Here is a 56,200-nt window from a genome sequence, read left to right as displayed (position 1 = left end):
AACTGCGCGACTCGGGCGCACAGGACCCGACCGCCGCCGTCGTCGAGATGATGCGGACCAACCGCTACGACGAAGAAACCGGGACCCTGCAGTTCACCGCCGAGCAGGTCAGCGCCTTCGAGAAGATCCGCGCCTACTACGCCGACTTCTTCGGCACCGACTCGACCGAGCACGGGCTGATCCCGCAGGTCATCACCGACCCGCAGGAAATCAACGACCTCACCGCGTTTTTCAGCTGGACCGCCTGGGCCAGCGCGGCCGAGCGCGCGGGGCACTCCTACTCCTACACCAACAACTGGCCACCCGAAGAGCGCGTCGACAACAAGCCGACCGCCGACATCCTGGTCTGGTCGGCGATGTCGCTGATCGCGCTGCTCGCCGGGCTCGGCGCGCTGTTCGCCCTCTACGGCCGGTGGAGCCGCAAGATCGGCTGGCACGCAACCGAAACGCCGTCGCTGGCGTTCCGCCAACCCGGCAAGGTCGCCATCACGCCGTCGCAGAAGGCCACGGCCTGGTTCTTCCTCGTCGTCGCCGTGCTCTTCCTCGCCCAGGCGGTGCTCGGCGGCGCCATCGAGCACTACCGCGCCGAGCTGAGCAACTTCTTCGGCTTCGACCTGGCGCAGGTCCTGCCGTTCAACCTGGCGCGGACCTGGCACGTGCAGCTGTCGTTGCTGTGGACCGCGGCCTCCTTCCTCGCCGCGGGTATCTTCCTCGCCCCGATCATCTCCGGGCGCGAACCCCGTCGGCAGTCGTGGCTGACCTACGGGCTGCTCGGCGCGTTGTTCATCGTCGTCGCCGGAACGCTGACCGGCACGGCGTTGAGCACCTTCGGCGTCGACTGGGCCAAGGGCTCGATCTTCTTCGACCAGCAGTGGGAATACCTTGACCTGCCGCGGTTCTGGCAGATCCTGCTCGTGATCGGGCTGTTCCTGTGGATGGCGATCATCTTCCGCTCGATCCGGTCCCGGCTGAAGACCGAGAGCAAGCTGAACATGCCGTGGCTGTTCTTCTACGCCGGCCTGGCCATCCCCGCCTTCTACGCCGTCGGCATGCTCGCCGGCACCCAGACGCACCTGACCGTCGCCGAGTTCTGGCGCTTCTGGGTGGTGCACCTGTGGGTCGAGGACTTCCTCGAGCTGTTCACCACCGTCATGGTCGCCTACATCTTCGTGATGCTGGGCGTGGTGCGCCGCAAGATCGCGATCCAGCTGATCTTCCTCGACGTCATCCTCTACTCGGCCGGCGGCGTGATCGGCACGATGCACCATCTGTACTTCTCCGGCACACCGGTGGAGCACATGGCGCTGGGCGCCTTCTTCTCCGCCATGGAGGTCATCCCGCTGACCTTCCTCACCGTCGAGGCGTGGACGTTCCTGCAACTGGGTTCCCGGCAGCAGTCGCGCAGCAGCGCACCGTTCCCGCACCGGTGGGCGGTGATGTTCCTCGTCGCGGTCGGCTTCTGGAACTTCGTCGGCGCAGGCATTTTCGGCTTCCTGATCAACCTGCCGATCGTGTCCTACTACCAGATCGGCACCGCGCTGACCGCCAACCACGCGCACGGCGCCATGATGGGCGTCTACGGGATGCTCGCCGTCGGACTTGCGTTGTTCGCGCTTCGCTACATCATTCCGCCGCAACGCTGGCCCGAGAAGCTGGCCAAGCTGTCGTTCTGGTCGCTCAACATCGGTCTGGCGTGGATGGTCTTCGCGACCCTGCTGCCGCTGGGTGTCCTGCAGCTGTGGCATTCGGTCAACGACGGCTACTACGAGGCGCGGACGTTGGGCTACATCGCCCAGCCCGGCAATGTCGTGCTGGAGTGGCTGCGGATGCCCGGCGACTTCCTGTTCATCCTCGGCGGGGTGCTGCCGTTCGTCTGGATCGCCTGGCTGGGAGTGCGTTACGGGATCAAGGCGACGACGCACCGGCTGCCCGCCGAGACGCTGTTCGTCGAGGAGCACCCCGAGGCCGAAGAGGACCGCACCGGACTGGCGGTGCCGGGACGCAGCCGCTACGCCTCGGACCGGCGAGCGGTGCTCGACGAGGGTGACGTCGGGGACAGCCCATGATCGCGGGCATCGGCGTCGCCGCCTGGTTGACGATCGGGTACGCCGCCGTGCTGGTGGCGATCGCGTACGGCATCGACACGTTCGCCCGGCGCGCCGCGGCCAAGGTTGAGCGACACCGCTCGGGTGCCTTCGTCTACCACGAGGACCACGACGCCTGGCTGTGCCCGCAGGATCAGTGGTTGTGGCCCAAGTCTTTTGACCCCGACAACCGGGTGATGCGCTACCGGGGCAGCCCGTCGATCTGCAACGCGTGCCCGGTCAAGCAGACGTGCACCACCTCGAACGACGGCCGTGAGGTGAGCCGGGCGATCGACACCTGGCCCGCCTCGGAAGCGGCACGCTTCCACCGCGGAATCGCCTGTGCGGTCAGTGCGATCGCCGTCATCTGGCCGCTGGCCATGGCGCTGGCGGCCGACACCGCGGCGGAGGCGCTCCTGCTGATCGGGTGTGCTCTCGGGGTCGGCGTGGTGTCGCTGCCGCTGTGGTCGCACCTGCGCCGCACCCCTGCGGTGCCGGCCGGCGTGGTGTTCCAGACGCTCGAGGACAACATCGAGGATCGAAAGCGGTTGGCCGAGGCGGAGATCCGCCGCCGCACCTCGTACGCGTCCGACCGGCGGGAGGTGCGCTGATGGGTGCCTGGGTCGTCGTCGTCGTCTTCCTCGCCGTCCTGCTCGTGGCGCTGGCGATCGGTTCCCTGCGCATCGTCAAGGAGTACGAGCGCGGGGTGGCCTTCCGCCTCGGCCGGCTGCGCGGACCGCTGGGGCCCGGCATCGTCGTCGTGCTGCCCGGCGTCGACAAGCTCGTGCGCGTTGACCTGCGCACCGTCACGCTGACGATCCCGCCGCAGGAGGTGATCACCCGCGACAACGTGACCGCCCGCGTCAACGCCGTCGTGCTGTTCCGGGTGACCGATCCCACCAAATCGGTGATGGCCGTGGAGAACTTCGCCGTGGCCACGTCTCAGATCGCCCAGACCACGCTGCGCTCGGTGGTCGGCCGTGCGGATCTCGACACCCTGCTGGCCCACCGCGCCGACCTCAACGAGGACCTGGCCGCCTCGATCGCCAAACAGACCGAGCCGTGGGGGATCGTCGTCGAGGTCGTCGAGATCAAGGACGTCGAGATCCCCGAGATGATGCAGCGCGCGATGGCCCGCGAGGCAGAGGCCGAACGGGAACGACGCGCGAAGGTGATCAGCGCGCACGGCGAGCTGCAGGCGTCGGCGGAACTGCGCGACGCCGCGATCACGCTCAGCGAGAGCCCCGCGTCGCTGCAGTTGCGCTACCTGCAGACGCTGCTCGAACTCGGCGCCGACCAGAATTCCACGGTCGTCTTCCCGATCCCGATGGACATCGTCCGTCCGTTCCTCGACAGCGGGCAGAACCGGACCGACGACAGCGGCGGTTCCAACGACGCCGTCCCCCGCATCAGAAGGGTGAGATCCGATGAGCAGCACCGCACCTGATCCCGCGACCGTCGATGAGGCCGGCGCCGAGGATGCCCCGGAGGTCGGCCGCCCCGTCGTCCTCGAGCCCACCCCGCCGGGGACGTGGCGGGCGCTGCTGGGGACGGCGGTCGCCGTGCTGGGGCCGCTGTTCGGCTTCCTGGTCGGCGGTGCGTTCGGGGCCGGGACGACGGGCGACTCGATGGACCCGATGTTCTTGTCACTGTTCATCGGCATCGTGATCGGCGGCGTCGGGGTGCTCGTCGCGCTCTCCGGCGGCGCCCGGCTGTGGCGGCACTTCCACCGTCAGGATGCGATCGAGCCCTGACGTTCACCACCGCCGATTCCAGATCATCGCGGACGCGCCGAGTGGGAATCCACAGCGAAAATTGTTGGCAGAATTCGCAATAGCCTCACGCTCGGCGATCCTGGGCGGGCGAGCGACAGCTGAGTGGAGCGGCGTCCGTTCACCACCGCGCAGCGACATTGCCACCGATCTGATCGGCGATCCGCACCGCCGAGTCGCCGGGGTCAGCACTGCAGGTGTTGATGTCGATGACGACGTTGTTCCTGAGTGCCAGCGCGCGTCCGCACGCCCACCCGGGAGCACTCGCATCCTGCAGCGTCGCAACGGTACTCAGCGTGTCATCGGCGTTCGAGATCTGACCGACTGTCCACTGAGTCCCGCTCTGCGTGTGGGCGTACTCGCGGCAGGCCGGCCACTGCCCGGCGGAGGCGTCGAAGAACGCGCGGGCTTTCCTCACGGTGGGGAACAGCACCACGGCCTGCTTGAGATAGTGCCGAAAGGCGTTGCCGTCGTTGAGGCTCTGATCGTGTTCGGCCCGGTAACCGCTGTCGGCGTAGACCGGGGCCTCCGCCGCGCCGTCGACCGCCAGGCACTCCCGAGGTGCCATGGTGGCGCTGTTGTCCGACATCGAGGTCTGGGTACTCGTGACCGTCATCCCGGCCGCGCCCATCGCGGCGTCCACTTGTTCGGGGTTGAGCAGCAACTCCGTCAGCTCACGCTCGACAAGAGGGCGCGGAATCATCGTGGGGGTGGCGGGCAGCTTGGCGTCGCCTCGTGAGGTGGCGCAACCGGCGATCAGGACGCAGATCATCGCCGCCGCAAGCGCTGCCGTTGGTTGGCGCATTGGCTCGTCCTTCCCGCCTGCCCGTGAAGAAAATGGTGCGGGAAGTCAGCCGACAGTTATGCGACGTCTGACGGTGTTTCTGATAACGATGAACGGCGCTTCTTGATAACGATTCGCACATCGATGGGCAGGCGTGGTCACGTCGGCTGGGTGACGACGCGCCGCGTCGCCTCCGAACCGCGTCGAATCACTCGGGGACGAGCTGGTCGGTGTCGGCGAACACCAGATCACCGGTGTCCAGCCTCACCGCCCACCGCCGGGCCGGGTCAGCGAAATGCTGACTGCCGATATCGACCGCCTGAGGCTGCATCTCGCCGAAGTCCTCGACGACGACGCCTCGGCTCTCAGCGTCGCTGTCGGGATACACGCGGACGCGCATATCCACCGCCAACGGTCTGTCGGTCTCGCCCTTGTCGCTACGGCCACCTTTGAACACTGTCCGCCCCTTGCCTGCCGTCATCGAGTTCCGCGCCGCTAGGCCGCGTCCAGCGAGCACGCCTCGACTTCCTTGATTCCCTGCCGTAGGTGCTCGGCCAGATACCACTGCTCGCTGCTCTGAGCGTCCTGCAACGCCTGATCGACCGCCCGCTTCGCCTCGGTGAGGTGTCCGCGCCGTTCCTCCCCGACGGTGGCAAGGGCATCCAGCACCGCGGCCACCGCATCCTGGCAAGATCCGGCAAACGCGCTCATGTCCCTGATCGACATGCTCGCTCCCTTCGACGAGGTGGACGCCGACCCACGTAAGAAATTCGTAGCCAAGGCATTCCCAAACTGACGGCGCCGTAAACCCGCACCCGCGCCGTGGGCTAAGACGGGGTGCCGGCCAGCCGTCGCGCAACCTCGCCGTATCGCTCGAACCGCTCGAGATCGGCAAGCGCGTTGTAGAGCACGATGCGGGTCGCGACGCCGCCGTACTTCGAGCGCAACGAGTCGGCGAGCCCGTCCCACGTCGACTCGGTCGCGAACGTTGCGATGTGGTCGTCGCTGATCTGCGCCGCCATGCCCTTGTAGTCGCCGGCCTTCTGGTTCTCCCGGATTCTTGCCGTCGTTCCCTCGAACCCCGCCTCGTCCCAGATGAACGCGTAGTTCGGTGTGCTGCCGTAGAAGCTCATGCTGGCGCGCACCAGTTCTCGCTCGTTGTGCCGTTCCTCGTCGGTGTCACCCACGATCGTCATGACGGGCACGATCACCGCGAGGTGTTCGGTCGAGCGGCCCGACTTCTCGGCTCCCTCAGCCAGATTCGGCAGCACATGGCGGGCGATGTAGCCCGGCTCGCCGAGCGGATGCACATGGATCCCGTCGGCCACCTCGCCGGCCATCCGCAGCATCCACGGATTCACCGCGGCGATGTCGACCTTCGGGTCCGGCGCGTCGATCGGCCCGGCACTCCACTGCGGCGTGATGAAGTCCATGTCGTAGAAGTCGCCGTGATGGTCGAGGCGCCCGGTGCGGAACGCTGTGAAGCACGCCTTCACCGCTTGCACGTAGTCGCGCAGCCGCGGGCCCGGACGCTCGAACTCCATCCCGTAGCGCCGCACCACATGCGTGCGCACCTGCGTGCCCAGGCCGAGCCGGAACTTGCCGCCCGTCGCCTCCTGTAACTCCCACGCCGTCGCCGCCGTCACGAACGGGCTGCGCGGAAACGCGACCGCGACGCCCGTCGACAACTCCAGTCCCGGCGCCGCCTGCGCCGCCACCGCCGCGTTGAGGTACGCGGTCCGGCCGGTTTCGGTGAACAACAGTCCCGAGAATCCGGCCGCCTGCGTCCGTCGGGCCAGTTCACCGATCTCTTGCAGCGGCTGGGGAGTGGTCATCACGTCGACGTGCACGGCTCGCACAGTACGTCGGTTCGACGGCGTGCGGACACGAGGCGTCGGATTGCGTTTGAAATCGACAGGAAGCGGGTAGCTCACCGTCGTTTTCACTGTCGTCACGGGAGGGAGTGCAGTGATGATCAAGAAACTAGGGGCGTCTGTATGCGCCGCCGCGATTGCGATCGGCATGACGGTCGGCACGGCCGGTCCGGCCTCGGCGGTCGAGAACATCAAGCCGTTCGGTGAGCAGGAGAGGCTGATCGACCCGGCCACCGGCGGTCCGATGATCGGCTACACGGTCACAGACCTCCGCCCGAGTTCCGACCCCGTGCCCCACAGCGGTCAGTTGTACGAAGCGACCCTGACCGTCGATGCGTTCGGGAGTTGGGCGACTCCGATGATTCCGATGTTCAACGCTCGCGCCGAGAACTCGGCCCTGTATCGGGTCGTCGGCAACGCGGGTCCCGGACCCGTGCCGCCGGGCGGCAGCTCGACCGGCAAGCTGTACTTCGATGTCTTGGGCGACGTGCCCAACAGCGTCGTCTACAACGACGGCACTCGCGACATCCTCGCCTGGATCCCCGGCCCGCCACAGGAAGGCACGCGGCCCTAGCGCCGGCGCCTGCGCCGCTAGCTGATGTTGAGGAACGGGCTCTCGCGTCCCGCGCGAACTGCACGACGTTGACCGACGGGTTTCCGTCCGGGTAGAACTGCGCGACCGTCAGCCCCATCAGCACTAGCCGCCGCAGGATCGGCCGCATCGTCCCGTTGTCGTCGAGCCCGTACCCGAGGATCACGATCGCGGGCTTCGAGAAGTCCTTCGCCGCGACCGGCTGCGCGTGGGCGACCGGTGGCGACCCCTCGCTCGCCACCACCGCCACCGCCAGCACCATCGCGCCGACAACTGCTCGCCATCCGCGTCGCATGCGACCCCCGGGTCCGAGACTGCTGAGGTCGATGTTGCTGCCGATGACATCGCGGCCGATGCGCCGTCTGTTACGCGACCGTCGATTCCGGCGGACGGCTCTCTGAGCGGGCGACGCTTTGTGCTGTTTGCTGTCGACGGACCGGTTGGGGGCGAATTTCGCCGAGTTCCGCACCGTCTCCGACCGCTGTTGCGGACTGTTTTGTCTGTTCAGCGGGATAGAATGGACAACAGATCGACATGTGTAGGGGGTTGAACTGTCCGGATCCGTCACCCGTTGGCCTGTTTGCGGAAGGTGTCACGAGGTGGCGCACTTCTCGTGGATGGGCGGTCCCCACGACTGCGAACAACGGTTCGACGACCTTCAAAGGTTGCAGGTGATCTTGCCCGAACCGCCGACGCGCTACTTCTGCGGAAACGCCTACAGAAGCCGACTGAATCAGCTCATCGTCATCGACGACGTAGAACTGATTCATCTCGAGAGGTTCTTCGAACGGGTCCGGGACGACGACGAAGCCGTCGCGCTTCGAGTGTTCGTCAGAGCCGGCACCCTGCAGTTCTTCGGAACCCCTGGGATGTTCAGCGCAGAAGTCGGCTATTCAGAGGACGACTGAACTACTCGGCCATGGGTTCGCTAAGCCACCCGGCTCACACCTGCCGCCGACTCGCCGATTGTCGCAGCGCTGTCGCCAATCATCGTGTGCAGCAGCGCCTTCTGCTCCCGCTCACCCCGTACCGCCGCGCGATCCACTCCACCGCGGCGCGCCAATGCCGCCGCGCTGCGCAGGATGTTCACCGGCAGCTTTACCAGCGGATACCACGGCGGCACGTATGCCGGCAGGCCCAGTGACCGCATCGTCCGCGGCCCCAGGAATCCACTCGTCAGCGACAAGTGCTGCGCCCGCGCCAGCCGACGACGCAGCCCCGGAAGCCTCGGATAGTTCCACTGCAGCGGGTCGTCGACCATCGGCATCGCCAGCTGCCTCGTCGACTCGTCGGGCTCCGACAGCGCCGCCACCGTGTGGTACAGCACCCGGATCCCGTCGCGGAAGTCGCGTGGCAGCCACTCGTCCTCCACGCCGATCAGCCAACCGACATACCGCGTCAGGTGTGCGATCGCGTCATACTCCCTCGGCGACAACACAAGTCCCATCCCCAGCCCGCCCGCCGGGGGAGCGATCAGCGCGCCCACCAACGTCGCGGCCATGTCGGTCTGGTTGACCGGCACACCCCACTGGTCGCCCTGCCAGTCGGGCATTGCGGCGACATGCCGACGCACGAACGCGTGGATCAGCCGGACCCGGATCGTCGACCGGTAGCCGACACCCAGCGGGGCCATGCCGTCCTCGGAGATGACGTCCATCGCCCACTGCATCGTCTCGGCGAACCGCTTGTTCGAGCCCTTCTCCAGTGCGCCCGTCCGAATCAGGGTCTTGTTGAACCCGGAGAACTGATAGCCGCCCAGCAGCGACACGTCACGCGCGATGTACATGCCGTCGGCCCCGCCCCGACGCATTGCCCGCTGTCCCACCCACAGTAGGTCCCAGTCGACCCACTCCGGCACTGTCTCGATCCGAGCGAAGAAGGCGCGCAACGGTTCCGGTGCATCGGGAACGCTGGCGATACCTGACGTCAGCGCGCGGTCGAACAGCGGCCGCGTCTGCTCCATGCCGGTCGATGACATCCACTCGACGAGGCGGTCCATCGGCTCGTCGCCGACGTTGAGGTTCGACCCGAGCTTCTGCCACCGCTCGGCGGTGGGAGCTTCGACGCCCAACAGCGTCGCGAACAACCGGACGGCCGCCGGTACGGGGCCTGGCGCGGACGGGTGACGCGCCGGAACGGGCTGATTCATCAAGCCTCTCCCTTGAGCACTTCTGATAACAACCGTTGTCCAAAGCTAACCTGCAGGTAGGGTCGTGTCAATGAAGCGCGCGGAGGTGGTGCGTGACTACGGCGGCGTGAGCGCGGATGACCGTCGCACCGGACGCCGCCAGAAGCTGCTCGCCGCCGCGCGCCAGATCTGGGGAACTTCGGGCATCACCGACGTGACGGTGCGCGGCGTCTGCGGCGCCGCCGGCCTGACCACGCGCTACTTCTACGAGCAATTCCCCAATCGCGAGGCGATGGTGTTCGCCGTCGCCGACGAGGTCCGCGACGAACTGCTGGAGGCGCTAGTCAACGCGGGTGTCGGTGACCCCGGTACGCTCACCGACAAGCTGCGCTCGGCGCTGACGGCATTCCTGGAGATCATCGCCGCCGACCCGCACATCCACCGCATCGCGACCGGCGACGTCAGCACCGTGCCGGGCCTGGCCGAACACCGCGCCGGCATTCTCGACCTCATCGCCGCGCTGATCGTCGAGCTCGCGCCCGAGGTCCTCGGCGCCGAGACGCCGAGCCCCGACGTGCTGCGTCGCGGCGCACTGTTCATGGTCGGCGGCGCCAACTACCTCATCGAAACCTGGCTCACCGAGCCGAAGGAGACTCCCGCCGAACTCGCGGCGATCGCCGCGGACCTCTGCGTCGCCGTGGTCAAGGGCCTGGGTACCGCCTGATCAGTAGGCGCCGTCAAGCGTCGAGCTTCATGAACATGTCGCCGGAGCCGCCACACGAGGCACATGCGTGAGCATCGGGCACTTCGAGCACCCGCCCCACCCGCGACTCCACGCCGGCCATGGGCCGACTCTAAGTCGACGGTCCGACACGCTCCGCCAGCCAGGTGAAGTACTCCTCGGCGGTGAACACCGGCTTGCCGTATTCCTGCGCCTTGCGGGCCTTACCCGACTGCGTGCCCGCCTCGGCGGTCACCAGCACCTCGCAGCGCGTCTTGGTCACCGACCGCACCGGCGCCAGGCCCGCCGACGCGGCGAGCCGCTCCATCTCCTCGCGTTCCACGATCCGTCCCGTTTCGTCGGAAGCGGTTCCGGTGAAACAGATCCGCGCACCCGGCACCAACGCCGAGCCGATGTCGTGACGGGCCACCGTGGCCGCCCCGCTCACTACGTCGACCCCGAGCAGCGCGGACGCTTCGTGCAGGCGCGCCAGGACGTCATCCGGCAAGAGCGTTCGTGCGGCCGCCGCGCGCAGCTGGTCGGCCACCGACTGCCGGGCGGCCGCGTCCCACGACGAGTCGAGGTCCCGGTGCACCTTCGCGCCCAGCAGCACCGCGCCGACGTCGCGGCTGATTCGCAGCAGCGCCGACAACCCGGGCAGATGCTCGGCTGCCGGAGTGGGAACCGACGGGTCGCGGCTGACCAGAAGGCCCGAAACCGATTCCGCCGCTTCGGGTTCCTCGAACGCCGAGGAGCCGTGCTCGGTGTCGGCCGACGCATGCGCCGCCAGCGCCGATCGCGCCCGCTCCAGCGCCGTGCGCCCCGCCACCCGCGCTCCGCGCAGTTCGATGCCCAACGGCATCACCGCCACATGCCCGAGCCGCTTGAGTTCGAAGTCGATCAGCCCCAGCGTCTCGTCCACCGACACTCCGACGGGTGTGCAGCCCGCCAGCATGGGCGCGATCACCGCCCACGCCTCCAGCAGCGTCGGTGCCAGCAACACGTCGGACACGCTGATGCCGTAGGCGTTTCGTGCGTCGGCGAGATCGCGCTGCGGGTTGATCAGCGTCGAGACCGCGGTGCCGTCGTCGAACGCCACCGCGAGCTCCACCGGCCGCGGTCGCGACATGCGTCCCTCCTCGCCGACGGTGAGCATGCCGATCGCGCAGTACTTGCGCGCCGCCGAGCCGCCGACGGAGCTGCGCAGGAAGCGGGCGATCCGCCGGTCGGTCTTCAGATCCTTCGGCAGCACAGGTCGTTTGAGCACCAGTCCGGCCAACGAGGTGCACCGGCTCAACGCGACATAGAGCTGGCCCGTCGAGAACATGCCGCCGGTGAGATCGACGACCACCCGTTCGAGCGTCTGCCCCTGGCTCTTGTGGATGGTGATCGCCCACGCCAGCTTGAACGGCAGCTGCGTGAAGGTGCCGATGACCTCGCGACGCAAAGACCCACCGTCGACGACGGGGCGGGTGGCCTCCCAGGTGAACGGTGTGATGTCCGCGCATGATCCGTCGGCGAACTCCACGTCCACGACGACGCCGTAGCGGTCGTAGCCCACTCCGACGACGCGTCCGATCGAGCCGTTGACCCACCGGTCGCCCTGGTCGTTGTTGAGCATCATCACCTGCGCGCCGACCTTGAAGCGCAGCTCGTCCTCGATCGGCTTGTCGAACAGCGACAGGTCGCCGGACTCCTTGGCGCGGTGGGTCATCTCGTCGCCCTCGAGCCGCTCGAGGTGTTGGCGGTTGCGGGCGGTCACCAGCCGGTTGGTCGGCGCCAGCGTCAACCAGAACTCGTCGTCGGGCGGTACGAAGTCCTTGTCGGCGCGGGCGTTGAGCTGTTCCTGAGCGTGACCCAGCAATATACCTTCACGAATCTCGTTGAGGATGGCCGTCATTCGGTCGTCGCCGAGCTGACGGAAGACCGTGGTCAGCGAGACGGTGGGGAAGTCGTCGCGGTCGAAGGCTCGGGCCGAGAAGAAGTACGGCGTCTGGTAGACCGTCGAGAAGTAGGCTTCTTCGCCGTCGCCGACCACCGGCGGCAGCTGGTACAGGTCGCCGACCAACACGATCTGCACCCCGCCGAACGGTGTGCCCGGCGCGGGACCGAACCGCTCCAGCGCGGTGGCCACCATGTCGAAGACGTCGGCGCGGATCATGGAGGCCTCGTCGATGATCAAGGTCTGCAACGACGCCAACGTCTTGGCGAAGCGCCCCGGCCGGTATTCGCCGCCGGCGACGTCGGCCAGTGTCGTCTTCGTGCGGAACCCGAAGAGTCGGTGGATGGTGTAGCCGTCGACGTTGAGCGCGGCGATCCCGGTCGGCGCGACCACCACCACGTCACGGTCGGTGCCAGCCATGAACTGTCGGATCAGCGTCGACTTGCCGGTGCCGGCCTTACCGGTGAGAAACAGGTGCCCGCCGCCCGCCAGGAGCGCCAACGCCTCGCGGAATTCGTCGGTGAGGATGAGATCCCCGCTCACGGCTGCACAGTACCCGGCCCCGACTCGTCCTTGTGCTGCCGCGGTTCGGCTGCCTAAGCTTCGTCCATGGAACTACTACGCCACGTAGTTGTACTGCTCCACATCGTCGGGTTCGCGGTCACGTTCGGTGCCTGGGTCGCCGAGGCTGCGGCGAGCCGGTTCCGCTTCACCCGCACGATGGATTACGGCCTGCTGCTGTCTCTGCTCACGGGTCTGGCGCTGGCGGCGCCCTGGCCGGCGGGCATCGAACTCAACTACCCGAAGATCGGCATCAAGCTGGTCATCCTTGTCGTGCTCGGCGCGGTGCTGGGTATGGGCAGCGCCCGCCAGAAGCGCAGCGGCAATGCCGTGCCGCGCGCACTGTTCTGGTCGGTCGGCGTGCTGTCCTTCGCGGCAGCGGCGATCGCCGTGCTCTGGTGAGTTCCGGTCACACCACCGCCATCGCTTCGCGCTCCATCACCTCGGCCGCGGCCCGCTCGCCGGAGCGCACCGCGCCGTCGATGAACCCGTACATCACCGCCGAGGTCTCGGTCCCGGCCCAGTGGATGCGACCACACGGTTCGCGCAGGGCAGGGCCGAATTCGGTGAGCACTCCCGGCGGGGTGTGGGCGATCATGCCGCCACCGGAGTAGCGCTCGAGAGCCCAGTTCTGCTCGACGTAGTCCAGAGGCGAAACCGCTTTGGCGCCAAATCGTTCCGCGACGGCGCTCAGTACCCCGCTCCTGCGCTCGTCGTCGCCGAGCCGGCCCATCCGGCGCGCGACAGGCCCCTCGGTGATGACGGTCAGCATCCCGGGAGTCCCGGTGTCCGTGCACGAGTCGATGGTGAGGTTCGCGGCCGACCCCGGCGCGAACGACTGGCCAGACAGCCCGTCGGCCCGCCAGAACGGTTCGTCGTACACCAGCGCGATCTTGTACACCGCACCGCTCGGCATCCGCTGGTGCAGGAACGAGCGATCAACGGGAAGCATTGGCTCGAAAGCGATCTGGCTGGCGATCGAGATCGGCACGGCGACGATGACCCGGCGCGCGTTGACCACCATGTCATCGGACCGCACGATCACCCCGTCGGCGTTCTGAGCGATGCTGCGCACCGGTTGGGACAGGTGCAGGACGTCACCGAGGTCAGCCGCGACCGCCCGGTGGATGGCGCCCATGCCGCCGACGGGCCGCGCATCCTCGGCGGCGTCCTTGACGCCCAGCACGAAGCCGGGCCCGCCCGCGGATGCCATCTGGTAGAGCACGAACAGCAGCGAGATCTCCGACGCCGCCGACGTGTACAGCCCGGCGACGGAGCTGTCCAGCAGCTCCCGGGCGGGCCTGGACAGCGTGTGCCTGTCCAGCCACGCGGCCCAGCTGAGCCGGTCCCACTTCTGCGCCTTGGGCGCGGTCCACGGGGCGTCCAGCGGAATCGACTTGCACATCTGCGTCAGCTCGAGGAATACCGCGCCGATGTTGGCGACCGCCCACGGGCTCATCGACAACGGGATGGTCCCCGTGTACCGGTACTTCTTGCCGTCGACGAACATCATTGCGTCGCCGTCGGTGTACTGCTTGTAGCTCGGCACGCCGAACTCCTTCATGAGCCCGTAGATGGCGTCCTGGCCGGGCCCGACCCACGCACCGCCGCGGTCGATCCACACTCCGTCGGTCCGGACCTCGGTGAAGGTGCGACCGCCCACGCGGTCGCGCGCCTCCAGCAGCGCCACCGCGTTGCCCGCCTGTTTCAACCGCAGCGCCGCGGTCAACCCGGCGAAGCCCGCCCCCACCACGCAATAGTCGACGTCTGCCATGGCAGCCCCCTCAGCTCACTTTGCGCGGGGCCGGACGGCCGGGCGCAAAGCCTCGACGCGCCCCCCAGCAGGCGCGAGGCATCTACAGCCAACTCATGGGTGACGCGCCTGTCAATAAACGGATGCGGTGGGAAAGGCCTCCCGAGGCGGGCTAGGCCGAGCGTTGCCGGTTGAACTCCGCCGTGAACGCGTCGGCAAGCCCTTCGGCCCGACGGTGATACTCCTCGGCGTCAAGCCCGCTGTCGCCCAGGACATGTCGAGACGCCAACCGGGCCAGCGCGTCGGCGCCCTCATTTGAGTGGCTCACCGCGATGCGCCTTAACCCACACCGGGGTGATCCTGTCGCGCTCGGCATGAATCATCCACTGCGCCTTGACCAGTCCGGGCGTCTTACCGTCTGTCCGGTAGGTGGTGTAGCCCTCCGGCAGCACGTCCTCGCCGGCCATCCACCGCTGCACCATCGCGATGGCCAGCCTGCTGTCGCTCAACACGGTGATGTCGCGGCCGCGCAGCTTCTCCACGGCCGTCGCGATCGCGCGTAACTCCGCGACCAGCACCACGTTCGGGACGATCTGTTTTCTGGAGTGCCGAAACCCCAACAACCCGAACTCGCCTGACGACGCCAGCCAGGCATAGCCGGTCACCTTGCCGCGCACCGAGCCGTCCGTCGCCACCCACACCGGGCCGGTCGGAGGAGCCGGGGCAGTGGTGCGCAGGGCCTCGCGCGCCGTGGCCACCAGCGCTTCGTCGGAGAGCCGCGGCCTCTCCACGCACACCCCGGGGATCAGAAGCGCGATCTCGTCGCGCAGCGCCCACAACGTGCTGCGCTGTGGCATCTGCGCCAGGAACCGGATCCGCTCGATGTCGGACTCGTTGCGGACCAGCCGGATCACGTCGAGGATCGCCGTCTCGATGGACTCCGCCTCGACCGTTCCCGTCCACTGGTGCTCGTGCGAGCACGCCGCATAGCGGAACCTCTTGCCGCGCTGACACGCGAACACGACGGCGACCGACATGATCGGGCGTGGCCGGACCGCCACGATGTCGATCCGCGGCGGCCGGGCCGCCGGTTTCGGCGGTGCCGTCGATTGTTCGGTCGGTGCGGTGCACATGCCCGGCACTGTATGTGCCGCCACCGACAACTCTGGGCGCGAGGCCGACGCGACGGGACTACTAGACCCTCCGTCGCTGCAGCCACGCCATGACCGCCGAGAACGCCACCAGCGCCGTCGCGACGACAGCGACCGCCGTGAGCGTCGCGCTGCCCCGCTGGGCGGCGCCGATCGCGATGGCAACCAGCGCCCAGAGTGCGCCCGCGACATAACCCAGCGACCCGCGCAGCATCGTCGCAAGTCCCAAGACGAATGCAGCGGCCGCCACCAGGACCACGAACTGCCACCACACCACGGATGCCGATACGCCGCTATTGATCAGTGCCGCCGCGACATTCGCGAACACCGCGACACTGCTCCACCCCAAGTAGAGCCCGAACGACACCGTGGCCAACACCGCGACCCATGACGGGCAGGTCATATCGTGGCGGCGCCGCACCAGCAGCCGCATGATGTGCACCAACGCCCACACCATCACGGCGAACACCACGACGCTGACCCACAGCCAGTCCTGCCCGGCCACCATCAGCCAGACGCTGAACCCGACGAACACCACGCTGGCGTCGACGAGCACGCTCGTCTCCCACCAGGCACCCAGCCCGTACCGCAGCACGGCCACCGCCGTGACCGCACTCAACATGGTGATCAGACCCCAAAGGCTGAAGGCGTAGCCGGCCGGCGTGATGAGTGCCTCGTTCGTCGCGCCCGGTTCCAAGAAGTTCCCGGCGACGGCGTTCGCGACGAACGGCGCGGCAAGTTGGCTGAGCGCCAGCACCGCAGCGACCCACCGCCACGCGGTCACCCGCGGCGCATTACGCCGGGGTGCGGAGCTCGTCGCGTTCGCCAATTCGTCTCCTCTATGCGCCCCGCTACCTGGTATTCGGAGCGAGTCAACCTGTGGATGGATACCCATCCGTCATGGGTCTTGCACAGTTGACGCATAGCGAGCGCGGGCACTGTGGACCTCGTGCATGAACACGATCTGGGCTTGGCTCACGACCTCGAGGTGCTCTCGCGGCGGCGTGTCTTCCAGTTGGCCGTAGTCGCCGGCGCCTCGGCGTTGGTGGCCGGGTGTGCGGGCAAGTCGACCACAGGCGCATCGGCGGCGACGACGTCCGCCGCCTGCGTCGCCGCGGCGCCGGCCGAGACCGCGGGGCCGTATCCCGGCGAAGGGTCGAACGGGCCGAACCTCCTCGTCGAGTCCGGCGTCGTCCGCAGCGACATCCGGTCGAGTTTCGGCTCCTATTCCGGCGTGGCCGAGGGTGTTCCGACTCGCATCGACCTCACGCTGGTCGACCTGGCTCGCGATTGCGCCGCGGGTGAGGGCATGGCGGTGTACATCTGGCACTGCGATCGGGCGGGCAACTACTCGCTCTACAGCCAGGACGCAGCCGACCAGAATTACCTGCGCGGTGTACAGGTCGCCGACCAACAGGGCCGGCTGTCGTTCACGTCCGTCTTCCCGGCCTGCTATGACGGCCGCTGGCCGCACATCCACTTCGAGGTGTTCGACGCGCTCGAGTCGGCCGTCGCCGGCGAGAACGCGCGGCTGACGTCGCAGATCGCGCTGCCTGAGGAGCCATGCACGGAGGTGTTCGCTCACGACCCGGGATATGCGACCAGCGTGCGCAACCTGTCTCGGGTTTCGTTGGCTTCCGACAACGTCTTCGGCGACGGCTGGGACGCCGAACTCGCCACGGTCACCGGTGATCCGAGTGCCGGGATGACCGTCGCTCTGACGATAGGCGTCGGCGAGAAGTCGGCAAGCCCCGCCGGGCCACCAGGGCACCTGCATCATTCAGTCATTCCCTCCGCCGGCGTGCCACGATAAAGCCATGACCGACGACTTGGCCGGCGAACGCCAGTTCAACGAAGGCAATATCGATGAGTTCCGCCGCAACGGTGGCAAGGTCGGCGGCCAGTTCGAAGGCTTCCCGCTCCTGCTGCTCACCTCAACCGGCGCCAGGAGCGGGGAACGACGCGTCAACCCTGTCGCGTACTTCGACATCGACGGCAAGACCTACGTCGTCGGGTCCGCCGCCGGCCGCGAGAAGAGCCCGGGCTGGGTGTTCAACCTCCGCGCCAAGCCGGCCGCCTCCGTCGAGATCGGGTCGGACCCGCCCAAGCCGGTCGTCGCTCGCGAGCTCACCCGCACCGAACGCGACCGCATCTACGCCATCGTCGTCGAGCGCGCGCCCGGCTTCGGGGAGTATCAGAAGCGCACCGACCGCGTCATCCCGATCTTCGAACTGGCCGACGCCTGATCGCTACGAGCTCGGCGAGCCGGGCGGCTCGGCCATCGCCACGCCACTGCGCCGCGCGCACTGGGCACGCGCGGTCCGCACGATTGCGCCGGCCGCAACGTAGGCCGGGGTTTCGTGGTGGCGGGACTCGATCGGCAGCGCGGCGGCGTGCCGGAGCACCATCATCGCCAGGACTGGTGTGGTGTGGTTGGGCACCACCAGCAGATTCGCCCGCGACTGACTGCCGATCATGGTGATGATGCGCTGCGGGCGGTCCATGTATCCCGGTATGGCCGCCACCCCGCGCCGAGTGAGCATGTTGAGGTCGGGCATCGCGTCGGACGACGACCAGTTCACGCGAATGTCGATGATCTGGCCCAATGATTCGCGTAGAGCATCGATGAACTCGGCCAGCTCCGCCCCGATGGACCCGGTACGTGGCCACCACGCCCCATCGAGGTCGTCGCCGGACGCCGCAGCCAACGCGAGCCGGATGGGGCTCGCGCTGCGCCGCTGAGCGGTGCCATTCACGGCGTTCGACCCTCGATCACAGAAGCGGTCGAAATCCACTCAGCAACAATGGCTTTCACGCCCCAGCACGGGTGATTCATCGAAGCTTCCTTCGTGTCGAGCTGATTCCGGCAAGCGTGCGTAATCGATCTGCGAATCGGATCGCACGTTGATCATGCTCGGCCTGGCGAGGGTCGGGATGGCATCGACAAACGAGGCGGTTCACCCCGACACTACACCGCAACGGCTTCAGGCCGAGCGCGTTGGGCGGATCCTCGTCATCGCGGTGCGCCACAGAATTCTCGGTGCATGAATGCGTTTTCCGGGCGGCGGTTTCGGCCTCGGCCCGCATGCCGGCGGACAGCGCCATGGCCGTTCGCGCCGTTGGGCTTAGCCGTTTGATGGCGTAGGCTGGGGACATCGGCGGCTTGCTGCACGCGACCATTCGAGATTGTGTCGTCGCCGGTTCACCATCGAGCCGCTGGACGGCTCAGACGGGATCGTCCTCATGGCACCACAGGAAAGTCGTGCCGGTTCCGGCCAACGCCACGAAGGTCCGGATAACACCCCTCGCCTGCGGTTGAAACGCAAGGCGCCGACGAGTGGTTTCGTCGATGGAGCGTGGTGGCCGCACAGCGGTGACCTGGTGAAGGAACTTCCCGACCTGCTCACCGTGCTGTCAGTGCGGCTGGGCGGCGTCACCCGCGTCGCATACCGGTTGGAGGAGTGGGCCGCGGCGCCGCGGAAATTCTCGGTGGACGGCCGAGTCGTGCGACTCGACGGATACCATCGCCAGCCGGCCAACACGATCGAGATCTTGAACGGCAACGGAGGCAGAACCATTTTGTTGGTCGTGCCCCCCGGCACCGAAGCCGACCATGCGCACACCATCGCGATGGCCGCCGCGTCGACGGACAACGCGTCGACGGTGGACTCACTTCTCTCGACAGGCGCGTGATTACGAAGTCACCGCTGTGGGCGGGCCCAGTGGGGGCAATGCTCATGATCACGGTGGATGTTAGTGGTTGACCGGTTGTCCGTCGCCGATGCGACAGCACTGCACACCCAGACCCCGACGACGCCCGCGCACACCGTTGTGGTGCTCGTCCTCGAGGCCTCGGATCAGCTCAGCCATCAGCGGCTTCAGCAGTTCGTGGCATCGTCTTTGTCGCACCTCGCCCGCCTCCGCAGTCGATTGGTCGGCAAGCCGATGGGCGTGGGCCAACCTGTCTGGGTCGAGATCGACGGATACGACGCATCTCGTCAGATCCACACCGCAACCGTGGCAACGCCTGGAGGCTCCGGTGAGCTCGCCGACTTGGTGACGAAACTCGTTGACGGAGTTGCCGACTGGCGGAGATCGCCGTGGGAGGCATGGAGCATCGACGGTCTGGCAGCCGGTCGGTGGGCGGTGGTGGTGAAGATGTCGCCGGTGCTCTGCGAGGACGGTCACGGCGTCGCGGCCCTGTGGCAGCGACTGGTCACATCCGAGAAGCACCCCGAACGCACCTCACCGCCCGAGCACGGCCCCGGACCGGCTCCATCACTGGTCGCGCTCGTCACCGACACGGTGACCGAGACGATCGAGAACCAGATCACCGGCGTGTGGATGGTGGCCGAAGCCGCGACGACCGCGTTACTGACGATGCGCCGTCGGTTGAGCAACGCCGACGAATCTCCGGTTGCCCCTTCGCCGATCCGCGGGGCCGTACCGAAACTTGCATTCAACGCACCGCTGACGCGACGACGGTCGACGGCGTTCGCGTCGATACGGCTCGCCGATGTGACGACGATCGGCGATGCGTTCGGCGGAAGCACCGCCAACGTCGTTCTCGCCGCGTGCACGCTGGCACTGCGCTCTTGGCTGCTGCGTTACGACGCAGCCCCCCCCGATCCGTTGCTGTTGGTCGTCCCGCTGTCGCTGCCGGCAGGTGACGCGGCGCACCCTGGACGTCCGTCGAACACAGCACACATTGAGGCGCCAGTTCACCTCGACGACCCGGTGCAGGTGCTCAGCGAGCTGCACACCGTCACCGAGCGGCTCGCGTTCGCCAACAGGTATGGCAATGAGATCACCGCTCCGCCGGTCGATTTCGCGACAGTGATCTCGCTTCTACCGCCCTGGATGACACGCCGGGCGACGCAGATGTCCAGCGGCCTCGGTCTGACGCGCTTGCGTGCGCCGAATCGCCACGGCGCTGTTTCGTTCACCGGCCAGCCGTCCGGGCGCGCTTACTGTGCCGGGTCCGAGGTTCTCGGCATGTACGTCATCGAGCCGCTCGTCGAGGGGTGCGGACTGAACATCGGCGTGACGACCCACGGCGATGCGATGGATGTGTGCATCTCTGTCTGTCCGGACAACGTGCCTGACGTCGAGCAGATCTCGAGCGGCATCGGCGACGCCGTCGCGGTGCTGCTCGCTGCGGCTGCGCAGTCACCCCGGGGCCAAGGTCGTTCGGTGGTGACGGAGATGACGTCCCACATCAGCAAGCGATCGTGAGGCGTCGCGCACCGGGAATGTGACGTGGACCGCCGCGGTTGCCTACAGCATGCCGACGATGACTAGTGACGAACGCGAGAAGTACCTGTCCGACGTGCACGTGGGCGTTATCGCCGTCGAACGACCTGGCCGCGCGCCCCTGAGCGTCCCCATCTGGTACGACTACCAGCCCGGTGGTGAGGTGCTGCTGTGGACGGAGTCCGGATCACTCAAGCACCGGCTGATCAGCGAGGCCGGCCGGTTCGCGATCACCGTGCAGGACGAGCAGCCGCCGTACAAGTACGTCACCGCCGAGGGCGACGTCACCAGCATCGGTTCCGCCACCGATACCGAGGTTCGCCAGGTCGCCGTCCGCTACCTCGGCGAGGAGGCAGGCAATCAGTTCACCGACGAGAACCTCACGCCGACATCCGTCGTGATCCGGATGCGGCCTGTCCGCTGGCTCAGTACGGACTACTCGAAGGAGTAGCCGCGACGCGCTCGATGTGTTGCGGGCGTGCGCAAAGTGCCGGAATGGCGAACCGCGGGGCGGTTTCGCCGACGACGCCCCTGCTGCTGTAGGCTGACCATCAACGTTGGCGTCGAAGTCCGACACCGACACGTCGTGGAACGCTTCTCGTTCTTCTCGAGCAACAAGTCTTCTTGCGGCGATCGATATTGCCCACCGGCAATCTCGCCACCTTGTGCCTGCTCGGCTGTGTCTCTCGTCACACCCGCACGGCACTACCCGATGCCCGAAAGGCACTGCACACGTGAATAAGACCTTCGCCGATCTCGGCGTGAGCGAACCGCTGATCAAGGCGCTCGCCGCGCGGGAGATCCTCGCCCCGTTCCCGATTCAGGAGCGAACGCTGCCCGACAGCCTCGCCGGCCGAGATGTGTTGGGCCGCGGCAAGACCGGCAGCGGTAAGACGCTGGCCTTTGCACTCCCACTCGTCGCGCGACTGGCGGGCGGGGCGCGGCAGAAGCGCCCCACCGGCCTGGTGCTGGCGCCCACCCGCGAACTGGCATCTCAGATCGCCGCCGTTCTCGCACCGCTGGCCGCCGCCCATGGCCTCAAGATCACGACGATCTTCGGCGGGGTTCCGCAGAGCCGTCAAGAGAATGCGCTGCGCACCGGTGTCGACATCATCGTGGCCTGCCCCGGCCGGCTGGACGACCTGATGAAGCAGCGGATCGTCAGCCTCGACACGATCGCCGTCACCGTGATCGACGAAGCCGACCACATGGCCGACCTCGGCTTCCTGCCGGTCGTCACCCGGATCCTGGCGGCGACGCCGTCGAGCGGTCAGCGGCTGCTGTTCTCCGCCACCCTCGACAACGGGGTGGACAAGCTGGTCAAGCGTTTCCTGCGGAACCCGGTGACGCACGCCGTCGACGAAGTCGAGACGCCGGTGCCCGACATGACGCATCACGTCTTTCACGTCGACGGGGCCAAGTCGAAAAAGGAGCTGGTGCGCCAGCTTGCCTCTGGTCGCTCCCGTCGGATCCTGTTCACCCGCACCAAACATCAGGCCCGCAAGCTCGCCCGCGAGCTCACCGACTCCGGTGTCCCGTCAGTCGACCTGCACGGCAACCTTTCTCAGCCCGCACGCGACCGCAACCTGGCGGCGTTCACCGCCGGTGAGGCGCGCGTGCTGGTGGCCACCGACATCGCCGCGCGCGGTGTGCACGTCGACGGCGTGGAACTCGTTGTGCACGTGGACCCGCCGGCCGAGCACAAGGCCTATCTGCACCGCTCCGGTCGGACCGCCCGGGCGGGCAACGCCGGTGACGTCGTCACCGTCGTGCTGCCCGAGCAGCGGCGGGAGACGCAGACGTTGATGCGCCGCGCCGGGCTCAACGTCAAGGGTCAGCCGGTCGCAGCCGACTCACCTGCGGTCACCGTGTTGGTCGGTGAGGTCGCCGCGTACCAGGCTCCGGCGCCCAAGCCGCAGACGGCACCGAAGCCGGCGCAGACCGCTGGGTCGCGTCGTCGTCGGCCCGCCAATCGCCAGCGAAACAGCAACGGCGGCAACGGTAACGCGCGCCGGGGATCGCACCGGACGGGCGCCCGCGTCTAGACGACGGCACTCTCCGCGTGCTGGGCACGGGCTGTCCGCACGATCGACTCGGCAGCGCGGAACGTGTCCGTGTGCTGATGCGTCGCCAGGACAGGAAGATCCGCGGCGCACCGCAGCACCAGGACGGCCAGGCCTTTGGTGGTGTCCGACGGCACGATCAGAAGGTGGGCGTGTGCCCGGCTCCCGGTGACGGTCATGACGCGGTGCGGCCGCGCCTCCTGACCGGGTAGCAGCACTGTCCCGCTGCGACCGAACTGGTCGAGGTTCGGCACGCCCTGTAAGGCGGTCCAGTTGATGCTGATGTCGACGATCTCACCCAGTGGCTCGTGCAGCCTTTCGATCAGCGCGGGGAGTTCCCGTGCCATCGAAGCCGTGTACGGCCACCAGGCGCCGCCGATGTTGTCGTCGATCTGTGGTGCCAACGTCAGCCGGATGGGATCGGTCAACCGCTCGTCCTCACGTCGAAGGCCGGCCGGCCGCAGAAGTGCAGTCGGGTAGACGAATCGGATCGCGTTCGGCGGGCGCTGAGACGAAACGGTTCAACTCGGACACTACACCCGCGCCGGCCGCTCATGCGTTGCGCCGTCGAACACACGGCAGAGCGAGATTTCGCAGGTCGCAGCGTACGATTGGACGCACTGGCGGTATCTCGCACGCGACCATCTGAGATTGTGTCGCCGCCGGTGCAATTGACGAGAGCCGTTCGATCGGCTTGGACGGGACCATTCGAATGGCACCACAAGAAAGTGCCGTCTCCGGCCGAAGCCTCGAAGAACTCGAGCACACTCCGCGGCTGCGCCTGAAACGCGAAGGTTCGACGGCCGGCTACGTCGACGGCGCGTGGTGGCCACTGAGCGATGACTTACCGAACGAACTCCCGGATTTGTTGGCCGTGCTGGCGGTGCGCCTCGGGTCCATCGCCCGGGTGGTCTACAACCTCGACGAGTGGTCCAATGTGCCGCGGACGCTTGTGACCGACGGCCTGGTGGTCCGTCTTGACGGCTACCGCCGCCATCCGGCCCACACGGTCGGTGTGCTCGACAGCCGCGGCAGGCGAATCGTCCTTCTCGTGGTCCCGTCGCGCACCGAACCCGATCTGGCGCACGCCATCGCGATGGCCGCCGCGGCGCCGGATGACACGTCGACGGTGAAGTCACTTCTCGCGACAGGCGCATGACGAGGCTGCCGCGCATGAAGCGAGAGGTCGGTACTGATCTCCAGGTAGAGATCGCCGCCCCGGCCGACTTGGAGTTGCAGATCGCCGTCGCTCCGCACCCGCCAGTCGCTACGCCGAGGCCGACAAGTTCTACGGCTTTGCCGGCCGGGAGTTCGGCGACTTCGTGGACTCGGCGACCCTGCTCGAGCGGGTGTCGTCCTGGGCTTTTCCCGGCTGAACTACGTACCGGGTCGACGGCGACCTGCCCGGGGATTCGGTCGACCAGTTGGTGTCGATCGGCTGAGCGCGGCGTGAACGGTCCGCAGTCGACAACGCACGACGTGGACATGCCCGTTCACTCTCCGTAGGGTGGAGGTACGCCGACGCGCTGCCGTCGTCCTCGTCGACTTCTCGGCTGGTGGTCCGCTCACCCCGGGTTCGCACGTGAGCTCAACCGCACTTCTCGCACGGATCAGGCAGGACAACCATTGGCCATCGCAGACATCGCTGCGTACACACATCTGAGCCGGGCGGACATCGAAGCCCTCGGAACGGAACTCGACGCCATCCGCGTCGACATCGAGGAGTCGCTGGGCGAAAGCGACGCCGCCTACATCCGGCGCACCATCGCCTTTCAACGGTCACTCGAGGCGGCCGGGCGCCTGCTCATCTTCAGCCGGACCAGGGCCGGATGGCTCGCGGGAACGGCCGCGCTGTCGTTCGCCAAGTGTGTCGAGAACATGGAGATCGGGCACAACGTCAGCCACGGCCAATGGGATTGGATGAACGACCCGGAGATCCACTCGAGCACCTGGGAGTGGGACATGGTCGCGGTCTCGTCGCAGTGGAGGTACTCGCACAACTATCGCCACCACGTGTACAGCAACGTGGTCGGGGTCGACGACGACCTCGGGTTCGGCATCATGCGGGTGACCCGTGACGAACCGTGGCAGCCGGTACACCTGCTGCAACCTTTGCGAAACCTGTTGCTGGCCACAATCTTCGAGTGGGGTATTGCGCTGCACGGCGTTCACTCGGAACGGGATCGAGCGGCGGGTGACAGAACCGAAGTCATCCGGGCGAGAAAGGAGTTGGGCGCGAAGATCGCTCGTCAGGCCGTCAAGGACTACGTCGTGTTTCCCGCACTGAGCCTGTCGCGCTGGCGAAGGACCCTGGTGGCGAATGCGACAGCGAACCTCATCCGGAACCTCTGGACGTACGTGGTGATTTTCTGCGGGCACTTCCCGGACGGCGCAGAGAAGTTCACCCCCGACATCATGATCGAGGAATCCCGGGGCGACTGGTACCTGCGTCAGATGTTGGGTGCCGCGAACTTCAAGGCGGGGCGGGTGCTGGCGTTCTCCAGCGGCAATCTGTGTTATCAGATCGAACACCATCTGTTCCCGGACCTGCCCAGTAACCGGTACGCCCAGATCGCGGTCCGGGTGAAGGCGCTCTGCGACAAGTACGACCTGCCCTACACCACGGGATCGCTTGCACGGCAGTATTTTCAGACGCTGCGCACCATACACAAGCTGGCGTTGCCCGACCACTTCCTGATTGCCTCGAGCGACGACGCCCCGGAAACCGCCTCGGAGCGGGGAGGGGCGCTGCGGATGCGCCGCCGTCGTCGACGCTGACCAGCCACGGGATTCCCTGCAACGGCGTACTGTTGGCACTATCGAGCGACTCGCCAGGTGATTGCCGGGGCTGTATCGATATCGACTGCCGGCATCGCCGGCGCATCTGGAGGTTCCACAATGACCGTGACGGTGACGCTCTATGACGGCACAACCGATAGCTACTCGCGGTTCGGCGACGCGTATCACAAGCACAACGACGGCACGCTCGACGTCATTCGTGAAGGTTCGAATCAGCCGCACCGATACGCGGCCGGTGAGTGGACCGGCGTCGAAGGCGACCAGAAACGTTCGAAGACAGGACGATTCTGGAGCCGGTCCAAGGGCTGACGGCTCAGCGCTTCCTGTTCTCGATCGCAGACTCGACCGCCGAGAGTTTGGCGTCCGACTTCGCGTGCTTGGCGGCCCGCTTCTCTTTCAACGACTTACCGGACTTCTTCGACATGGTCTGTCGCGGTGACTTGTCAGACATCACTGACCCCTTGATCGTGGGGCCTCGGACGGTCCCAATGTCCCGACCCTACGCCCTTGTCTCGATCCATGCGTTCCAACAGCATTCACCGGCGTGCCACCTCGTATCGGCTCTGTTCGTCCGGGCATGAGCGTGTAGTGTCGAGGTGTTGGGAACCCAGCCGTCCGGGCCGTATCAGCCGAACATCCGCCGATCGCGCCGAGCTGTCGCTCATGCCGGAAACCCGGTGCCGACCGGAAGGCGGGACTGAAACGTGAACCCTTCGTCTACTGCCGGATCGAGCCTGACGGATTGACCGCGGGCTTGCATGAGCAGCTTCTCGCGGCCGTCGACGGTCGCCGTGGGCTGGAGGCCGCCAATCGGCTGTGCGAGGCCTGCGTGGTCCACATCGACATCGACGCGGCGGCGATCTCACTGGTCTTCGACGGCATCAACAAGGGGACTCTGGGATCGAGCGGTGCCGCGGCGCGCAGGTACGACGAGCTTCAGTTCGTGCTCGGTGAGGGGCCATGCCTCGACTCCGTGGCCACGCGAGCCCCAGTGCTGGTGCGCGACCTCGCCGCCGCGCAGCAGCTTCGGTGGCCGGCTTACGCGCCCGCGATGCTCGACCTGCAAATCCGCGGCGTCTTCGCGGTGCCGGTCCTCGTCGCGGGTGAATACATCGGGGCGCTGGACCTGTTTCGGACCCGGCCGGGCGCGCTCGGCGACGAGGAACTCGCCGGGGCGGTGATCGCCGCGGAGTTGGCCGGCGTTTCCGTGCTCGACCTGCTCGACGCCGATCTTCAAGCCGCTGTCGCGGACCCGCACAGCGATGCGTGGGCAGAACTGAACGCGCTGTCGCGGGTCGAGGTCAGCCAGGCGACGGGCATGCTGGTGGCTCAGCTCGGCGTCGAGCCGGCAGAGGCCCTGATCCGGCTGCGCGCCCACGCCTACTCGAGCGGCCGCAGCGCCACCGACATAGCCCGCGACATCATCGACCGCCGGCTTCGCCTGGACGAGGACTGATGCAGGTCTTGACCGCAACGCCAGAATGGAGGGCAGTGTGACCGAAACCCCGCACGAGACCCGTGTACTGCAAGCGGTCCTGCCGCTCGTCGACGCCCTGCTCGAGGACTTCGACGTCGTAGACCTGCTGACCGAGCTCACCGAGCGCTGCGCTGCACTCCTCGACGTCGCCGCGGCCGGCTTCCTGCTCGCCGATCCGTTCGACAACCTGCGTGTCCTGGCGGCGACCTCCGAGCAGGCCCAGGAACTGGAACTGTTCCAACTTCAGGCCGACGAGGGGCCGTGCGTCGACTGCTATGTCACCTCGCAGCCGGTGTCCGTGGCCGATCTGCGGGAGGTCACCGACCGCTGGCCCCGGCTCGTCCCCGCGGCGCTCGACGCCGGGTTCGCCTCCGTCCACGCCGTCCCGATGCGCGCGGCGGGCATCGTGCTGGGTGCGCTCGGCCTGTTCGGCACCCAGGCGGGCGAACTGAACGACGCCGACCTTCTCGCCGGCCAGACCCTCGCCCACATCGCCTGCGTGGCGCTGCTGCAGGGGCGTGCGCCGACCCCTTCGACCGTGCTGCCGCAACTGCGTGCCGCACTGGCCGGCCGGGTGGTCGTCGAGCAGGCCAAGGGGTTCCTGCGACAGACCCTCGACGTGACCGTCGAGGACGCCTTCACCGTGCTGCGCGGCTATGCCCGCGCCAACGGTGAGCACCTCACGGATGTGGCCCGGCGTCTGATTACCGACCGGCACGGCCGACCTATCCTGGTTTCCGACATCAGCGGATTCGCCAAGCGGTCAACGAGTTACGAGTGATTGCGGGCACGCGCTCGGCGGACGGCTTCGTCCACCAGGCGTTCGGCCACCAGATGCAGCTTGACGTTCTCGCTCTGACTCATCCGCGTCAGACGGTCGAATGCTTCCTCGGCGCTCCCGCCCGATCGGCTGCGGATGATCCCCACGGCCTGATCGATCACCGCTCGGCTGCCCAACGCTCGCTGAAGCTGCGCCGTCCGCTGCTGAGCGTGGGAGAGCAACTGGCCGTTGTACACCGACACCGCCGCCGGCCCGGCGAACTGAGTGCCCAACTGCACGGCATGTTCGCCGAACGCGTCGCGAGCGCGGGCATAGGAGTTGATCGCGCCGACCGTCCGGTCATCGACGATCAGCGGCAGGGACAGCGCCGAGTGCACCCCCATCCGGGCCACCCGCCCGCCGAACCGTGGCCACCGGCGGTCGCTGCCCAGCGATCCGCTGACGGTCGCGCGTCCTGACCGCATGCAGGTGATGCAGGGGCCCTCGTTGAGTTCGTCGTACTGGACGACGTCGATCTCTTCGACGAACTCCGCCGTGGCGGCCCACGTCTGGATGCGACGGGCACCATCGTGCCGCTGCATCAGCGCGACGCCCGCACCGTCCACGCCCGGTATCGCCCGTGCCGCGAACTCCGCCACGTCGGCGAGCAGATCCACCATCGGGCGGGCGCCGGCCACCAACCCGGCCAGGGCGGCGAGTCCGGCGGACAGATCCAGCTCGTCGGCTTCGCGTTGCGCCGCCGACAACGTGGCGTCCGGGGCCGAAGCCCGACCCGGCTGTCCGTCGAATTCAGCCATTCTGGGTGAGGAATGTACCCGCTCGCGCGGGCTTCTATTCAGTTCACGAGTGACAATGCGTGCGCGCGGCGCAACTTGCCGGACGGCGTCTTCGGGATCATGCCCGGTTCGAGCACGACGACATTGCGGGGCCGCACGTCGACCTCGGCGAAGATCTCGTGTGCGACCAGTCGCTCGACCCGCCGTACCTCATCGTGATCATCGAAGTTCTTGCACTCCACCGCCACCGCGAACGTCTCCCGCGACAGCCCCGCGTCCAGCCGCACCGCAACGGCGCAGCCCGGCCGCACTCCGGCGACCCGGCTGGCGGCACGTTCGATGTCCGTCGGGTAGATGTTGCGTCCGGCCATGATGATGACGTCCTTGAGGCGTCCGCATACCACCACCTCCCCGGTTTCGGTGAGATAGCCGAGGTCGCCGGTGTCGTACCAGCCCCGCTCGTCCTGAGCGGGGATGAACCCGGCGACCGTGGTGTAGCCCCTGGTCACAGGCTCACCACGCACCTCGATGACGCCCACCCCTCGGGCCGGGAGTTCCGCGCCGTCCTCGTCGACCACCCGCAGCTCGAGCCCCTGCAGGGGCCGTCCGAGCGAAACCAGCCGGCGGGTGTGCCCCTTGGTGGCGGGGACGGCCCGGTGGAGCACGGCGAGTAGGTCGGCGTCGACCTCGTCGACGACCATCCCGCGGCCGCACTCGGAGAACGACACCGCCACCGTCGTCTCGGCCATGCCGTACGCGGGCACGATCGCCTCGGGCCGCAGTCCGAACGGTGCGCCCGCATCGCAGAAGTCTTCGACGTCGACGGGGTCGACCTGTTCTGCGCCGGACAGCGCCCAGCGCAGGGACGACAGATCGTATTCACCCGGGGTGGCCTGCCTGCGCAACCGCTTCGCGAACAGGTTGTACGCGAAGTTCGGCGCCGCCGTCATGGTGCCCTTGTACTTGTCGATCAGCTTGGCCCACAACAACGTATCGCGAAGGAAGTCGATCGGCGTGACCTTCACCAGCTCCGCACCGTAGTACATCGGCACCGTCAGGTAACCCGTCATCCCCATGTCGTGGAAGCAGGGCAGCCAGCTCACGATCACGTCGTTGTCGATGTCGAACTCGCAGCCGGCGGTCATCGCATCGGCGTTGGCCACGATGTTGGCGTGGGTGATCTGGACGGCCTTGGGCGAGCCGGTCGACCCCGAGGTCAGCTGCATCAACGCCACATCGTCATCGGTGGTCTCGACCGGCTCGACGGGGCCGTTCGCCAGGAGTGACTGGACCGTGAGAACCGTCATCCCCAGCCCGGCCAGCACAGGTGCGGCGGCCATGAACGGCTCGGAGATGACGACCGCCTTGGCCCCGATCATCTTGATCACGGCGGTGGTCTCGTCGGCCCAGCGGACCAGGTCGGTGCGGGGAGTGGGCTGATGCAGCATGGTCAGGCTGGCGCCGCGCATCCAGATTCCCTGGGCCGTCGGCGCGATCTCCACCGGGGCGCCCGCCAGCACTGCGATCGCGTCACCGTGTCCGACGCCGGCCGCGGCCAGTCCGCCGGCCACTCGCGCAGCCCGGGCGTTCACCTCCGCCCAGGTGTGCCGGACGGGAGCCTCAGGCTCGCCGGTGACCATCCCCTTCGTGGTCCACCGGGCGTTCCGGTACATAGTCTCGGTAAACTGGCTCAACACAACCCCTTTGGCTTCGCCGCGACAACGCCGTTTCTCGATCGTGCCCGCGATCCGACGGTTAGTCGGTGCGCCGGGCTATTCAGAAGCCGCTGGAGTTCGACCGTCGCCGGTCCCGAAACGGGGCCGACGATTATTACGGCAGAGCGCGACTCCTTCATGTTCACCCCAGGTGGTCCGTCACTCCGGCCGGAACGACGGGCAGAGTTCGTCTGGCAGACCGACTGTACCGACCCATTGACCGTCGACAGCGAGGCGCCCCGATCTGTGCCGTTTTCGGCCGCTAACTGTGACAAATCCGACATCGGACTCCCCGCGGGTCACAATCACCGTTCACACCGGCTGACGTCGGGGTTCAGACACCCCTTCGGGCGGGGATGGGATCGCCGCCGTGACGTTTCCGGGAGGCTGGGAAGGTCAACCCGGCCCAACCGTACCGCGTCGGCCGCGGTTTTACTGCAAGATCCCCCCGGCCTGCTGGCCTGGCGCTTCAGTCCGGCGCCGTTCGCCGCCCGCCTCCCGTGACCCGCTCGAGCAGCTCACGAACCGGTCCCGGCGGTGTGCTGGGTGTCTGACGCGGCACGTATGGCCACGGGACATTGCGCTCCGGAACCGAGCCGGCGCGGGCCTGTTTCAGTTGCATACGCAAGTACTGCCGCAATTCGTGCAGGCCCGGATCGGTCCACCGGTTGACGGCCTCGATCGGATCGGCGGTCAGGTCGTAGAGCTCCCACTGGTCGTCCAGCGGTTCGGTGCGGTACGCCTCGCCGCCCATCCCGTTCGCCGCGAGGTGCCGCACGCCGGGTTCGGTCCAGGTCGCCGGATCGTCGAACGTACGCACCAGCTTCCACAGGTGTCCCTCGCCGCCGGGCTCGTCGACCCTCAGCACCAGCCCCTCGAAGTTCGAGCCGACATGCGCGGGTACCTGAATGCGTAGCGGCGCAGGCAGATTGGCGGTCCGCTTCAGCTTCCGCGCCAGACCCGACGCGCCGGTGTCGCCCTCGAGCACGTTGTCGCGCGTCATCAGGTACACCGCGCGGGTCTCGTCCGCCGGCGTCCCGTCGACCACCGGCATCAGGTCGCGGCCCGGCAGCGGGTGCACCTCGGAGAACGACTCCGCCAGCTTGGCCGCGGTCGCCGTGACGTCCACGCCCGCCGCCCCGAGCAGCGTCGGCACCAGGTCGACGTGCGAGGTCGGGGCGGCGACGGTACGCGCCGTGGTGGCCTGGTCGCCGATGCGCGCGATCACGAACGGCACCCGCGTCGCCTCGTCGTACAGGTTGAACCACTTCTGGTGCAGCCCGCCGTGCGCGCCGAGCAGGTCGCCGTGGTCGGCGGTGCGCACCAGGACCGCGTGCTCGGAACCGTTGTCGGTGACGGCGCGGCGCACGCGGTCGATCGGCGCGTCGACCTCGGCGTGCAGGCGGTAGTACAGGTCGCGGTAGCGCTGCGCGTTGCGGGTGTAGGTGCGGTCGATCGCCGGCGCCGGGCCGTAGCCGGAGTAGTAGGCCTCGCGGAACGCGATCTGCGCCGCGGGTTTCGTCGACAGGTCCTCGTCGGCGGTCGGCGCCGGGGGGACGGCGGGCGGGTCGAGCGGCGACGGCCGGATCGGGCTGCGGCGCGACCATGCCGGGAACAGCACGATGTCGTGCGGGTTGACGAAGCTGGCCACCAACAGGAACGGGCGCAGCGCTGCCGGATCGCCGGCGCGCCGCCGGGCGTAGCGGTCCTCCAGCCACGCCACCACCCGGTCGGCGATCAGCGGGTCGCGCCGCACCCCGGCGTTGGACAGCAACGCCCCGTGCGGCTCGGGACCGACCCAGCCCGAGAAGCCGTAGGGCGCAAGCGGATCGGCGTCGAGGTAGCGTTGCACCGCGGCGGGGTCGATCACGCCGTCGTCGTCGTTGGTCGCGAGCGGCGCTCCGGTGTGGTCGGTCAGATCCGCATGCGAGATGTGCCACTTGCCGTCGTAGTGCGTGTCGTAGCCCGCCGCGCGGAACCAGTTGCCCAGCGTCGGCACCTCGCCGCGGCGCAGCCAGCGCAGTCGGGAGTCGTCGTACATCTTGCCGATGCCGTCGGTCTGGGTGACGCCGTGCAGGTCGGGGTACTGGCCGGTGAAGATCGTCGGCCTGCTCGGCACGCACGCCAGCGAGCCGGTGTAGTGCCGCTGGAAACTGACACCGTGCTCGTCGAACCACTTGCGGCCGAGCAGCTTCCGCGATCGCCAATCCAGGACCTCGGGCGTCTCGTAGGGTGGTATCGCGCGCTCTTCGTCGGTCATGATGATGACGATGTCGGGCCGAGCGTCAGACATTGGCGTTCTCCAAATGGTCGGCCAGTCCGGCGAGCGTCGTGTCGGACTGGCGGGCCAGCACGCGGCAGGCCACGCGCTCGGCGAGTTGTTGATCGAGACGGGGGCCGATCTCGACGGTGCTGGTCACCGTCACCAGGGTTCGGCCGCCGCTGGTCGGCCCGACGGACCAGCGGTTGCCGACCTTGCCGAACACCTTGGGCAGCCCGTCGATGTCATAGCCGAGGACGTACTGCGGGTCGGACTCGGTGATGCGCTCGACAAGCACGTTGCGTCCGACCTGCACGCGCCGGGTGGTCCCGACGGCCGGCGGGTCACCGCTCAGGATGCACGAGTGGTCGACGCCGTCGACCCACGTGCTGAGCGCACCGAAGTCGGCGAGTAGGTCCCAGATCTGCGTCGGGGTCGCGGCGATATCGCGAGTGCGGTCGGTGGCGGCCACGGCCCCACGGTAGCGGCCCCTGGTTAACTCAGGTGGGAAACCAACGCTTCCGTCACTGCGGTTGTGGACGCGCTGCCGCCGAGGTCGCCGGTCCGGGTTTCCGGCTTGGCCAGCGTGGCCTCGATCGCGGCCATCACCTCGCCGGCCGCCGCTTCGTGGCCGAGGTGTTCGAGCATCAGCGCCGCCGACCACACCGCCCCGACCGGGTTCGCGATGCCCCGCCCGGCGATGTCCGGCGCCGATCCGTGCACCGGCTCGAACATCGACGGGTACTTCCTGGTCGGGTCCAGGTTGGCCGACGGCGCGATCCCGATCGACCCGGCGACCGCCGCCGCGAGGTCGGACAGGATGTCGCCGAACAGGTTCGATCCCACGACGACGTCGAAGCGCTGCGGCTGTAACACGAACTTCGCGGCCAGCGCGTCGATGTGCTCGCTGTCCCACCGCACGTCCGCGAACAACTCGGCCCGTTCGGCGACCACCTCATCCCAGAACGGCAGCGTGTGCACGATTCCGTTCGACTTCGTCGCCGACGTGACGTACCCCCGCCTGCTGCGGGCCAGTTCGAACGCGTAGTCGGCGATGCGGCTCACCCCGACGCGGGTGAACACCGATTCCTGCACCGCCATCTCGTCGGGGAAGCCGCGGTTCAGCCGCCCACCGATCTCGCTGTACTCGCCCTCGACGTTCTCGCGCACCACCACGAAGTCGACGTCGCCCGGCGCGCGCAGCGGGCTCTCGACGCCGTCGAACACCCGGATCGGCCGCAGGTTGACGTACTGGCGGAACTCGCGCCGGATCGGGATCAGCAGTCCCCACAGCGAGACGTGGTCCGGTACGCCCGGCCAGCCGACGGCGCCCAGCAGGATCGCGTCGAACTGCCGCAGCGTGTCGATGCCGTCGGCGGGCATCATGGTGCCGTCGTGTTCGTAGCGCTGGCACGACCAGTCGAACTCGGTGTACGACAACGAGATTCCGTGCCGGGAGGACACCGCGTCGAGGACCGTGCGCGCCGAGGCGATGACCTCGCAGCCGATCCCGTCGCCGGGGATGACGGCGATGGTGCTCATCTGCTCACCGTTCGCTCGCAAGCTTCGCTCACGTGCCCAGGCCCAGCAGGCCGATCATCAACGGCAGCAGGATGATGATGAGGATCGCGCCCGCGATGTCGAACGAGATGCCCGATCGGATCATCTTGGTGATCGGCACAACGCCCGAGCCGTAGACGATCGCGTTCTGCGGCGTCGACACCGGCAGCATGAAGCCGAACGACGCGGCGAACGTCGCCGCCAGTGCCGGCACGAACGGGTTCACTCCGGCGGCCACCGCCACGGGGATGATGATCGGCACCACCACCGCGGCCGACGCGGTGTTCGACGTCGTCTCCGACACCACGATCGCCAGCAGCACCGCGAAGATCGTGATCGGCACGACGCTGGACAGACCCAGCGCGTCGTCGATGGAGGTGCCGATGGTCTCGGCCAGCCCGGTGCTGGAGATCAGGGAGCCGAAGATGATGCCGGTACCGAAGAGAATGATGGTGCCCCAGTCGATCTCGGCGGCGTCCTTCCAGCGCAGCGTGAACTCGCGGCTCTGCCAGTCGGTCGGCAGCAGGAACAGCAGCGAGGCGCCGAACACCGCGACGACGCCCTCGTCGAGGCGGTCGCTGACGAACTCGTAGGTGCTGGAGTCGGTTCCGGCGATCAGCGCGACGACGCCAGGCAGGATCCACAGCGTCACGGTAACGGCGAACGCGATCAGCGTGTTCTTCTCGGCCCGCGACAGCTTTCCGAGCTTCTCGCGCTGACTGGCCACGTACTCGGAGACGCCCTCGATCCGCTTGATCTCGGGCTTGTTGAGCCGCAACAGAATCAGCGCCAGCAGGCCGAACATCACCAGGCAGATCGGCAGGGCCATCACCATCCACTGCCCGAAGCTGATCCGTTCGCCGGTGGCCTCCTCGATCAGGCCGCGGCCGATCAGGTTGGGCGGGCTGCCCACCGGGGTCAACAGGCCGCCGACGCTGGCGCCGTAGGCCAGCATGAGCATCAGCGCCGTGCCGACATGCAGTCGCTTCGGGTCGAAGTCGGGTTCGACGTCGCCGCGCTGCTGCAGCAGTTTGGCGATGACGCCCAGGATGCCCATCGCCGTCGGCAGCAGCATGGCCACGGTCGCGGTGTTGGACACGAACGCCGAGAGCAGGCAGGTGATGGCGCCGAACGCGATAATCACCCCGGTGGTGGACCGACCGGCGCGCGGCAGCGCGAGGATGCGGAACGCGAAGCGCCGCGCCACCCCGTGTTTGAGCATCGCCTGGGCGAGGATGAACGCGCCGATGAACGTGAAGATCGTCGACGAACCGAACGGGCCGAGGACGTCGTCGACCGGGGCGACGCCGAGGAAGACGGCGACCGCGACGCCGAGCAGGCCGCCGATCGGGATCGGCACGGCCTCGCTGATCCACAGCGCGATCACGCCGAGCAGTACGGCGGCCAGCACCTGCTGGTCGCGCGGGATGTCGAGCGGCAGGACCAGCATGACGACGGTCAGCAGCGGGGCGAGGAACAGGCCGACGGTGCGCCTGCCCTTCTCGAAGCGTTCCTCCTGCGGGGAGAGTCGCTGTTCGCCGAGGCTGCGGTAGGTCGCGGTGCCGAGTAGCGCCCTGTCGACGTCGGTCGGTTTCGCCGTGTTCTCTGTTGTCATGAGCAGGCTCCGTCCACGCGGCTATGTTCTACACCACACTCCGATGGATGCGGATTGCCAAGTTGCGGCCGGAATTAAACATCGGCGGCGCCACGTTGATTCTGCGTATAGGGCGCCAGACCGGCATTGAACCGCGCCGTGAGCGCAGAGTCAACGAGTTGATCGCTCCCACGCCCGCCTTAGTCGAGCGCGAACGTCGGCGGGATGGTGGCCCTTCGTCACGCGGATGACAATCCAGCCAATGCTCGCGAGGTACTCGGCGCGTTTGATGTCGTATGCGACCCGCTTGGGATCGTCCCAATGGTGACCACCGTCGTACTCCAGCGCGAGCATGATGTCCTCCCAGCCCATATCCAGGTAGTACAACGGCCATCCGTCCGGACCGCACACCGGGACCTGAGTGCGCGGGCGCGAGTACCCCTCGCGGATCGCCAACAGTCGCAACCATGTCTCCTTCGGCGACTCGGCGCCGGGGTCCATCAAGTCGAGCGCCCGCTCGAGTTCGCGCAATCCGCGGGTGTGGCGATGCGCGCGAGCCAGGTTCTCGACGTCGAGCGCCTTGAAACCCGTTGCCGCAGCGAGAGCGTCGAGCCGCGCGACGGCCGTCTCGATCCGCTCCCTTCTGCCGAGGTCGAACGCTGTGCGCTCCGGCGTCGTGACGGGCAGGGCGTCGTAACGCCGGTACTCGTCGGGAAGCAGGAGGTCATCACGCGTGACGACCCCGGTCGGCGATCGCCCGTTTCGCCAGATCAATTCGACGGGCGAGTCGTCGTCGACCCATTTCGAACCGTGTATCGCCGAGGCGGCGAGGCCGGCGATGACGGCTTGCCGACCGGACCACAACCACGCCGCGACGGTGCGCTGCTGCAGCGTCGGTTCCAACCGCTTGTCCAGGTAGACGTTCGGCATGATCGCCTGGTGGAAGCGGCGCAGTTGATGCCGGTTCAGCGCGCCTGACGCCAGCGCCGCGCTGCCGATGAACGGTCCTTCAATATGTTCCATGGCGGCAGGCTGCGCGCCATATCCGACAAATTGCGTTCACTCTGCGCCCAGGGCGCGAAATTGTGGATGAACCGCGCCATGGGCGCAGAGTCAACGAGAAAGGGACAGTCGCCGCGCCAACCCCGACGCGCGCACCGCGCGGCGTTCGACGGCGGCGCGCACCGAGGTGTCTGAGCCGACGATCCGGATCTTCTTCTTCGCGCGTGTCACCGCGGTGTAGAACAACTCGCGGGACAACAGCCGCGAGTCCTGCGGCGGCAGCAGTACCGTCACTTCGTCGGCCTGGCTGCCTTGGGACTTGTGAATCGTCATCGCGTGCATCGTGTCCACGTCGGCCAGTCGGCTCGTCGCGAACTCGAGCCGCTCGTTGCCCGCGATGACCGCACGCAGCACTCCGTCGCGCAGCACCGTGACGCCGGTGTCGCCGTTGTACAGGCCCAGCCCGTAGTCGTTCGCGGTCACCAGCACCGGTCGGCCGGCGTACCACGCCGACCAGATCGGCTCGCCGGTCGTCTCCGCCAGCCACCGCTCTACCTGGTTGTTCCAGTACCGCACGCCGAACGGGCCGCGGCGATGCGCGCACAACAGCCGGTGTTCGTTCAAGACGGCCAACGCCGCGTCGTCGTCACCGAGGATCGCCGCCTTGCGGAGCTCAACAGCGAACGGCACCAACACCTTCCGGAGAGAATCCGACGGCTCCTCGGTGTCGACCCACTCGATGTGCTCACCGCCGAGCCGCAGCACGTCCAGGACGGAGTCGGCGTCGCCGGCCCGGATCGCGGTGGCCAATGTCCCGATCGACTCGCCGAACCGGTGCGACGTCTTCAACTCCGCGACACGACCGCCGCCGAGACCGTCGACCAGATCGGCGAGCACCGCTCCCGCCTCCACCGACGCCAACTGGTCCGGGTCGCCGACAAGGATGAGCCGGGCCTGGGGTCGCACCGCCTCCAGCAGTCGCGCCATCATCGTCAGCGAGACCATCGACGTCTCGTCGACCACGATCACGTCGTGCGGCAACCGGTTACCGCGGTGGTGGCGGAAGCGTGCCGACGTCTCCGGGAGGCTGCCGAGCAGTCGGTGCATTGTCGTCGCGTGCAGGCCGGACAGCGCTTCGCGGTCGGCCGCGTCGAGCCTGTCGACCTCCAGTTGCACCGCCTCCTGCAGTCGCGCTGCCGCCTTTCCGGTGGGCGCCGCCAACGCGATCCGCAGCCGGGTTCCGCTCGCGAGGACCGCGAGCAACCGCGCCACCGTGGTCGTCTTACCCGTGCCCGGACCGCCCGTGAGCACCGTGAGGCCCTGGGACAGGGCCAGTTCCGCGGCGGCGCGCTGTTCCTCGAATCCCGAGGGGAACAGCCGGTCGAGATCCGTCGCGGGCCGGGTCGCCGTGGTGGCGATCATCGACAGGATGTCGTCGCACACCTGCTGCTCTTCGAGCCAGTACCGGTCGAGATACAACAGATCCCCGTCGACGCGTAGCGCAGGCGGCTGCCCGGTCAGCGGGTGCGCGGCGATGGCGCCGAGCCAGTCGTCGACGGCGGGCCACGGCAGCCCGTCGAGACCGACCTGCTGCTCGACGGTCCGCAGGTCCAGGCAGACCGACCCGTTACGAAGCGCGCGCACGACCAGCGCCACCGCGAGCGCAACCACCTCGTCGGGCGCCTCGGCGAGCGCGCAGAGACGTTGCGCCACATGCACATCCGCCGCGTCGAGGACTTCGGCGTCGGTGAAGGTGCGCAACAGGCCGGTGGCGCTGATCGCCCGCCGCCACTCGAGGCTGGTCACGCCGCGACCCTCCCGGCGTCGAGCAGATCCGACAGCGCGGTGATCAGCGCCGCCGACGGTTGCCAGCTGAACACCCCGGCGGGGTGGCCGTCCTGCACGGGCGTCTGCGGTCCGCACATTCCCCGCAGGAACAGATACAGCACGCCACCCAGATGATCCTCGGGTGTGTAGCTCGCCAGCCGCCATCGCAGGAAGCGGTGCAGCACAACGCTGTACAGCAGGGCCTGCAGCGGATAGTCGGAATGCAGCATCGCCTCGGCGAGGCGTGGTTGCGCATAGTCGGCGGCCGTCAACGGCCGGGTCGGATCGCCGAGCCAGTTGGTCTTGTAGTCCACCACGAGATACCGCTGCCCGATGCGCAGCACCGCGTCCACCGATCCGGACAGGTATCCCTTGAGCGACTGCGCGCCCAGCCCCGGTTGCCTCAACCGCTCCGCGTACGAGCTCAGCGGATCGTTCGGCGCCAAGTGCTGCCGCAGGAGTTCGCCGACATGCGCCAGTCGGATGTCGGGTGCCGACGCGCGCAGATCGCCTCCGGCCAAGGGGAACTCGAAGTCCATCTCCCGCATCCGGTCCGACAGGCCGATCTGCCGTAGCGTTCTGCCGTCGGCCAGCGGCCCCAGCGGGGTATCGTGCATCGGCAGCATCGCCGCCGCCAGGTCGGCGGCCGGCACATCGACCGGCCACCACACCGAGTGCTCACGGACGCGTGCCTCCAGTTCGGCGGCGAGGTCGGCGGCGAACGGATCCGCCGTCTCGAGCACCGCGTGCACCAGCGTGCCGAACTTGGCCCCACTGGGCAGCTCCGCCATCGGTGACGGCACGTCGGCCCCGGCCGTCGTCGTCGCCAACGGGATCTCGGCGACTTCGTCGTCGAGTTCGACCGCTTCGGGCTCGCTGCTGACCGGTGTCGCCTCGACCGCACGGATCAACCCGCTGTAGGAGGTCCGTCGCCACGCCGTGTCGATGGAGCGGTGGAAGTGGCGGGCGTCGAACCCGGTGGGGGCCGCGGCCGCGGGGCGGTCGGGGATCGTCCGCGGCACCGATTCCTCGATGACCGGACCGCCGACGGCTTCCCATTCCCGAAAGCGCGCCAGCGCGTCGTCATCGGAGACCTTGCTGGGCGCAACGGCATCCGGCACCATCGACTCGCCGGGGTGCCGGCCGCGCAGCAGCCGCGACAGGCCGCCGTTGGGTTCGTCGCGCGTCGGCGCCCACCAGGCGACCAGCTGCGACTGGGCCCGGGTCATTGCGACATACATCAGCCGGCTGTCGTCGCTGGCGTCCTCTTCCTTGCCCGCCTTCGACACCGCGTGGAAGTCCGGGCTGTCGACGCCGCCGATATGCAGGCACCGCGTGTCGCCCTGGTGGTACAGCACCAGATCCGGCTCGAAGACGTGGCGGTTGAACGCGAACGGCAGGTAGACGACCGGGAACTGCAGGCCCTTGGCGACGAACACCGTCATCACCGCAACAGCGGCGGCGTCGTTGTCGAGGCGGCGGAATCGTTCGGCTGCGCCGCTGCGCTCCTCGCGCTGGGCCCGTAACCAGTCCCGCAGCGCAGGCAGCGTGAAGTGCTCGCGGTGCGCGGCCTCCTGCAACAGTTGAGTCATGTGGGCGAGGTCGGTCATCTGCCGCTCACCGTTCTGCCAGGACAGCACCCGGTCGGCCATGCCCGCGAGCTGCGCGGCCTCGAAGATCGCCGCGACGCCACGCTCACGCGCGTGACCGGCCCACTCCCGCAGCGTCTCCGCGACGCGGTCGGTCAACGTGTCGCGACCCTCGACGAGCGTTTCCGCGGTCTCACCGAAGAACATCGTCGCGGCCGCCGCGCGCACGATTCCGGGCCGGTGGGGCTGGTCGAACGCCTCCAGCAGGGCCAGCCAGTCCTCGGCGGCGTCGGAGGTGAAGATGTCGGAGTCGCCGGTGTAGACCGCGGGGACCCCCGCGTCGCAGAGCGCCCGATAGCAGACCCGGGCATCGCGGTGGTTCTCCACGATGACCGCGATGTCGGCGGCCTCCAGTGGGCGGCCGTCGAACGTGGCCTCGGAGGCCAGCAGCGCGCCGATGTCGGCGGCCAGGTCCTGGGGGATGTGGGTGCGGAGCCGGTCGATCGGCACGACACTTGTTCCGCTGCGGCCCAACGTCTCCCGGCGCACCACCCGCAGCCGGAACGGATCGCCGCACGGCGCGCCCGCCAGCCGCGACTCGGTGTGCCTGGCGGCCACGTCGTGCACGACGATCTTCTCGTGGCCCAGTTGCGCGCCGCGCAGCACCGCCTGCAGCCGGGTCACCAGCGCGGCGTCGCTGCGCCAGTTGGTGGCCAACGTCTTCTGCACGTCGGACTTCGAGGCCGCGCTCAAATACGTGACGATGTCGCCGCCGCGGAACGCGTAGATGGCCTGCTTGGGATCGCCGATCAGGATCAGCGTCGAACGGCCGGTGAAGGCGCGGTCGATCACCCGCCACTGCACGGGGTCGGTGTCCTGGAACTCGTCGACCATCACGATCGGCCAGCGTTGGTGCATGCGCAGCTGCGCGGCCGAGCCGTCGGCCTCCAGCGCGTCGGCCAGCCGGCTCAGCAGGTCGTCGTAACCGAGAATCCCCTTGCGTCGCTTGCGGATCTCCAGTTCGGCGAGAACGTCCTTCGCGAAGCGCACACACACCTCGGCGCGCGAGTCCGGCTCGGGGTCCTTCGGCCGCAGTTCGGTCGCGGGGTGCTCGACGACCTCCTTGGCCAGTCGCAGCGCGTCGGGATAGCTCAGCAGCGGGTTGTCGCGTTCCCGGCCGAAGTGGTGCAGGTACAGATCGTCGACGATCTCGGTGACCAGGTCGTCGAGGCTCTCGACCAGCGTGACGCCGGAGTCGGTGTCACCCGCCACGCCCAGTGATTTGAGGACCAGCTGGCAGAACTGGTGCGTGGTGGCGATCGTCGCGGCGTCGAAGGATGCCAGCGCGTCGCGCAGATTGCGTTCGCGTTCGGCGAGTTGGCCGGGGTTGCCGGCGAGCAGGTGCCCGATGATCTGGTTGTCGCCGGCCGACGCGGGCTCGTCGAAAGCCTGTACCGCATCGACGATCTGACGCCTCACCCGGTCACGCAGTTCCTGGGTGGCCGCGCGGCTGAACGTGATCAGCAGCATCTGGTCGAGCGTCGCGACGCCCTCGGCCAGGTAGCGGGTGACCAGGCCGGCCAACGCGAACGTCTTGCCGGTGCCAGCGCTGGCCTCCAGCACGGTGGTCGAGCGCTCGGCGGGCAACGGCCCCAGCAGGTTGAACGGCTCCATCACGTCTCCAGCGCCCCCAGCATCGGCAACCACAGCCGGCGGGAGTACGCGTCCAGGCCGCGTTCGACGAGGTGCGGCAGCCACGTGCCCTTGCCGAACGCCAGTTGATAGGCCGGCTCGTCCTCTTCGCCGGGGTACAGTCCCGAACGCCACCGGTAACCCGCCCGCTGCTCGGGATCGCCGTGACCGTGCACCGCTTCGGCCCACGCGAACGACGTCTTCACCGGCAGCGGCAGCGGTTCGCGCCGGCCCTGGTCGTACATCGCCACCAGGTCGGCGAGCAACGCGGTCGCCGATGCCTCGGGTCGGCCCATCACCTCCACCCGAGGCGTGGTACCGCGTCTCGCCCGGCCGATGCTGACGGCCTTCCAGTCGCGAGTCGGTTCGTGAGCAAGCAACGCCAGCAACGGAATCCACGGCTGCAGCAGATGGCGGCCGTCGAGCTTGGAATAGGTGACCGAGACGAGCCGATCGCCGTAGACCGGCGTGACGGTGCCGGTGACCCGACGGCCCCCGCCGATCTCGATGTCGACGTCCACCGCCGTCGGGTCGGCACCGCGGTACGGCCGTGCGGCGTCGGCGATGCGCGTGGCCTGGTCGCAGATCTCGTTGGCCCTGCGCCAGCCGAGATTGCCCGGAGGCAGCGAGCCGCGCCGCCACTCGGCTTGGCGCGCCTGGTCGGCATCCATGCCGCGCAACATGTCTCGCAGCATGCGCTCGCCGACCGTCCACTCCTCCAGCGCGTCGAGGTCGACGGGCATCGCGTCCTGCACCCCGTCGACCTCCCACGGCAGCGTGTAGTCGAGGGCGCGGAAGAAGCCCTTCACCGGATCCCGGAAGAACGCGACCAGGTCGGCGAGCGCGACGTCGTCGACCGGGGAGGCGGGCAGCGGCCCGGAGACGAACTTCGGCCGCTGCGCACGCTCACCGGCTCGGGTGAGCGCCGCTCGTTTGACCGTGGAGTCGAAGGTGAACGGCACACCGGGGACCAGCTCGCCGGGAATGACGTTGCGGGTGTCGAACGGTTGCAGCGGATGTTCCACGACGATCTTGTCGCGGACCTTCTGCTCGGTCGTGCGGTCCAGCGTGTCGAGGAGCTCGGCGAGCGGAACGGCGGGCGGTCGTTCCTGACCCGAGTACTCGTTGGCGCCGGTGTAGGTGATCACCAGTGTCTCGGTGGCCGCGCCGATGGCGTCGAGCAGCAACTGCCGGTCCTCGGAACGGATGTCGCGTTCACCGGTCATCGGATCACGGGCGAGCACGTCGTCGCCGTCGACCACACCCAGCCGGGGGAACACCCCGTCGTCGAGGCCGACCAGGCACACGACACGGTGCGGCACCGACCGCATCGGGACCATCGTGCACACCGTCAGCGTGCCCGTGCGGAAGTTGGCCCGGGTCGGGCGGCCGGCGAGGTGGCGGTCGAGCAGCGCGCGGACATCGGAGAGCCGCATCAAGGTGTCCGCACGCTCGCCCGCGGTGCCGAGCACGTCGGCGAACTCGCGTTCGAGTTGGGCGCTCTGCCAGACGTCTTCGTCGCTCACGCGAGTCAGCAGGCCGATGCTGTGGGTCAGCGAACCCAGCCACTCCTCGAGTGGTCTTGCCCCGGTGAGGGATTGGACCGCACAGCGCAGGCGGTCGATGTACTCGGCGAGCTGGCCGGCCAGGTCGACCCGGTTGCTGCTCACGTCATCGAGGGGCAGTGTGGTGTCGATCCAGGCGTGCGAGTCGTCGGACATGGCCACCCCGGCCAGCACCCGGTCGATGCCGAAACGCCATGTGTTCTGGATGAAGTCGACGCCATAGGGTTTGCGGTGGTCGGTGTCGAAGCCCCAGCGGATGTTGGCCTGGCGCACCCAGCGGGTGATGTCCTCGAGGTTGTCGTCGGTGAAGCCGAACCGGGCCCGCACCGGCGCGGCCTGCGCGAGGTTGAGCACCTCGCTGGAGGTGGCCCGTCCGCCGGCAAGCGCCAGCAACTGGGACGCGACACCCAGCAGCGGGTTGGTCTGCACCAGTGACCGGTCGGCCAGCCGCACCCGCAACCGGTGTGCGGGGTGCACGCCGGTGATCATGTCGCCGAGCCCGAACCCGGCGACGATCAGCGGCGCGTAGGTCTCGATGTCGGGGCACATGACGAGGATGTCGCGCGGTTCGAGTGTCTCGTCGTCGGCGAGCAGCCCGAGCAGAACCTCACGCAGCACGTCGATCTGGCGGGCGGGACCGTGACAGCTGTGTACCTGTACCGAGCGATCGGTGGTGGTGTGCACCCGTCCCTCGCGGCGGATCGTGTTGGCCGTGATGTCGGACTGCAGCCAGCCGAGGAGGGTGTCCGGTCGGTCATCGCCGCCCAGGTACTCGTCGGTGCGCGGGCCGCCGGGCAGGCCGCGCTGCAGTTCGCGAAGGTCGCGGCCGAGGGTGGCGAGCAGGGAATGGCCGACCTGGCGGTGGGTGGTGTCCTCGCGACGAGGGATCTGCCCGGCGGTTCCTTTCAGTTGCTGCCAGAGGTCGTCGCTGGGATGCGGCAGCCACAGGTGCAGGTCGTGGTGGGTGGACAGCGCGTCGAGGAGTTCGATCTCGGTGCTCGGCAGTCGGGTGTGGCCGAACAGCGAGAGCCGCTCCGGCAGCTGTGTCGGTGACTCCTGCAGCCTGGCAACGGTTTTGGCGTGTCGGATATGCGGCGTGTCGACATCGATGCGGTCGATGAGCGCACGCCACAGCGGCGGCTGCCAGGCGAGGTCGGAGGAAATGTCACCGGCGACGCCGTTCTCCCAGTCGACCAGCAACTGCGGGCGTTGACGGGCGTAGGAGGCGAACAGGCCGGCGAGGCGGCGGGCGACGGCGTAGCGCCGGCCCTGCCTCAGCTCCTTCTCGTCGCCCGTTTCGAAGTGCCCGAGGTGGACCGCCAGCGGTTGGCACCACTCGTCGGGGCAGTGGGCATCGATGACCTCCATCAGCGGCCACACCATCGCGTCGGGCGACCACGGGTCGTCGACGCCGCCGATTCGGCCTGAGTCGATCCCGGTCAACTCGGCGATGAGCGAGCGCGGGTTGCGGAACGCGACGCCCGCGCAGACGCCGTCGCCGCCGTCGCCGCGGCCGAGGACGTGCGACAGCCGCTGGCTCAGCCAGCGCTCGACGCCCTTGGCCGGAACGATGACCAGTTCCTCGGCGAACGGGTCGGGCAGGGGATCGGCGAGCAGGGCACCGAGTCCGTCGGCGAGCAGATCGGTGCGTTCCGCACGATGGATGTGAAGCGCCATCGCAGCCAACCCTAGGAGGTGGGTCCGACGTCGTCAGCCGAACGTGGGACGGCAGCGACGCAGGAGAGGAGACTTGGGTGCTGGGCAGGACGGCCGTCGAAGGGGGAGACCATGCGGCGAGGTTGGTTGTCGATCGTGGGCGCGTCAGTCGTCGCGCTCGCACTGAGTCCCGTCGCGACGGCGCAGCAGGAGGCCTACCAGTACGTGCGCACGGAGTCCGGCCAGGTGCGATGCGTCATCAGTGCAGAAGAGGCGGTTTGTGAGCGCGCCAGCGCCGACGGTTTCCCCGGCGCACCTGCCGGGGCGGACGGAACGCCGTCGAACCTCGCGATCGTCCATGCCGAAGGTGACTTCAACTGGAACGTCGGCAACATCGGCGACGGCGGCTCGAGCGAGGTCGTCCTCACCTACAGGACGCCATTCAGCTTCCACGGTTGGACCGTGGTGTCGACATTCGATGGCACGCGGCTGACGAATGACGGCACCGGACACGGCATGTTCGTCAGCGTCGACGGGGTGTCGTCGTACTGACGGCGCAACGACCGTTCGCCGCGACGAAGGAGGACCGCATGAGCGAGACGACGACGTCGCCCCGACTCGGCCCCAAGTTCCACGAGGCGCTAACCTACGCCGCCGAACTCCATCGCACGCAGACCCGCAAGGCCAGCGAGGTGCCCTACGTCGGGCATCTGCTGTCGGTCGCCGGCCTGGTCATCGAGGCCGAGGGCACCGAGACCGAGGCGATCGCCGCGCTGCTGCACGACGCGGCCGAAGACCAGGGCGGCGATGCGACGCTGGCCGAGATCGGCGAGCGGTTCGGCGCCGAGGTCGCCGACATCGTCGAGGAGTGCAGCGACACCGTCGTCACCCCCAAGCCGCCGTGGCGCGAACGCAAGGAGCGCTACATCGCGCACCTGGCCACGGCGTCGGACAGCACCGTCCGCGTGTCGATGGCCGACAAGCTCGACAACGCCCGCGCCATCCTGCGCGACCTACGCCGTTTCGGCCCGCAGGTTTGGCAGCGCTTCAACACCGACGACCCGCACGAGCACCTCTGGTACTACCGCTCGCTGCTCGAGGTCTACCGCGGCCGCAGCGACAGCTGGCTGGTCGACGAACTGGCCTGCGTGATCGAAACGCTCGCAGACGAAATCGGGCCACCGGTCGCCGCTACCGTGTGAGGCATGACCGCACGCGACGATGTGCTGATCACCGCCCCGCACCTGGCGCGCCTGCTCGACGGCGGTGAACCGGTCACGCTGCTCGACGTCCGATGGCAGCTCACCGAACCCGACGGCCGTCCCGCCTACGAGCGGGGCCACCTGCCCGGCGCGGTGTACGTCTCGCTCGAGGACGAGCTCAGCGATCACGGCGTCACCGGACGCGGCCGTCACCCGCTGCCCTCGGGGGCGGCGCTGCAGGACGCCGCCCGCCGGTGGGGCGTACGCGACGGCGTGCCGGTCGTGGCATACGACGACTGGAACCGTGCCGGCTCGGCGAGGGCGTGGTGGGTGCTGACCGCCGCGGGTATCCCCGGCGTCCGCATCCTCGACGGCGGGCTGGCGGCCTGGACCGCCGCGGGCGGCGCGGTGGAGACCGGGCCCGCCGTGCCCGACCCCGGCGATGTGACCGTGCGGCACGACGACCTGTACGCGGGTGCGCTGCCGACCGTCGGCGCCGATGAGGTGCTGGGGGCGGGCACGCTGCTCGACGCCCGCGCGCCGGAGCGGTTCCGCGGCGACGTCGAGCCCGTCGACCCGGTGGCCGGGCACATTCCCGGTGCGGTCAACGTGCCGAGCACCAGCCTGCTGGCCGGCGACGGCACCATGCTGGCCGACGCCGACCTCCGACGGTTGTTCTCCGAGCGCGGTGCGACGGGCCCGTCGGTGGCGGTGTACTGCGGCTCCGGCGTCACCGCGGCGGTGACCGTCGCGGGACTGGCCGCCGCGGGTGTGGACGCCGCGCTGTTTCCCGGTTCGTGGTCGCAGTGGTGCTCGGACCCGACGCGTCCGGTGGCCTGATTCCTCGCCGGGGGAAAAGCTGCGCGCTCTAGGCTCGAGACATGGACATCCTGCGCACCCCCGACGAGCGCTTTGCGAACCTCGCCGGTTACCCGTTCGCGCCGCACTACGTCGATGTCCGCGCCGGCGACACCGACGCACTGCGCATGCATTACCTCGACGAAGGCCCACCCGATGGCCCGCCCGTCGTCCTGCTGCACGGGGAGCCGACGTGGAGTTACTTGTACCGCACCATGATTCCGCCGCTGGCCGCGGGCGGTCGACGGGTGCTGGCGCCGGATCTGATCGGCTTCGGCCGCTCCGACAAGCCCAGCCGCATCACCGATTACACCTATCTCCGGCACGTCGAGTGGGTGACGTCCTTCTTCGAGGCGCTCGACCTGCGGGACGTGACGATCTTCGTGCAGGACTGGGGTTCGCTGATCGGGCTGCGGATCGCCGCCGAGCAGAGCGAGCGCATCGCGCGCGTCGTCGTCGCCAACGGCTTCCTGCCCGCCGGCCAGGCGGCGGCCAACCTCCCATTCCGGATCTGGCGGGCCTTCGCGAAGTACACGCCGGTGTTCCCGGCCGGGCGCATCGTCGCCACCGGCACCGTCACCGACGTGCCCGCCGCGGTGCGTGCCGGATATGATGCGCCGTTCCCGCACAAGCGGTTTCAGGCCGGCGCCCGGGCCTTCCCCGCGCTGGTGCCGACGTCACAGGACGACCCGGCGATCCCGGCCAACCGGGCGGCGTGGGAGGCGCTCGGCCGGTGGGAGAAACCCTTCCTGTGCGTGTTCGGCGCGAAGGACCCGATCCTCGGCAAAGCCGACCGCCCGCTGATCGAGCACGTCCCCGGTGCGAAGGGTCAGCCGCACGCGCGCATCAACGGCAGCCACTTCGTGCAGGAGGACTGCGGGCCGGAGCTGGCCGCGCGGATCCTGGAGTGGGACGCCTAACCCTGCGCGACGATGTTGCCCGAGGTCGCGTCGACCTGCGGCTCGCCCGAGTGGTAGATCACCTGGTTGTCGAAACCCGAGGCGCCTATCTCGTCGGCGCTGTCGACGGTCACCTGGTTCTCCACGCCGGACACGGTGACGCTGAGGCAGTGGCCGAGCAGCGTCACGGTGTTGTTGACGCCGCTGACGCTGATGTTGCCGCCGTTGCAGTCGACGGTCTCGGTCTCGTCGATGCCCGAGACGCTGTACTGCCCGCCTGCCGGTGCGACCGCCACCTCCGGCGCGCTCGGCTCGGCGGTCGGCAGTCCGGTCGGTAACGCGGTCGGGAGCCCTGTCGGCACCGCGGTCGGCCAGGTCACGCCGGGATCACTGGCCGGGCTGCCGGCGATGTCCGTGTTCGCCCACATGATCCACACGAAGGCGCCGATCCCGCCGAACACCAGCACCACGACCACCGCGAGCAGTCCGAAGATCAGCCCGATCGGCGCGCCCTTCTTCGGCACCTGCGGGTAGGCGACGCCGAACGGCGGCGCGCTGTAATGCGACTGCTGATACGGGTCGTCGTACACGGGCGGCGGCAGCTGCGCGGTCGGGTTGGCGGCCTGGGTCGTCTCGGTGCCGCCGAGTTCCACCGCGTAGCCGGCGAGCGGTTGCTCGAGTTGGCGGATCCGGGCCTCGGGATCCTCCTCGGGGTTCATTCGCAAGATGCTCCCACACCTGGCCGCGACGGGGCAGGATGTCGCCGTGAGTCGTTGGATCGTCACCGATGTCGCGTCCTGGCTGCTGTTCGCGATACCCGTCGTCGGCGCCGCGGGTGCCGCCGTCGCCGCCTGACCTACGTGCGGGCCGAAGGCGCCGCGGCGATCCAGATCACCGGGGAGCTGGACGCTTTCGCCGACGCCGATGCGCGGCGCATCAAGGAGCGGCTGCCGGCCTACGAGCAGGCCGCGTTCGACGAGTGGCCGCGGGCCATCGACGGGCACGCCGCACCGCAGGCCGACACCGCGCTCGCCGACCTGCGGTCCACGCTCGACGACATCCGACCGGCAGACGACCGGCAACGAACCGTGCAGGGCAGCGCGCTCGACTCGGTCAAGCAGATCGGCAGTTCACGCACCGAACGAATCGTCATGGCGCGCACCAATACCGGCCCGCCGCGGTTGGAGTGATCATCGGGGCGCTGCTGTTCCTGGTGGTCGAACTGGCCTTCGCCTTCCACGGCGAGATGGGCACGACGCCCGAACCGCTGCGCGCGGCGATCGAAGTGCTGCAGTGAGTCTCGGCTGTGCCCGCGCTATCCGGTCGGCGCGATGTGGTAGCGGCACTGCGCCAGGCGGTCGAGGCGCGCGAGCCCGGTGAGCAGGTCGTCGGCGAGCGGCAGCTCGCCTTCGGGGTCACAGATCGACAGCAGGCGCCGCACCGGGTGGCCGCCCAGGATGATCCAGTCCACGTCACCGCGGGCGCAGTGCACGCTGATGTAGTACAGCGCCGTGAACGCCTGGGTACCGGCGAAGTTCACCGCCCGCAGATCGATGATCAACTGCTTGGATACGCGCACGTGGCGTTCGACGTAGCGACCGAGGGCGCGGGCGTTGACCGCGTCGAGGTCACCCACCGCGGCCACGACCATCCGCGTCGGCGACACGCGCCGCACCGAGAACGTCGCTCGCCCGCCGCGCTCCAAGTCGTCCGCGGACGTCGTGTTGGTGCGGTGAATCCGCACAGTCCCCCTGGCAGTCATCCTTCGCCCCATCTCCCATGTTGAGCCCAATCGATGGGCTGGGAGCTCAACCAGGCTTGAGGGTAGTGCGGATCGCGTGGTCATGGTCGGACTTTGAGTAATTCGGTTTTCCGTTATCTACCTGGAATCTTTATGATCGTTAGCTGATGTGGAAGGCCGTGCGGCGACGACGGGCGCGCAGTTGCCTACGGATTTCGTTGCGGCGTTGCCCCTGGGCAGGGTGAGCACATGGTCACGGGCGTAGGGGCGGGACGCGGTGGATAGCTGAGCGCGGGGACCGCAAAAAATGACGATCGCCTAACTACAGGCATGGTTCGCGTCGCGGAGTGGTACTCAGGCGCCGTGGTGGCACCAGGCTTCATCGCCATCGGCAGCGGTCCGGCCGGAGTGAGCGCGGCCGAGACGTTCCGCGGCAGGCATGCCGAAATCCCGGTGCGCATCCTCACCGCGGACCCCGCGCTGCCCTACGCCAAGCCGCCGCTGAGCAAGGACTACCTCTGCGACCGCGACACCAAGCTCACCCTGCACAGCGAGCGCTGGTTCGAGCGCAACCACGTCGACCTCGTCCGCGCCATCACCGTCCAGACCATCGACCTCGACCACCACGAGGTCGTCACCGCGGGCGGTCGGCGCTACCCCTACTGGCATCTGCTCATCGCGTCCGGTTCGATGGCCGTGCGACCGGACATCCCCGGCATCGCGTCGGCGCTCACCCTGCGGTCCTTCGCCGACGCCGTCGCGCTGAAGATGGCCGCCCAGTACGCCGACTGCGCGGTCGTCATCGGCGGGGGACTCATCGGCTGTGAGGCCGCGGCCTGCCTCGCCGGGCGGGGCGTCGCGACCATGGTGGTGGCGGCCGAACACGTTCCGCTGCAACGCCGGTTCGGGCTCGAGGCGGGCGAACGCGTCGCGAAGATACTGTCCGACAACGGCGTTCGCTTCGCCGGGGAGACCGGTGTGGCGGCGATCGAAGACGGCCGGGTGCTGCTGGGCTCGGGGGAGGCCGTCGACGCCGATCTCGTGGTGTGCGCCACGGGGGTAAGGCCCGACATCCGCCTCGCCGAGGCCGCCGGGATCACGACGCGCGACGGCCGCATCGTCACCGACGAGCGCATGCACACCTCCGCGCGCAACGTCTACGCGGCCGGGGACGTCGCGCTGGCCGACAACGTGACGGCGGGCCGGCCGGTCCCGGCCGAACACTGGCGCGACGCGGCGTTTCAGGGCTACGTCGCGGGTCTCAGCGCCGCCGGCGTCCGCGCCGCCTGGGACACCGTGCCCGGATACTCCTGCACCATCGGCGCTTCGGTGCTCAAGTACCGTGGCTGGGGACCCGGCTACGACCACAGCCGAATCGTGGACCACCACAACGGCTTCACCGTCACCTATGAGGCGAACGGCGACGTGGTCGGTGTGCTGACCCTCAACGCCGACGACGACAACCGCCGCGCGGGCGAGCTGCTGCGGAAGCGCTGAGCTACAACCAGTCCCGGCGGCGGAACATCACGTACAGGATGCCGACCAACAACGCGATGAGCGCGGTGCTGGTGACGAAGCCGGTGACCGTGTCGATGCCGGGATAGAGCACGTTCTGGCCGTAGAAGCCCGTTATCGCCGTCGGCACCGCGATGATGGCCGCCCAGCCGGTGAGCTTCTTCATCACCGTGTTGAGCCGGGCGTCCTGTAACGACAGGTTGGTCTCGAAGACCGTTGTGATCATGTCGCGCAACGACTCCGTCCACTCGGTCACCCGCATCACATGGTCGTAGAGGTCGGCGTAGAGCGGGTCGAGTTCCGGGGCGTTCATGGCGTCGAGCCTGCGATGCTGGATCGAGTTGACCACCTCGCGCATCGGCAGCACGACGCGCCGCAACTCGACGAGGTCCTTGCGGAGCCGATAGGTCTTGCGCTGCAACTCTCCCCGCTGCGGCCGGTCCTCGAACAGCTCGTCCTCGAGGTCCTCGATACCGTCGTCGAGCGACTGCACCGCGTCGAAGTGGCCGTCGACGACGACATCGAGCAGACCGTGTACCAGCGAGCCGACGCCGTGCTCCTGACCGCCGAGGTCGTCGAAGCGTTGCGACACCGTGTCGGTGTCGAACTCCGGCGACAGCCGCACGGTGATCAGCCCTCGCGGCAACACGAACCCGGAGATGCGGTGTACCGCCAGGGTGGAGCCGTCCTCACCGGGCTTGGCCACGGACACCGAGTAGACGGTGAAGAACGTGTGCGTGCGGTAGACGACGGCCTTGGTACGCTCGGCCTCGGCGATCGCGTCCTCGACCGCCCAGTGGTTCAGCCCGAGCTCGTCTGCGAGGTTCTTGAGGGTGGCGTGGTCGGGTTCGCAGATGTCGCACCACACCAACGTGTCGTCCTCGGTGAGGTAGTCGCTGATCGACGAGAACTCGAAGTCGTCCTGCGGTTTGCCGCCGCGCCACACCCGCCCCCGCACACCGGTCACGACAACATCATGTCAGCCCGATCGGGGTCACAGATGTCGATGACGCGCGAGACGGCCGGGCTGCCGTTCAGTGTCCAGCGCACGTTCGCCCGGTCGCATCGAACGCCGATGGTGCGCAGCGTCGAGAAGCCCGCGGTGGAGAAGAACGTGACGTCGCGAAGGTCCAGCACGAGGCTGCGGCAGTTGGCGGCGCGGCGATAGACGTATTCGCGCAGTTCCTGGGCATTGGCGGCGTCGACCTCTCCGGCGACGGCGATGCGCACGACATGGGCGTCGATCCACTCGGTGGCCAACGTCAAACGGCGCCGGGCAGGGGACGATCGGGTAACGGACATCGAAGGCATACAGAGAGCTCCAAAGCGGGAAAGTCGAGGGTGGTCGCGTCACGAAAGGCTGCGAGCAGGCGTTTCATGCTCAGGCCCCTACGACGTCTCCGGGAGAGGCTGACAGCTCAACCTGTGGCCAGCCTACGCGCGCCCGGGCCGGCGACCTAATCCCTGGAATCCGCCAGACCGCACTCGAGGGCGTACAGGCTCGCCCCGATCCGGTTCGAGACACCGATCTTGGCGTACGTGCGCTCGACATGGTTGCGGACGGTCTTCTCGCTGAGCACCAGCCTGGCCGCGATCTGTTTGTTGCTGGCGCCCTGGGCCACCAGGCGCAGCACCTCGACCTCTCGTGCGGTGAGCCCGTGCGGCTTGGCATTCCGTCTGGTCACGGGCTGCCCCGCCGCGTGCAGCACCGCCTCGGCGGCCGCCGGGTCGAGCGCGCCGTCACGCACGCGCTCGCGCAGTCGTCGCGCCGCGCCCGCGGGTCCCAGGGGCTCGCGGTACGGCCGGGGCTCCAGCGCGCTTCGATAGCCCACCGCGCATGCCAGGATCCGGTCCGGCATCGTCAGCTGCCGCGCCGAAAGGCCGCGGGAATAGCCTGAGCCGTCGAGGGATTCGTGATGGTTGGCCGCCACCGTTGCCACCTCCTTGAGCCCTGGCACGCGCGAGAGGATGCGTTCGGTCAGATACGGGTGCAGCCGCATGCGTTCGAACTCGGCCATGCTGAGCGTGCCGGGCTTGGACCAGATCTGGTTCGACACGCCGATGCGCCCGACGTCGTGCACGTACGCTGCCCGCCGCGTCAGCGCGGCCTGATCCTCGTCCAGGCCGACGGCGTGCGCGGCGCCCGCCGCCAGTTCGGCGGTGGCGCGCGAATGCCCCAGTGTGAACGGGCATTTGAGGTCGACGAAGTCGCCGAGCGCGGCCAACAACCCGTCCAGCGACTCGCCGTCGAGCCGCTGGTGGCGGTCGGGCGCATGCTGCAGCGCCGTCGCCCAGACGTCGCCGGTGGACGGCACCGCGAGCGCCGCGGCCGGGTCGGCGACGAACGCGTCGACCACGGCGGGATCGAACTGCCCGCCGCGCCTGCTGCGGGCCATCGCGACGGCACCGTCGACACCGTATTCGCGCTGATGCACCTCGACCATGTCGGCGACCTGGGCCACGCGCATCTCGATCGGAATCTGTTCGCCCGACGCGCCGTTGGGCAGACCGCCGCCGTCGTAGCGTTCGAACGTGTACCGCATCGCGTCCTGCACGTCGGTGTCGAGCCCGATCCGCTCGGCGAGCAGGCTCGCCGACGTGCAGTGCGAATGGATCAGTTGCGAAATGTGGCCGCGCGCATTGGCGTACAGCGTCGCGGTGGTCTTGAGCCGGGTCAGCAGCGACTCGCCGCGGCCGATGTTGGTCAGCAGGAAGCGCTGATACGGCAGACCCGACCAGTCGACGAGGTACGAGCTTCTGCGCACCGCGATGTCGTCGCCGAACCACCGTGCGTACTCATGGGAGTCGGCGTGGCATCCGATCCACATGATCAGCGTGCAGTAGTAGACGGCGTCGCGTTGCCGCTCAGGTAGATCGAGCCGGTGGGCCAGCCGCGCCGCGATGAGCGCCGAGCGCAGCATGTGCTCGGCGGGCTGACCCAGCCCCAGGTCCACGGCCACCGACAGCGCCGCGAGCATCTCCGCGCGAGTCGGAAGCTCCGGTGGGGCGGACCGGGTGGGCACGGCTCGATTCTGCAACGTCGTCACCGCGGAATCACTCGGATAGGCCAAGTCGGTCCGCGTCGCGGTGCCGGGCGACGTCGAACGCCTCGAACAGGCCCTGGGCGATGACGCAGACGCCGCGCTGAGGCAGCCAGAAGTCGGCGAGACTGCCCTGCACGGGATGCGGGCCGACAGGCCCGAGATCGACGCCGTGCACGACGGCCGACGAGTCCGCGACGGCCCACATCTGCCGAGGCGCGATGCGGAACTCCTGGCCGTTGGGCAAGTTGCCCGTCAACTGGATCCGGCCGAGCCCGAGCAGCGGTCCGACGACGGGGCTCATGAACCGCAGCATGCGTCGGCTGCGCCTGGCCGCGGTCGGCATGCGCGATCCGACGGCCGTCATCGCGCGGGTGGCGGGCGTGTCGCTGATGTCGACGCGCCAATCCATCACGCCCGCAATCGAGATCATCAGCGACCACGGGGTGGGCCAGTGCGCGTCGATGTCGCAGACGACGGGGTCGACATCGGTGGCCGAGCTGAAGTACCGCGAGCAGCTCTGCGGGCCCGGGGTGGTGGCGTAGAAGGTCCACACGCCGTCGGGGGTGCGGTGCCACACCGACTTGTAGGCGGGCGAGAAGGACGTCTCGGGGAAGTCGCGGTACGCGAGATAGTGGCCGTTGGCGAAGGGCAGGCCCATGACGCCGAAGCCGACGACGCGCTCGTCGTCGGTGTCGGGCAGCGGGAGGTCCTTGGTCGCGGCTGCGGCCGCCTGGGGTGTGGTGGTCATGGCGTCATCATTCGACGACGGGCGCATCGGCCACATGAGGCATCTGCCTCAATCCGGGCTACCAAGCGGGGATTCGTGCGTGAAAACAGCCACTCAGCGCTCGAAATCACGCACAAGTCGCGCTGGGGAGGGGCGCAGGCCCGCGAGCACGGCCTGTACCCCCAGCGCCCAGCGCTGCTCGACCGTCGGCCCCGACGGCCCCAGCCAGCGGCCGAGCTCCTGAACCGCCAGCCCTTGCGCCAGCGCCAGCAGGACGTGGGCGATGTCGGCGACGTCGCCGGCCAGCAGTCCCGCGTCGACGCACCGCTGGATGCGCCCGGTGAACACCTCGCGCACCGACGCACCCGCGGCCAGCTCGTCGGGCCCGGGATCCAGATCGGCGAACGGCCGCGAGAACATCAGCTGCGCCAACCGCGGATAGGCACGGCAGAACAGTCGGAACACCGGCACCAGTCGCTCCAGATCCGCCAGCGGGTCGGCGGTCGTCGGCACCCGCGCCAGCTCGGCGCCCAGCAGCCGGAAGCCCTCGAAGAACATCGCGCGCAGCAGTCCGGCCTTGTCGGAGAACAATTCGTACACCGCGGGCACCGACGTACCGGCGCGCTCGGCGACGCGCCGGGTGGTGAGGCCCGCGATGCCCTCCTCGGACAACGTCGCGATCGCCACTTCCAGCAGGTGGTCGCGAAGCTCGGGCGTGCGCTGTTTGGCCCTCGGCACGAAAAGGCTGCCTAGCCGAGGCTGAATTCCGTTGCCAGGCCGTCGATCCCCGCGCGGATCGCCCGCAGCGCCGATTCCCGCGCCTTGAGCTTCGTCGCCTTGTGTGCGCCGGTGTGCAGCGTCGAAGCCGCCTCGGCGGCCACCTCCTGCGCCCGCGCCACCACGCGGTCGGGGTCGACGATCTCGTCGAGCCATCCGCCCGTGATCGCCTCGTCGCCGGCGAACGTCGCGGCCATCGACGCGCCGCGGTGGAACGCGGCGGGCGTCAACCGGAACCGCATGATCTCCAGCGCTGCGTTCGGGATCGTCATGCCGATCGCCACCTCGATGGCCTGGCACCTCGTCTTAGGCTGGCCGACCCGGTGATCGCCGGACAACAGCAGGAAGGATCCCATCGCGATCGCCGGACCGGTCGCCGCCATGATCACCGGCACCGGGAACGTCATGCACCGCACCGACAACTCGAAGCCGCCCGCCAGCATCCAGTGCGCCGCCTTGGCGTCGC

At 68.4% G+C, this 56,200-nt stretch carries 56 protein-coding genes and 1 pseudogene (2 of these 57 only partly in view); 26 read left to right on the top strand and 31 right to left on the bottom strand.

All coding sequences use genetic code 11. The features are described 5' to 3' along the window. The 4 genes in view from ABGB19_RS22490 to ABGB19_RS22475 are tightly spaced (each overlapping or abutting the next) and all read left to right on the top strand, a layout consistent with a single transcriptional unit that may run on beyond the window. On the top strand, window positions 1-2,066 hold the 3' portion of the coding sequence (locus tag ABGB19_RS22490; RefSeq protein ID WP_347688204.1) for a cbb3-type cytochrome c oxidase subunit I. Its footprint begins 340 nt before the window's first position; 2,066 of the gene's 2,406 nt are visible here — the last part of the coding sequence; its start codon lies off the left edge, out of view; it ends in the stop codon at window positions 2,064-2,066. Beyond that, window positions 2,063-2,695 (top strand): hypothetical protein, encoded by a 633-nt coding sequence (locus ABGB19_RS22485; protein WP_347688203.1) that lies wholly within the window; start codon window positions 2,063-2,065, stop codon window positions 2,693-2,695. Before ABGB19_RS22490 ends, ABGB19_RS22485 begins: the two co-directional genes overlap by 4 nt. Then, window positions 2,695-3,531, top strand: a complete 837-nt coding sequence (locus tag ABGB19_RS22480) for a slipin family protein (RefSeq protein WP_347688202.1) — start codon at window positions 2,695-2,697, stop codon at window positions 3,529-3,531. Before ABGB19_RS22485 ends, ABGB19_RS22480 begins: the two co-directional genes overlap by 1 nt. Then, complete coding sequence (locus ABGB19_RS22475) at window positions 3,512-3,838, top strand: hypothetical protein (RefSeq protein WP_347688201.1); 327 nt, start codon at window positions 3,512-3,514, stop codon at window positions 3,836-3,838. Before ABGB19_RS22480 ends, ABGB19_RS22475 begins: the two co-directional genes overlap by 20 nt. Before the next feature lie 139 nt (window positions 3,839-3,977). Here the strand turns inward: ABGB19_RS22475 and ABGB19_RS22470 are convergent, their stop codons facing one another. The 4 genes from ABGB19_RS22470 to ABGB19_RS22455 form a co-directional block, all read right to left on the bottom strand. Then, window positions 3,978-4,661, bottom strand: a complete 684-nt coding sequence (locus tag ABGB19_RS22470; protein WP_347688200.1) for a sensor domain-containing protein — start codon at window positions 4,659-4,661, stop codon at window positions 3,978-3,980. Between the two features lie 187 nt (window positions 4,662-4,848). Next, the gene (locus ABGB19_RS22465; RefSeq protein ID WP_347688199.1) at window positions 4,849-5,097 is read right to left on the bottom strand and encodes a hypothetical protein; all 249 of its coding nucleotides are present in this window, start codon (window positions 5,095-5,097) and stop codon (window positions 4,849-4,851) included. 38 nt (window positions 5,098-5,135) lie between these two features. Next, entirely contained in the window at window positions 5,136-5,366 is a 231-nt protein-coding gene (locus tag ABGB19_RS22460) for a hypothetical protein (protein WP_347688198.1), read from the bottom strand. Window positions 5,367-5,467: 101 nt separating this feature from the next. Next, entirely contained in the window at window positions 5,468-6,490 is a 1,023-nt protein-coding gene (locus ABGB19_RS22455) for a TIGR03617 family F420-dependent LLM class oxidoreductase (protein WP_347688197.1), read from the bottom strand. Window positions 6,491-6,611: 121 nt separating this feature from the next. Here ABGB19_RS22455 and ABGB19_RS22450 point away from each other — a divergent pair, with 121 nt between their 5' ends. Both ABGB19_RS22450 and ABGB19_RS22445 read left to right on the top strand, forming a co-directional pair. Next, window positions 6,612-7,088: a DUF1942 domain-containing protein gene (locus ABGB19_RS22450; RefSeq protein ID WP_347688196.1), complete on the top strand. Its 477-nt coding sequence runs from the start codon at window positions 6,612-6,614 to the stop codon at window positions 7,086-7,088. Window positions 7,089-7,705: 617 nt separating this feature from the next. Next, a complete protein-coding gene (locus ABGB19_RS22445) occupies window positions 7,706-8,014 on the top strand; it encodes a hypothetical protein (protein ID WP_347688195.1) in 309 nt (102 codons plus the stop codon). A 20-nt stretch (window positions 8,015-8,034) separates the two neighbouring features. On the opposite strand, the gene ABGB19_RS22440 is transcribed toward ABGB19_RS22445, so the two are convergent. Continuing rightward, the gene (locus ABGB19_RS22440) at window positions 8,035-9,255 is read right to left on the bottom strand and encodes an oxygenase MpaB family protein (RefSeq protein WP_347688194.1); all 1,221 of its coding nucleotides are present in this window, start codon (window positions 9,253-9,255) and stop codon (window positions 8,035-8,037) included. A 70-nt stretch (window positions 9,256-9,325) separates the two neighbouring features. Here ABGB19_RS22440 and ABGB19_RS22435 point away from each other — a divergent pair, with 70 nt between their 5' ends. Beyond that, the gene (locus ABGB19_RS22435; protein WP_347688193.1) at window positions 9,326-9,958 is read left to right on the top strand and encodes a TetR/AcrR family transcriptional regulator; all 633 of its coding nucleotides are present in this window, start codon (window positions 9,326-9,328) and stop codon (window positions 9,956-9,958) included. A gap of 130 nt (window positions 9,959-10,088) precedes the next feature. Here ABGB19_RS22435 and ABGB19_RS22430 read toward each other — a convergent pair whose 3' ends face one another. After that, complete coding sequence (locus ABGB19_RS22430) at window positions 10,089-12,440, bottom strand: AAA family ATPase (RefSeq protein WP_347688192.1); 2,352 nt, start codon at window positions 12,438-12,440, stop codon at window positions 10,089-10,091. Window positions 12,441-12,506: 66 nt separating this feature from the next. On the opposite strand from ABGB19_RS22430, the gene ABGB19_RS22425 reads away from it, so the two are divergent. Beyond that, complete coding sequence (locus tag ABGB19_RS22425; RefSeq protein ID WP_347688191.1) at window positions 12,507-12,860, top strand: Fe-S protein; 354 nt, start codon at window positions 12,507-12,509, stop codon at window positions 12,858-12,860. Window positions 12,861-12,867: 7 nt separating this feature from the next. Here ABGB19_RS22425 and ABGB19_RS22420 read toward each other — a convergent pair whose 3' ends face one another. The 4 genes from ABGB19_RS22420 to ABGB19_RS22405 all read right to left on the bottom strand — a co-directional run bounded on the left by ABGB19_RS22420 (window position 12,868) and on the right by ABGB19_RS22405 (window position 16,146). Continuing rightward, window positions 12,868-14,232, bottom strand: a complete 1,365-nt coding sequence (locus tag ABGB19_RS22420; RefSeq protein ID WP_347688190.1) for an FAD-dependent oxidoreductase — start codon at window positions 14,230-14,232, stop codon at window positions 12,868-12,870. A 151-nt stretch (window positions 14,233-14,383) separates the two neighbouring features. Beyond that, a complete protein-coding gene (locus ABGB19_RS22415) occupies window positions 14,384-14,539 on the bottom strand; it encodes a hypothetical protein (RefSeq protein WP_347688189.1) in 156 nt (51 codons plus the stop codon). Beyond that, window positions 14,523-15,344: an RNase H family protein gene (locus ABGB19_RS22410; protein WP_347688188.1), complete on the bottom strand. Its 822-nt coding sequence runs from the start codon at window positions 15,342-15,344 to the stop codon at window positions 14,523-14,525. Before ABGB19_RS22410 ends, ABGB19_RS22415 begins: the two co-directional genes overlap by 17 nt. A 61-nt stretch (window positions 15,345-15,405) precedes the next feature. Continuing rightward, window positions 15,406-16,146, bottom strand: coding sequence for a hypothetical protein (locus ABGB19_RS22405; protein WP_347688187.1), 741 nt, complete (start codon window positions 16,144-16,146; stop codon window positions 15,406-15,408). 165 nt (window positions 16,147-16,311) lie between these two features. Between ABGB19_RS22405 and ABGB19_RS22400 the strand changes: the two genes are divergently transcribed. Together ABGB19_RS22400 and ABGB19_RS22395 are read left to right on the top strand one after the other, a co-directional pair. Further along, window positions 16,312-17,175, top strand: coding sequence for a dioxygenase (locus ABGB19_RS22400; RefSeq protein WP_347688186.1), 864 nt, complete (start codon window positions 16,312-16,314; stop codon window positions 17,173-17,175). Window positions 17,176-17,179: 4 nt separating this feature from the next. Then, window positions 17,180-17,608 carry a nitroreductase family deazaflavin-dependent oxidoreductase gene (locus ABGB19_RS22395; protein WP_347688185.1) on the top strand — a complete coding sequence of 143 codons (429 nt, stop codon included), beginning with the start codon at window positions 17,180-17,182 and terminating at the stop codon, window positions 17,606-17,608. Between the two features lie 3 nt (window positions 17,609-17,611). On the opposite strand, the gene ABGB19_RS22390 is transcribed toward ABGB19_RS22395, so the two are convergent. Further along, entirely contained in the window at window positions 17,612-18,118 is a 507-nt protein-coding gene (locus ABGB19_RS22390) for a DUF5994 family protein (protein WP_347688184.1), read from the bottom strand. A gap of 487 nt (window positions 18,119-18,605) precedes the next feature. Here ABGB19_RS22390 and ABGB19_RS22385 point away from each other — a divergent pair, with 487 nt between their 5' ends. The 4 genes from ABGB19_RS22385 to ABGB19_RS22370 all read left to right on the top strand — a co-directional run bounded on the left by ABGB19_RS22385 (window position 18,606) and on the right by ABGB19_RS22370 (window position 22,660). Beyond that, window positions 18,606-19,055 carry a DUF5994 family protein gene (locus tag ABGB19_RS22385; RefSeq protein ID WP_347688183.1) on the top strand — a complete coding sequence of 150 codons (450 nt, stop codon included), beginning with the start codon at window positions 18,606-18,608 and terminating at the stop codon, window positions 19,053-19,055. Window positions 19,056-19,112: 57 nt separating this feature from the next. After that, the gene (locus tag ABGB19_RS22380; RefSeq protein WP_347688182.1) at window positions 19,113-20,597 is read left to right on the top strand and encodes a wax ester/triacylglycerol synthase domain-containing protein; all 1,485 of its coding nucleotides are present in this window, start codon (window positions 19,113-19,115) and stop codon (window positions 20,595-20,597) included. Window positions 20,598-20,646: 49 nt separating this feature from the next. Then, window positions 20,647-21,066: a pyridoxamine 5'-phosphate oxidase family protein gene (locus ABGB19_RS22375; RefSeq protein WP_347688181.1), complete on the top strand. Its 420-nt coding sequence runs from the start codon at window positions 20,647-20,649 to the stop codon at window positions 21,064-21,066. Between the two features lie 283 nt (window positions 21,067-21,349). Next, on the top strand, window positions 21,350-22,660 hold the full coding sequence (locus tag ABGB19_RS22370; RefSeq protein WP_347688180.1) for a DEAD/DEAH box helicase: 1,311 nt from the start codon (window positions 21,350-21,352) through the stop codon (window positions 22,658-22,660). Here ABGB19_RS22370 and ABGB19_RS22365 read toward each other — a convergent pair. Next, window positions 22,657-23,106: a DUF5994 family protein gene (locus ABGB19_RS22365; RefSeq protein WP_347688179.1), complete on the bottom strand. Its 450-nt coding sequence runs from the start codon at window positions 23,104-23,106 to the stop codon at window positions 22,657-22,659. The genes ABGB19_RS22370 and ABGB19_RS22365 overlap by 4 nt on opposite strands. A 284-nt stretch (window positions 23,107-23,390) precedes the next feature. Between ABGB19_RS22365 and ABGB19_RS22360 the strand changes: the two genes are divergently transcribed. From ABGB19_RS22360 to ABGB19_RS22345, 4 genes and pseudogenes are all read left to right on the top strand, one after another. Beyond that, window positions 23,391-23,837 carry a DUF5994 family protein gene (locus tag ABGB19_RS22360; RefSeq protein WP_347688178.1) on the top strand — a complete coding sequence of 149 codons (447 nt, stop codon included), beginning with the start codon at window positions 23,391-23,393 and terminating at the stop codon, window positions 23,835-23,837. Window positions 23,838-23,851: 14 nt separating this feature from the next. Further along, a pseudogene (locus ABGB19_RS22355) lies at window positions 23,852-24,068 on the top strand (hypothetical protein); the annotation flags it as partial. Between the two features lie 236 nt (window positions 24,069-24,304). Then, entirely contained in the window at window positions 24,305-25,456 is a 1,152-nt protein-coding gene (locus tag ABGB19_RS22350; protein ID WP_347688177.1) for a fatty acid desaturase, read from the top strand. A gap of 120 nt (window positions 25,457-25,576) precedes the next feature. Next, entirely contained in the window at window positions 25,577-25,786 is a 210-nt protein-coding gene (locus ABGB19_RS22345; RefSeq protein WP_347688176.1) for a hypothetical protein, read from the top strand. A gap of 4 nt (window positions 25,787-25,790) precedes the next feature. On the opposite strand, the gene ABGB19_RS22340 is transcribed toward ABGB19_RS22345, so the two are convergent. Then, window positions 25,791-25,928, bottom strand: coding sequence for a hypothetical protein (locus tag ABGB19_RS22340; RefSeq protein ID WP_347688175.1), 138 nt, complete (start codon window positions 25,926-25,928; stop codon window positions 25,791-25,793). Between the two features lie 291 nt (window positions 25,929-26,219). On the opposite strand from ABGB19_RS22340, the gene ABGB19_RS22335 reads away from it, so the two are divergent. Both ABGB19_RS22335 and ABGB19_RS22330 read left to right on the top strand, forming a co-directional pair. Then, complete coding sequence (locus ABGB19_RS22335) at window positions 26,220-26,933, top strand: GAF and ANTAR domain-containing protein (protein WP_347688174.1); 714 nt, start codon at window positions 26,220-26,222, stop codon at window positions 26,931-26,933. A 37-nt stretch (window positions 26,934-26,970) separates the two neighbouring features. Next, on the top strand, window positions 26,971-27,735 hold the full coding sequence (locus ABGB19_RS22330) for a GAF and ANTAR domain-containing protein (RefSeq protein ID WP_347688173.1): 765 nt from the start codon (window positions 26,971-26,973) through the stop codon (window positions 27,733-27,735). On the opposite strand, the gene ABGB19_RS22325 is transcribed toward ABGB19_RS22330, so the two are convergent. The 10 genes from ABGB19_RS22325 to recC all read right to left on the bottom strand — a co-directional run bounded on the left by ABGB19_RS22325 (window position 27,726) and on the right by recC (window position 44,992). Next, a complete protein-coding gene (locus tag ABGB19_RS22325) occupies window positions 27,726-28,532 on the bottom strand; it encodes a GAF and ANTAR domain-containing protein (RefSeq protein ID WP_347688172.1) in 807 nt (268 codons plus the stop codon). The two genes, ABGB19_RS22330 and ABGB19_RS22325, sit on opposite strands and share 10 nt — an antisense overlap. Before the next feature lie 38 nt (window positions 28,533-28,570). Next, window positions 28,571-30,205, bottom strand: coding sequence for a fatty acyl-AMP ligase (locus tag ABGB19_RS22320; protein ID WP_347688171.1), 1,635 nt, complete (start codon window positions 30,203-30,205; stop codon window positions 28,571-28,573). 490 nt (window positions 30,206-30,695) lie between these two features. Further along, window positions 30,696-32,519 carry a sulfatase-like hydrolase/transferase gene (locus ABGB19_RS22315; protein WP_347688170.1) on the bottom strand — a complete coding sequence of 608 codons (1,824 nt, stop codon included), beginning with the start codon at window positions 32,517-32,519 and terminating at the stop codon, window positions 30,696-30,698. Further along, window positions 32,512-32,958, bottom strand: a complete 447-nt coding sequence (locus ABGB19_RS22310) for an SRPBCC family protein (protein WP_347688169.1) — start codon at window positions 32,956-32,958, stop codon at window positions 32,512-32,514. Before ABGB19_RS22310 ends, ABGB19_RS22315 begins: the two co-directional genes overlap by 8 nt. A 23-nt stretch (window positions 32,959-32,981) precedes the next feature. Next, complete coding sequence (locus ABGB19_RS22305; RefSeq protein WP_347688168.1) at window positions 32,982-34,028, bottom strand: tartrate dehydrogenase; 1,047 nt, start codon at window positions 34,026-34,028, stop codon at window positions 32,982-32,984. Between the two features lie 28 nt (window positions 34,029-34,056). Further along, a complete protein-coding gene (locus ABGB19_RS22300; RefSeq protein WP_347688167.1) occupies window positions 34,057-35,661 on the bottom strand; it encodes a DASS family sodium-coupled anion symporter in 1,605 nt (534 codons plus the stop codon). A 150-nt stretch (window positions 35,662-35,811) separates the two neighbouring features. Beyond that, window positions 35,812-36,663, bottom strand: coding sequence for a DUF559 domain-containing protein (locus ABGB19_RS22295; protein ID WP_347688166.1), 852 nt, complete (start codon window positions 36,661-36,663; stop codon window positions 35,812-35,814). Window positions 36,664-36,753: 90 nt separating this feature from the next. Next, window positions 36,754-38,403: an exodeoxyribonuclease V subunit alpha gene (recD, locus tag ABGB19_RS22290; protein ID WP_347688244.1), complete on the bottom strand. Its 1,650-nt coding sequence runs from the start codon at window positions 38,401-38,403 to the stop codon at window positions 36,754-36,756. Between the two features lie 41 nt (window positions 38,404-38,444). Next, window positions 38,445-41,732, bottom strand: a complete 3,288-nt coding sequence (gene recB, locus ABGB19_RS22285; protein ID WP_347688165.1) for an exodeoxyribonuclease V subunit beta — start codon at window positions 41,730-41,732, stop codon at window positions 38,445-38,447. Beyond that, complete coding sequence (gene recC / locus ABGB19_RS22280) at window positions 41,732-44,992, bottom strand: exodeoxyribonuclease V subunit gamma (protein ID WP_347688164.1); 3,261 nt, start codon at window positions 44,990-44,992, stop codon at window positions 41,732-41,734. The genes recB and recC overlap by 1 nt, the downstream gene beginning before the upstream one ends. A gap of 135 nt (window positions 44,993-45,127) precedes the next feature. Here recC and ABGB19_RS22275 point away from each other — a divergent pair, with 135 nt between their 5' ends. Genes ABGB19_RS22275 through ABGB19_RS22260 form a run of 4 tightly spaced genes read left to right on the top strand, consistent with a single transcriptional unit; the run spans window position 45,128 to window position 47,951 of the window. Next, window positions 45,128-45,523 carry a hypothetical protein gene (locus ABGB19_RS22275; RefSeq protein WP_347688163.1) on the top strand — a complete coding sequence of 132 codons (396 nt, stop codon included), beginning with the start codon at window positions 45,128-45,130 and terminating at the stop codon, window positions 45,521-45,523. Window positions 45,524-45,561: 38 nt separating this feature from the next. Next, entirely contained in the window at window positions 45,562-46,173 is a 612-nt protein-coding gene (locus tag ABGB19_RS22270) for an HD domain-containing protein (protein ID WP_347688162.1), read from the top strand. 3 nt (window positions 46,174-46,176) lie between these two features. Then, on the top strand, window positions 46,177-47,013 hold the full coding sequence (locus ABGB19_RS22265) for a sulfurtransferase (protein WP_347688161.1): 837 nt from the start codon (window positions 46,177-46,179) through the stop codon (window positions 47,011-47,013). A 41-nt stretch (window positions 47,014-47,054) separates the two neighbouring features. Further along, window positions 47,055-47,951 carry a haloalkane dehalogenase gene (locus ABGB19_RS22260; protein WP_347688160.1) on the top strand — a complete coding sequence of 299 codons (897 nt, stop codon included), beginning with the start codon at window positions 47,055-47,057 and terminating at the stop codon, window positions 47,949-47,951. Here the strand turns inward: ABGB19_RS22260 and ABGB19_RS22255 are convergent. Then, window positions 47,948-48,649 carry a DUF3060 domain-containing protein gene (locus ABGB19_RS22255; protein ID WP_347688159.1) on the bottom strand — a complete coding sequence of 234 codons (702 nt, stop codon included), beginning with the start codon at window positions 48,647-48,649 and terminating at the stop codon, window positions 47,948-47,950. The genes ABGB19_RS22260 and ABGB19_RS22255 overlap by 4 nt on opposite strands. A gap of 141 nt (window positions 48,650-48,790) precedes the next feature. Here ABGB19_RS22255 and ABGB19_RS22250 point away from each other — a divergent pair, with 141 nt between their 5' ends. Then, complete coding sequence (locus ABGB19_RS22250; RefSeq protein ID WP_347688158.1) at window positions 48,791-49,120, top strand: hypothetical protein; 330 nt, start codon at window positions 48,791-48,793, stop codon at window positions 49,118-49,120. 125 nt (window positions 49,121-49,245) lie between these two features. Here ABGB19_RS22250 and ABGB19_RS22245 read toward each other — a convergent pair whose 3' ends face one another. Next, window positions 49,246-49,692, bottom strand: coding sequence for an STAS domain-containing protein (locus ABGB19_RS22245; RefSeq protein ID WP_347688157.1), 447 nt, complete (start codon window positions 49,690-49,692; stop codon window positions 49,246-49,248). A 309-nt stretch (window positions 49,693-50,001) separates the two neighbouring features. Here ABGB19_RS22245 and ABGB19_RS22240 point away from each other — a divergent pair, with 309 nt between their 5' ends. Beyond that, the gene (locus tag ABGB19_RS22240) at window positions 50,002-51,168 is read left to right on the top strand and encodes an NAD(P)/FAD-dependent oxidoreductase (protein ID WP_347688156.1); all 1,167 of its coding nucleotides are present in this window, start codon (window positions 50,002-50,004) and stop codon (window positions 51,166-51,168) included. 1 nt (window position 51,169) lies between these two features. Here the strand turns inward: ABGB19_RS22240 and ABGB19_RS22235 are convergent, their stop codons facing one another. From ABGB19_RS22235 to ABGB19_RS22210, 6 genes are all read right to left on the bottom strand, one after another. Then, the gene (locus ABGB19_RS22235; protein WP_347688155.1) at window positions 51,170-52,153 is read right to left on the bottom strand and encodes a magnesium transporter CorA family protein; all 984 of its coding nucleotides are present in this window, start codon (window positions 52,151-52,153) and stop codon (window positions 51,170-51,172) included. Next, window positions 52,150-52,446: an STAS domain-containing protein gene (locus ABGB19_RS22230; protein WP_347688154.1), complete on the bottom strand. Its 297-nt coding sequence runs from the start codon at window positions 52,444-52,446 to the stop codon at window positions 52,150-52,152. Before ABGB19_RS22230 ends, ABGB19_RS22235 begins: the two co-directional genes overlap by 4 nt. Before the next feature lie 197 nt (window positions 52,447-52,643). Beyond that, window positions 52,644-54,164 carry an HD domain-containing phosphohydrolase gene (locus tag ABGB19_RS22225; RefSeq protein ID WP_347688243.1) on the bottom strand — a complete coding sequence of 507 codons (1,521 nt, stop codon included), beginning with the start codon at window positions 54,162-54,164 and terminating at the stop codon, window positions 52,644-52,646. A gap of 76 nt (window positions 54,165-54,240) precedes the next feature. Beyond that, complete coding sequence (locus tag ABGB19_RS22220) at window positions 54,241-54,978, bottom strand: hypothetical protein (RefSeq protein WP_347688153.1); 738 nt, start codon at window positions 54,976-54,978, stop codon at window positions 54,241-54,243. Between the two features lie 93 nt (window positions 54,979-55,071). Then, complete coding sequence (locus ABGB19_RS22215; RefSeq protein WP_347688152.1) at window positions 55,072-55,695, bottom strand: TetR/AcrR family transcriptional regulator; 624 nt, start codon at window positions 55,693-55,695, stop codon at window positions 55,072-55,074. An 11-nt stretch (window positions 55,696-55,706) separates the two neighbouring features. Further along, a protein-coding gene (locus ABGB19_RS22210) for a crotonase/enoyl-CoA hydratase family protein (protein ID WP_347688151.1) crosses the window boundary here: on the bottom strand, window positions 55,707-56,200 show its 3' portion. 202 nt of this gene lie beyond the right edge of the window; 494 of the gene's 696 nt are visible here — the last part of the coding sequence; its start codon lies off the right edge, out of view; the stop codon is at window positions 55,707-55,709.

Origin of the sequence: Mycobacterium sp. B14F4 (assembly GCF_039871645.1) — a bacterium.
In the GTDB taxonomy this organism is placed as follows: domain Bacteria; phylum Actinomycetota; class Actinomycetes; order Mycobacteriales; family Mycobacteriaceae; genus Mycobacterium.
The sequence above is the reverse complement of the archived record's forward strand: the minus strand, read 5'-3'. Positions and strand labels throughout refer to the sequence as shown.

What these genes read in the sequence shown, in the direction of transcription:
- ABGB19_RS22485 (WP_347688203.1), top strand. Translation starts at nt 2,063, where the DNA reads ATGATCGCGGGCATCGGCGTCGCCGCCTGGTTGACGATCGGGTACGCC.
- ABGB19_RS22480 (WP_347688202.1), top strand. Translation starts at nt 2,695, where the DNA reads ATGGGTGCCTGGGTCGTCGTCGTCGTCTTCCTCGCCGTCCTGCTCGTG.
- ABGB19_RS22475 (WP_347688201.1), top strand. Translation starts at nt 3,512, where the DNA reads ATGAGCAGCACCGCACCTGATCCCGCGACCGTCGATGAGGCCGGCGCC.
- ABGB19_RS22470 (WP_347688200.1), bottom strand. Translation starts at nt 4,661, where the DNA reads ATGCGCCAACCAACGGCAGCGCTTGCGGCGGCGATGATCTGCGTCCTG.
- ABGB19_RS22460 (WP_347688198.1), bottom strand. Translation starts at nt 5,366, where the DNA reads ATGTCGATCAGGGACATGAGCGCGTTTGCCGGATCTTGCCAGGATGCG.
- ABGB19_RS22450 (WP_347688196.1), top strand. Translation starts at nt 6,612, where the DNA reads ATGATCAAGAAACTAGGGGCGTCTGTATGCGCCGCCGCGATTGCGATC.
- ABGB19_RS22440 (WP_347688194.1), bottom strand. Translation starts at nt 9,255, where the DNA reads ATGAATCAGCCCGTTCCGGCGCGTCACCCGTCCGCGCCAGGCCCCGTA.
- ABGB19_RS22435 (WP_347688193.1), top strand. Translation starts at nt 9,326, where the DNA reads ATGAAGCGCGCGGAGGTGGTGCGTGACTACGGCGGCGTGAGCGCGGAT.
- ABGB19_RS22425 (WP_347688191.1), top strand. Translation starts at nt 12,507, where the DNA reads ATGGAACTACTACGCCACGTAGTTGTACTGCTCCACATCGTCGGGTTC.
- ABGB19_RS22420 (WP_347688190.1), bottom strand. Translation starts at nt 14,232, where the DNA reads ATGGCAGACGTCGACTATTGCGTGGTGGGGGCGGGCTTCGCCGGGTTG.
- ABGB19_RS22410 (WP_347688188.1), bottom strand. Translation starts at nt 15,344, where the DNA reads ATGTGCACCGCACCGACCGAACAATCGACGGCACCGCCGAAACCGGCG.
- ABGB19_RS22395 (WP_347688185.1), top strand. Translation starts at nt 17,180, where the DNA reads ATGACCGACGACTTGGCCGGCGAACGCCAGTTCAACGAAGGCAATATC.
- ABGB19_RS22385 (WP_347688183.1), top strand. Translation starts at nt 18,606, where the DNA reads ATGGCACCACAGGAAAGTCGTGCCGGTTCCGGCCAACGCCACGAAGGT.
- ABGB19_RS22380 (WP_347688182.1), top strand. Translation starts at nt 19,113, where the DNA reads ATGTTAGTGGTTGACCGGTTGTCCGTCGCCGATGCGACAGCACTGCAC.
- ABGB19_RS22375 (WP_347688181.1), top strand. Translation starts at nt 20,647, where the DNA reads ATGCCGACGATGACTAGTGACGAACGCGAGAAGTACCTGTCCGACGTG.
- ABGB19_RS22360 (WP_347688178.1), top strand. Translation starts at nt 23,391, where the DNA reads ATGGCACCACAAGAAAGTGCCGTCTCCGGCCGAAGCCTCGAAGAACTC.
- ABGB19_RS22345 (WP_347688176.1), top strand. Translation starts at nt 25,577, where the DNA reads ATGACCGTGACGGTGACGCTCTATGACGGCACAACCGATAGCTACTCG.
- ABGB19_RS22340 (WP_347688175.1), bottom strand. Translation starts at nt 25,928, where the DNA reads ATGTCTGACAAGTCACCGCGACAGACCATGTCGAAGAAGTCCGGTAAG.
- ABGB19_RS22325 (WP_347688172.1), bottom strand. Translation starts at nt 28,532, where the DNA reads ATGGCTGAATTCGACGGACAGCCGGGTCGGGCTTCGGCCCCGGACGCC.
- ABGB19_RS22315 (WP_347688170.1), bottom strand. Translation starts at nt 32,519, where the DNA reads ATGTCTGACGCTCGGCCCGACATCGTCATCATCATGACCGACGAAGAG.
- ABGB19_RS22305 (WP_347688168.1), bottom strand. Translation starts at nt 34,028, where the DNA reads ATGAGCACCATCGCCGTCATCCCCGGCGACGGGATCGGCTGCGAGGTC.
- ABGB19_RS22300 (WP_347688167.1), bottom strand. Translation starts at nt 35,661, where the DNA reads ATGACAACAGAGAACACGGCGAAACCGACCGACGTCGACAGGGCGCTA.
- ABGB19_RS22295 (WP_347688166.1), bottom strand. Translation starts at nt 36,663, where the DNA reads ATGGAACATATTGAAGGACCGTTCATCGGCAGCGCGGCGCTGGCGTCA.
- recB (WP_347688165.1), bottom strand. Translation starts at nt 41,732, where the DNA reads ATGGAGCCGTTCAACCTGCTGGGGCCGTTGCCCGCCGAGCGCTCGACC.
- recC (WP_347688164.1), bottom strand. Translation starts at nt 44,992, where the DNA reads ATGGCGCTTCACATCCATCGTGCGGAACGCACCGATCTGCTCGCCGAC.
- ABGB19_RS22270 (WP_347688162.1), top strand. Translation starts at nt 45,562, where the DNA reads ATGAGCGAGACGACGACGTCGCCCCGACTCGGCCCCAAGTTCCACGAG.
- ABGB19_RS22265 (WP_347688161.1), top strand. Translation starts at nt 46,177, where the DNA reads ATGACCGCACGCGACGATGTGCTGATCACCGCCCCGCACCTGGCGCGC.
- ABGB19_RS22260 (WP_347688160.1), top strand. Translation starts at nt 47,055, where the DNA reads ATGGACATCCTGCGCACCCCCGACGAGCGCTTTGCGAACCTCGCCGGT.
- ABGB19_RS22255 (WP_347688159.1), bottom strand. Translation starts at nt 48,649, where the DNA reads ATGAACCCCGAGGAGGATCCCGAGGCCCGGATCCGCCAACTCGAGCAA.
- ABGB19_RS22245 (WP_347688157.1), bottom strand. Translation starts at nt 49,692, where the DNA reads ATGACTGCCAGGGGGACTGTGCGGATTCACCGCACCAACACGACGTCC.
- ABGB19_RS22240 (WP_347688156.1), top strand. Translation starts at nt 50,002, where the DNA reads ATGGTTCGCGTCGCGGAGTGGTACTCAGGCGCCGTGGTGGCACCAGGC.
- ABGB19_RS22225 (WP_347688243.1), bottom strand. Translation starts at nt 54,164, where the DNA reads ATGCTCGCGGCGCTGTCGGTGGCCGTGGACCTGGGGCTGGGTCAGCCC.
- ABGB19_RS22220 (WP_347688153.1), bottom strand. Translation starts at nt 54,978, where the DNA reads ATGACCACCACACCCCAGGCGGCCGCAGCCGCGACCAAGGACCTCCCG.